Source organism: Vibrio sp. CB1-5 (assembly GCF_059412285.1).
The window spans coordinates 57,672-106,748 of the sequence record NZ_JBJHPB010000015.1 but is presented as its reverse complement, the minus strand read 5'-3'; the positions used below and the strand labels follow the sequence as shown (position 1 = coordinate 106,748).

Sequence of the window (49,077 nt, the reverse complement as noted above, 5' to 3'; positions counted from 1 at the left end):
TCGCTATGCGACTAGGCCTTCTAAAAGGTGTTAGCTTCTTAACTTACAAGCATTAAGCATTTAGCTCGCTTTTTTTCTGTGCGTTTCAGCAGTAGAGAATTACGCGTAAACAGGTAGGCGCTTACAGATCTCTAGTACTTTCGCTTTCGTTGCTTCAATCACTGATGCATCGTTGATGTTGTCTAGAACATCACACATCCAGTTAGCAAGCTCAGTCGCGTCTGCTTCAGTGAAACCGCGGCGAGTTATCGCAGGTGAACCAACACGGATACCAGACGTTACGAATGGGCTACGTGGGTCGTTTGGTACTGAGTTCTTGTTCACGGTGATGTTTGCTGCGCCAAGCGCTGCATCTGCTTCTTTACCTGTGATGTCTTTGTCGATTAGGTCAACAAGGAACAGGTGGTTTTCAGTGCCGTTAGATACGATCTTGTAACCGCGCTCTTGGAACTGAGCAACCATCGCTTTTGCATTCTTAACAACGCGTGCTTGGTACTCTTTAAACTCTGGCTCCATCGCTTCTTTGAACGCCACTGCTTTACCAGCGATAACGTGCATTAGAGGACCACCCTGACCACCAGGGAATACCGCAGAGTTCAGTTTCTTGTACATGTCTTCGCCTGCGTTAGACAGGATAAGACCACCGCGAGGACCCGCTAGAGTCTTGTGCGTTGTTGTTGTTACCACGTGAGCGTGTGGAACTGGCGTTGGGTAAACACCTGCAGCGATAAGACCCGCTACGTGCGCCATATCAACGAATAGGTAAGCGTCAACTTTGTCTGCGATCTCACGCATGCGAGCCCAGTCTACGATTTGGCTGTATGCAGAGAAACCACCGATGATCATCTTAGGCTTATGCTCAACAGCAAGCTGCTCCATCTCGTCGTAGTTGATTTGGCCCGCTTCGTCGATACCGTAAGGAATCACGTTGTAGTGCTTACCAGAGAAGTTTACTGGAGAACCGTGAGTCAGGTGACCACCGTGCGCTAGGCTCATACCTAGAACAGTGTCGCCTGGGTTAAGTAGCGCCATGTATACTGCGCTATTCGCTTGAGAACCAGAGTGCGGCTGAACGTTCGCGTACTCACAACCAAATAGCTCACAAGCACGATCAATCGCTAGTGCTTCCGCTTTATCAACATACTCACAACCACCGTAGTAGCGCTTACCTGGGTAGCCTTCAGCATACTTGTTCGTTAGCTGAGAGCCTTGCGCTTCCATTACGCGAGGGCTAGTGTAGTTTTCCGAAGCGATAAGCTCGATGTGCTCTTCTTGACGTAGTGTCTCTTCTTGAATTGCTGCAAATAGCTCCGCATCGTAATCAGCGATGTTCATATCACGCTTAAGCATCTGTATCTCCTGACTCAGATTGTTCTGAAAGTTTCAAAAAAACCACTCAATGACCAAAAGCAAACGTTTTCGTCACCACATTTGATGACTTGCATGATACATAATTTGATCTAGGTCATAAAGAGAAAATTGGAAATTTCTCATGCAGTTTTTTCATAGTGAATCTTAGGCTTTATCATATGCCCCGATAAAGTGCATACTTCGAGTGCGCTAAGTGTCAATAATTCCATTTACACAGTGTAAAAATTGAATTACATAGGTTTACCGTAAATTTCCCCTTCAAGCTACCGAAAACATCAACTTTTCAATAATATTGCGGCGTTTATTGATTAGAAGAATTTTAAGTTGATGCAAAAACACTCACTCAAAGAAGACTGGATAGCGATTCTTACTGGTACGTTTATCGTCGCTCAGGGGATATTCTTTCTTCAGTCGGCTCAACTATTGACTGGCGGTACTACAGGTCTCGCCCTTCTTATGAGCCAGTTTGTACCGATTTCTTTTGGTACGCTTTATTTCGCCCTAAACAGCCCGTTTTACCTACTTGCTTGGAAACGCTTTGGTAAACGCTTTGCTGCCAGCAGCGCCATCTCTGGTGCCTTGGTGTCTATTATTACGGACAACATGCATCGAGTGGTCACGCTCGATAACGTCAATACTATCTACTGCGCGATTGCCGGGGGCTTATTGATGGGTCTTGGTATGCTGATTTTATTCAGGCACCGTTCAAGCCTAGGTGGCTTTAATGTGTTGTGTCTGTTTATTCAGGACAAGTTTGGAATTTCGGTCGGTAAAACGCAGATGGCGATTGATTGTGCCATTCTTATTGCCTCGTTCTTCTTCGTTTCACCGTCCATTATTGGGGTTTCGATTCTTGGCGCCGTCTTGTTGAACTTAGTGCTAGCAATGAATCACAAGCCGACTCGCTATATCGTGAACTATGGTTAATAGTTAATAGTTAATGACTTATGTTTCATGATTAAGGCCCCGCAAGGGGCCTTATCTTTACTTTTCAATCAGTATCGCTAGAGTTTCATAACCATTCAATTCAATGGCTCCGTCTATCGTTACCTCACCTTCTCGATTGAGGTTACTGAGCACCGCACTGCCCGACAATCCATCGAACCGTTCTGGGAGTTCAAGATATGTGTTGTCACCGTAATAGTTATTTAGGCAAAGCAACATCCCCTCCTCATTCTCACGCAAATAACCATGAACCTGAGGATGCTCTGGGAATAGATCGACATAACTACCGTCAGTAATCACCGGCAACTGCTTGCGAAGCGCAATCAACCGTTTGTAGAAATAAAAGACCGACTGTTCATCTTCAACCGCTGCCTCAGCGTTGATCTGAGGATAGTTTTCAGCAACGCCAATCCAAGGGGTACCTTTGGTAAAGCCTGCGTGTTTACTGTCGTTCCACTGCATCGGCGTGCGAGAGTTATCACGAGATTTCTGCCTCAAGATAGCCATCATATCGTCATGAGAGGTATCGCCCTGCTCCACCATCAGTTGGTACATATTAAGACTTTCGACATCACGATACTGGCTCATATCGGTGAAACCTGGGTTAGTCATGCCGATCTCTTCACCTTGATAGATGTAAGGCGTGCCCTGCATTAAATGGACAGACGCTGCCAGCATTTTTGCTGACTCGGTTCGATATTGCTGATCATTACCAAGACGACTGACCACACGAGGTTGGTCGTGGTTACACCAGAATAGCGCCCCCCACCCTTGACCATTTAGGCCTGTCTGCCAGTGGTTGAAAATCTGTTTCAACTGCAGGAAGTCGAAGTCTGCTTTCGTCCACTTGTCACCATTTGGGTAATCGACTTTTAAGTGGTGGAAATTGAACACCATCGAGAGCTCTTTACCATCTAGTGAGCTGTACTGCTGGCAATGCTCTAGCGTCGTAGACGACATTTCACCAACGGTTACCGAGCCATACTTCTGGAATACTGCTTCACTGATTTCCTGTAAATACTCATGAACACGCGGACCATCGGTGTAAAAACGGCGACCATCACCAATATCATCATCAGCGAAGTCTTGCTGTTTTGAGATAAGGTTGATCACATCCAGCCTAAAGCCATCCACGCCTTTTTGCGCCCAGAACTCGATGACCTGTTTTACTTCTTCACGAACTTTTGGGTTTTCCCAGTTAAGGTCAGCCTGCTCTTTGGCAAATAGGTGCAAATAGTATTCATCGGTGGCCTCGTCCAATGCCCATGCAGAGCCACCAAACTTTGACTGCCAGTTGTTAGGTAGTTTGCCTTCGTTTGGTTTCCAGATGTAGTAGTCACGGTACGGGCTTTGTTTGTCTCCCAGTGCCGACTGGAACCACTGATGCTCGGTTGAGGTGTGGTTAACCACGATATCCATAATGATGCGGATACCTTTCTGATGGGCAGCTGTGAGCAGCTCATCAAAGTCTTGCATGGTGCCAAAATCAGGGTTGATAGCATAGTAGTCGGAGATGTCGTAACCATTATCAATCATTGGTGAGGCATACACTGGGGTTAACCAGATGGCATCGACACCTAACTTCGCTAAGTAATCAAGCTTCGAGGTAATTCCTTTGATGTCCCCCATCCCTTTATCACCGCTATCGCAAAAACTCTTCGGATAGATTTGATAAATCGTGGCTGTTTTCCACCAGTCTTTTTGAGCAGTTTGACTCATAGGTTTAATCTCACTTACCAATTTGGAAATTCGTCAAAATAAAAAGCAAAGAAGTGGCTCAAGATGAGCCACTAATGGGGGTTACGCGCTCGCAAGCTCTAGCTCACCTTTTGATTGAGCGCGTTTGTACAGGAACAAAGTAAGCATAATCGGCACGGCCATTGCGACTAACATCGCCATGAGATATACCATCCAGTATTGAGGCTGAATCGACAGGATGCCCGGTAGACCGCCGACACCGATACCGTTCGCCATCACGCCAGCGCTGCCACAGATAGCCGCTGCAATTGCGCTACCAATCATTGCGCTGAGCATTGGGAACTTGTACTTGAGGTTAATACCGTACATAGCTGGCTCTGTGACACCTAGGTAAGCCGAGATAGCGGCTGGCACTGAGATATCACGCTCACCCTCACGCTTACTGATAATGATGATGCCAACGACCGCAGATGCTTGAGCAATATTAGACAGTGCAATCAAAGGCCAGATTGGCGTGCCGCCAAGGTCTTGCATCAGCTGAAGGTCAACCGCATTGGTTGTGTGGTGGATACCGGTAATAACCAGCGGTGCGTACAAGAAGCCAAACACCATAGAACCCAGTACCGCAAAATCACCCGTCATCGCAGCTTTAGCTGCAAACGCAACGCCATCACCTAATACGCGACCAAACGGACCGATGAAGGCGTGAGCAAGAATGACCGACAGAATAATTGAAACGAATGGCACCACAACCAGATACAGGTAGCTTGGGACAATGCGCTTTAGATTGGTTTCAATAAGCGCCAATGCCACACCCGCCAGCATCGCTGGGATAACCTGAGCTTGATAGCCCACCTTCTCAATCACAAACAATCCAAAGTCCCAAACCTCTGGCACTTCTTTACCAATGAGATAGGCATTCATCAGTTGAGGCGATACCAAGGTGACACCCAGCGTAATACCAAGAATTGGCGTACCACCCAGTTTTTTCACCGTAGACCAACACACACCAACCGGTAGGAAGAAGAAAATTGCTTCACCAATTAGCCACAAGAACGAGTGTACGGTTGCCCAAAACTGGCTGATTTCCACTAAGGTTTTGCCATCGAACATGCGGATGTCGCCGATAACATTGCGGAAGCCAAGAATCAAACCACCCGTGATAATCGCCGGCAAAAGGGGAACAAAAATTTCGGCTAGGTGCGAGATACCACGCTCTAAAACGTTCATGTTCTGACGAGCTGCTAGTTTGGCATCGTCTTTAGATGCCGATTTCTTGCCTGCTGAGTCAATCAACATTTTGTAGACTTCGTCGACTTCAGTGCCAATCACCACTTGGAACTGACCGGCATTGGTAAAGCAGCCTTTGACAAGCTTGAGGCTCTCTAGTACCGACTTATCGGCTTTATCGGTATCGTTAAGAACGAATCTTAAGCGAGTTAAACAGTGGCTAACACTGGCAATGTTGTCAGCACCACCAACACCGTCGATGATCGCTGCAATGTCTTGCTGGGCTATTTTGCTCATCGTTTGTACACCTTTTCCTGATATAGAGACGTAGGGTTAAGACGTCTAGGTCCATTTGTCTCGTTGTATTAATAATATCGCAACATGCGAATGGGAACATTCCCAAAGGTTGCGTAAAGTGTGCCACGGAATAATCAGAACAAAAATGGGAACAGTCCCATTAATTGAGTGTGATCACAATAATTGTTGATAAATGCGCCAAGTTGATTTAGAGAATGACGACGAAAAAGAAGCCGTGATTACACCGCTTCTTGCGTGAGATGAGAGATGGTTTTATTACCAGTAAGCTGACTAATCAATAGGTTAGCAGCTTTTTCTCCTGCTTGCTGATAGCCGGGATCAATACTGTAGATATTAGGGAACAGAAAAGACAATAGCTCATTACCGCCAACGCCCGTCACCACAATATCCTCTCGACCAAGCTCTTGCAGGCGTTTGATCGTGCCAAGCGCTAAGGTATCGCTGGCACACACGATCGCTTGTAGTGATTCCGTCACTACCTCATCGACAAGCTGATAAGCACTTTCATGATGAAGCTCACCGGTACGATAAACGGCGTGCAGATCGTTGTAATCACACCACTTTTGAAATGCGTTAAGGCGTGCCAAGCCCGTGGTTTTATCCTTGGGATCCACACCAATATAGGCTAGTTGATTGACGCCTTGCGCCTGCAATTTATTCAAAACCGCTTGGATCAATCCTTGATTGTCATAGTTGATGGAGGAGACTTGATCGGTATCCATAGCGATGACAACGACCTTCTCTTGCCACTGAGACACCTTGTCGATATCAAGCTCAGTAAAACCAAACACAATGACACCTTCAACGTTGCGTTTACGCAGTACGCTCAGGTGTTCGTTGGTTTTTTCGGGATCGAACTGACTTTCCATAATCACCACATCGTAACCTGCGGAGTAAAGCACATTGAGCATGCTGCTCACCGCTTTGTTCTCAGAAGGTGAATCTAGACGGGAGATAATGACACCAATGACCTTTTGCACTCCGCCCCCACGCATCGATTGCGCCGACTTAGAGGGCACATAACCATGCTCAGCAATCACACGCTCCACTTTCTCGCGGGTTTCGGGTTTGACTTTGGGATCGTTGGTGAGCACGCGAGAGACGGTAGATTTACCGACTCCCGACAGCTTTGCAATATCAAGTATGGTGAGTTTTTTGCTCATGGGTGTCTAAAAGGTTCAATATCCGTTTTTTGGTACGCTTCGCGTGGTCATCATACAGCTTTTATCGGTTTCACCGGCAATGGTAAGCATACCTTCTCTACCCTTACTAAACAGCTCAACCTCAGACTCTGCTTGAGATTGACCATCGAGTGAGTACTTAGTACCAGATGCAGAAGGAACACGATGAAGATGATACTCTTCGCCATCAATGAGTAACAAAACCTGCTCGCTCGATAGCTGGGTTACCTGAAAGCTCTGGCTATCGCACTGATACTGGAGAACATGATACGGGTTTTGAGGCTCAGCCTGCTCCGTGCTACTGCACGCTGTCAAACCACCAGCCATCAACGCGGCAACCATTCCGTATTTAGCGTAAGTATTCATAATGACTCCTTTTAGGCAGACTGATTACTTAGCTAAGTATTGCGGCACATCGCGGATACTATCAAGTACCACAGTTGCGACAGACTCTCCGCGCTCAGTCACCGGTTTGCCAGTACGCACTAAGATCTTGGTGCCAACGCCAGCCGCTTCCGCTGCCATCATATCTTCGGCTTTATCACCGACCATGACTGACTTTTCCATATCAATCTTTAAGAAATCACGAGCAGAGATAAACATGCCCGGCTTTGGTTTACGGCAGTTACAATCTTGTTTGTAATCACCAATGCCATGCTCTGGGTGATGTGGACAGTAATAGATGCCATCGAACTCAACGCCATTATCAGAGAAGTTCCAATCCATCCACTGGGTTAAAGAAAGGAAGCGATCTTCGGAGAACATACCGCGAGCAATGCCTGATTGGTTAGTCACCAACACCAGCATATAGCCCATGTCCTGCAGTTTTTTCGTCGCTTCAAAGACGCCTTCAACATACTCAAAGTCGTGTTCATCGCTAACGTACCCGTGATCAACGTTAATGACGCCATCACGATCCAAAAAAACAGCTGGTTTTGCCACAGTTCACTCTCTTGTTATAGATAGGTGCTAATAAACTGAATTATTACACGCTTTTATAGTCACAGCACTATGAAAATGCCATTTAGACGTCTAGACGTAAAAATATCTATTGACACTAAAAGGTGAAAACCATAGCATCGTCTATCAATTGAGATGTAGTTCAAACTTTTATGCTACTCACGGACTTCAGGTTGCTTAGATGATCGAAATTAATCAAGTAAACAAAGTGTTTTATCAAGGTGCTAAGGAAATCAACGCCTTGGCAGACATCAATCTGCATATCGCAGAAGGCACTATCTTTGGTGTGATTGGCGCCTCTGGTGCGGGTAAGAGTACGTTGATTCGCTGCGTAAACATGCTTGAAGCGCCAACGTCAGGTGAGGTTATCGTTGATGGTGTTGACCTGACTAAACTGTCGAAATCCGAGCTGTCAGAAGCGCGCCGCAACATCGGCATGATTTTCCAGCACTTTAACTTGCTTTCATCTCGCACCGTATTTGAGAACGTGGCACTGCCACTTGAGCTAGCTGGCAAAGAGCGCTCGCACATCGAAACCAAAGTGACGGATCTTCTAAAGCTCGTCGGTCTGGCAGATAAGCGCGATACCTACCCAGCCAATCTAAGTGGTGGTCAAAAGCAGCGTGTTGCGATTGCTCGCGCACTGTCATCAGACCCTAAAGTACTGCTTTGTGATGAAGCCACCAGCGCGCTCGACCCTGCAACGACACAATCGATTCTTGAACTCCTAAAAGAAATCAATCGCAAGCTTAAGATCACCATACTACTGATTACTCATGAAATGGACGTGGTAAAGAGCATCTGTCATGAGGTCGCGATCATTGGCGACGGTCGCTTGGTTGAAAAAGGCACTGTGGGTGAAATCTTTGCGCATCCAAAAACGGAGCTTGCACACCAATTCATTCGTTCAACACTCGATCTATCGATTCCAGAAGACTACCAAGCAAGGCTGCAAGCTGAACGTGTGGAAGGCAGCTACCCGCTTGTTCGCTTGGAGTTTACCGGTGCCACTGTAGACGCGCCGCTAATGACGCAAATTGCACGCAAATACAATATTGATGTCAGCATTCTAAGTTCCGACCTTGATTACGCTGGCGGCGTAAAATTCGGCATGATGGTGGCTGAGCTGTTTGGTAATGAGCAAGACGACAACGCGGCGATTCAATATCTTCGTGACCACAATGTAAAAGTAGAGGTACTTGGTTATGTCCTTTAACGCTGTCACAGACTGGTTATCTCTAAACAGTAACCTACTATTAGGAGCAACATGGGAAACGCTATACATGGTAGCGGTTGCAGGTGTGGTTGGCTTCGTTGTGGGTATCCCACTGGGCGTCATTCTGCATACGACTAAAAAAGGTGGCTTGCTCGAAAACACGCGTTTAAACAGCGTGCTCGGTGCCATTGTTAACATTGGCCGCTCGGTACCATTCTTAGTATTGATGGTAGCGATCATTCCACTGACTAAGATTTTGATTGGCACCTTTATCGGTACTACCGCAGCAATCGTTCCACTAACCGTTGGCGCGATTCCATTTGTGGCACGTCTTATTGAGGGTGCATTACTTGAGGTACCAACAGGTCTGGTAGAAGCCGCACAGTCTATGGGCGCAACACCATACCAAATCATTACTAAGGTACTGCTTCCAGAAGCATTACCTACGATTGTCAATTCGGTGACAATCACTTTAGTGACCCTAGTAAGCTACTCAGCAATGGCGGGTACCGTCGGCGGTGGCGGTCTAGGTGACGTCGCCATTCGCTATGGTTTCCACCGATATGATGTGACCATTATGGCTGTGACCGTGGTAATGCTCATTGTATTGGTACAAATTATTCAGTCTATCGGTGATGCCGTTGTTCGCCGCGTAGACCACAGATAATCGAGATTTTAAGGTTTATAACAAGGAGAGAGTCATGAAATTCAACGTTAAGAATTTACTCGCAATTGCAGCCGCTGCATCAGCACTTATTCTATCTGGCTGTGGTGAAAAAGAAGTCGACACCAGCAAGATCAAAGTCGGTGTAATGGCAGGTGCGGAAGCACAAGTTGCAGAAGTCGCAGCAAAAGTTGCTAAAGAGCAATATGGTCTAGACGTTGAGCTAGTCACCTTTACCGACTACGTAACACCAAACGCAGCGCTAGATGATGGCTCTATCGACCTTAACGCATTCCAACATAAGCCATACCTAGACCAACAAGTCGCAGATCGTAACTACAAGCTGACTATTGCAGGCAACACGTTTGTATACCCAATCGCGGGCTACTCGAAGCAAGTGAAGTCTGTCGATGAAATCCAAGACGGCGCGCGTATCGCAGTACCAAATGACCCAACAAACCTAGGTCGCTCTCTACTGCTACTTGAGCAGCAAGGTCTACTGACTCTACGTGAAGGTGTTGGTCTACTGGCGACAGTTCGTGATATCGAAGAAAATCCAAAGAACATCACTATCGTTGAGCTAGACGCAGCACAGCTACCACGCTCTCTTGATGACGTAGCGCTATCTATCATCAACACAACTTACGCAAGCTCTATCGACCTAACACCTCAACGCGACGGTGTATTCGTTGAAGACAAAGAGTCTCCATACGTAAACCTAATCGTTGCACGTGAAGACAATGTGAACGCAGAAAACGTTCAGAACTTTGTTAAAGCGTACCAAACAGAAGATGTGTACAACGCAGCCTCTGATATCTTCAAAGGTGGCGTAGTTAAAGGCTGGTAATCTCACCACCTTCACACCAACCATCAAAAAGGGGTTGAAGCTAGGCTTCAACCCCTTTTGTATTTTCACCCGATAAGTTGGCTTACTTTAAGTGATCCCAAGAAATATTGGAGACGATTCGGCATGAATCGCACTTGAAGTAAAAGATGTCGTGCAGCGGTTCATCAAGCAACCATTCTCCACCACATTTCGGGCACTTACGCGCTTTTTCTTCCTCAAGGCTCTTACCACCTACCTTATACAGGTAATAGTACGTTGGGATTTGGGTAATGAACTCGATACGACCGCGAATGTCCCAGCCACGGCGAAACAGGTCACTGCCTACCTCGGACAGCTCTCGTAGTGCTGCGTGCTCTGCTTTACAGCCACCCGCCATTTGGATTTCATCGCACGCTTGCCACTCGGTTTGCCATTTAATCACCGACTTATGATCGCCATTGAGTGTTGGTGGATTACGGTACAGCGGGATCGGTAACAAGGTTTCACCACTTCGAAGCGGTGAGCAGGTGTGCACATAGGTGGTGTACAGTACTTGCCAGCTCGGCGTTTCATCTTCTGCCGCTTGCTCTGAATTGATATCACGACCAAGCAAACGAACCTTAGGTGCTAACAGACAAGCATCCGATAAACGCTTTAAGCACACTTTTACGAAATCTGAGTGGTTACTTGGGTGTAAGCTATCTTGCTCGGGGCATACCGCGCGAACGAAGAATTCCCCTTCGCCCATCACCACCGGAAATTCGCGCCCTAATACTTGACCGTTATAGCGCAGCGCATCCATCAGGCCGTTGATGCCCTTCTCTACCGCGCTGATTGTTGTGTTATCAAAACACTCAAAATGAAGCTCTACCACATACATAATTAAACGTCAGGCTCCAGACCGTTAAGGAATGTCTCGATATTCTCGGCAACGACATCGCGGCGATCGGTACCCAGACGTTCAAGAATCACGTTACCAGTGATGTTACAGATAGAAATCACATCCATATCCGCATCGGTTGCCGCAATAAATACCGTTGGTTTGAGCTTAAGGCGACGCTGCGTCACCAAGTGACCCAAAATATTCTCTTGCAAACGAGTGAAATCATCATCGCTCCACACCTGCAGTAGGGTTAGCTCGTTTCCCTGCCATGTGGCATTCATATCTGCGCTGTACTGGTGTCCATAGAAAGCTTTGATGTCATCGTGCAGTGCTAGCTCTATCCCTTGCTCGATGTTTTCTAAGCGCTCAGGAACGTCGCGAACGCAGGCGCGCCAATACACCGATTCGTCATCTTTGCAGTCAATACAAGGGGACACTAGGCCGTGAAGCTCCTCACTGGCAGGTAGTGTTTGATGCTTTTCTTGCCAAGCCTGTTGATAGCGCTGTGAAAACGCCTCCAGAGCTTGCTGTACACTTTGATTCATATGCTCTCCACTCATCCTTCAATTGTTCAGCGATTTCCGAGCACAAAGGATGACAGCTATTCGGGGATCTCGTAAAATTCGTTTTATTCTAATCGAAATATCACACAATTATGAGCAAATATTCCAACGCGAAAGAGCTTTCGGGGCTCACTCTGGGTCAAAAGACCGATTATGCCAACCAATATGACGCTTCACTTTTGCAACCTGTGCCACGAAGCCTAAACCGTGACGACCTTGAACTCGGTGATAGCTTGCCATTCCAAGGCTGTGATATTTGGACTATGTATGAGATTTCTTGGCTCAATGCTAATGGCTTGCCACAGGTCGCCGTTGGTGAAGCTTACATCCCAGCAACCAGTGCCAACCTTATCGAATCTAAGTCATTTAAACTGTATCTCAACAGCTACAACCAAACGCGATTTGATTCATGGGATGACGTGCAAAACACCATCGCAGGTGATCTATCAAACTGCGCTGGTGAGAGCGTTACGGTAAAACTTATCCCTGTAGGTGACTTTGAAAACACCCAGGTCGTTGGTATGAAAGGCGAGTGCATCGACAACCAAGATATTCGTATCGATAGCTACGACTTCGACGCGGCGCTACTAGAAGGTGCTGCTGGGGAGGAAGTGATTGAAGAAGCGCTGCATAGCCACCTGCTAAAATCCAACTGCCTTATCACTAACCAACCTGATTGGGGCAGTGTCGAGATCCAATATCACGGCGCAAAGATCGACCGTGAAGCCCTGCTACGCTACCTTGTTTCGTTCCGTGAGCATAATGAATTTCACGAACAATGTGTTGAGCGTATCTTCACCGATATCATAAGTTACTGTAAGCCAAGCAAGCTGACGGTATACGCGCGTTACACGCGCCGTGGCGGGTTAGATATCAACCCTTATCGTTCAAACCAAAATAGCGCACCAACTCACAACTCGCGCATGGCTCGACAATAAGCACTCACTAATAGGGAAAATGGATAACTTCATGGGCTCAAAAATTTGGATTGCATTCGCGCTGGTTTGCTCGGTATTGTCAGGCCTGGTCAATGCCAACACCACCTTTACCTCACCAATCTTAGTTGAGGCAGACAAACTGGTCGAAATTGAGCCCGCGAAAGCGCTAGAGACTGCTAACAACTACCTGACTAATCGAACATTTGCTGAGCCGAATGATGACCGGTTACCAAAACTGGCTCGTGACGATACTGATCAACGCATTCGCACACCTTTAAGTAGCGTCAATGCGCTGTTGATCATCGCCAAGTCTCAGTTCAACCTAGGCGATAGCCAAGCGGCAATGCAAAGCTTACAGCTTGCCGAATCGATGACCGAAAAGTACCAATTGCTGTTTTTGGCGCTGGATGTTCGTATCCTCAAAGCCAGACTGCAGTGGCTTACCACGAACGAAGCAACCAAAGCATTGGCGACACTCGAGCAAGTTGAGCGCGACCTTGCCTCAATTCGCAAAGGACAAAACATTGCCAATCGTACCAGCTATCGCATCAAAATTTTGCAAGCCCAGATCGCCTCTAACGAAAACGACTTTGAGCTAGCTAATAGCCTGTTCCAAGCGGCGCAGTCTTATATTCCGAATGACAAGCTATCAAAGTGGCAAATCGACTTTCATACCAAGTTTGGTAAGCACTATTTACACCACCGCCGATATAACGAAGCCCTGTCTGAACTGCTGCTTGCTTACTGGTCAGCCATTGATCTAAACAGTAGCGACCAGCTAGCGAGTATCAATCAACAGCTCGCACAGCTATTTATGCAGCGTCAGGTTCTCGACAAAGCGCTTGACCATTTGTCACAGGCCGCGGATTTTTACGGTGCTTATCCAGAGTCCCCCGTTCTTGCTGATGTGCTCAAGCAAATGGGTGATGTATACTCCTTGCAGGGTAAATACAACCTAGCGCTGGTCCACTACTTTAACGTGATAGACCAAAAGAAGACCGATAAGAACATCGAAAAAGTTATCGATATTCGCCTTAGTCTTGCTTCCACCTATTTGCAGCTCTACAACTACCCATTGGCGGAGCAGTATTTGGCGCGAGCTGAGAAACTGCTTAGTTACGCAGACCTACCTGAGCTAGAAACTAAAGCAGCGCTGCTTGATGCGGGACTTGGCTACTTCCAGCAAGATAATAAGCAAGTGATTGAGCAAGCGAAACGAGCGTTGACACTGAGTCAATCTCTCGCCATGAGTGAGTCGCTTGAACAAGCCTCACTTGAGCAGCAAGCCTATCAGTTGCTTGCTCTTGGCTATGAGCAAAATGGTAAGTTTAAACAGGCATTGAGCAACATTAAGAAAGCCAACTCACTGCGCATTTATCAACAAGCACAGCTCAACCAAATCAGTGAAGAGGCATTCCGTAAGCAGAGACAGTTTGTCGAACAAGGTCTGCATTACGAAATCCAAGAGCAAGAGCTAGCAGAGGCGATAGAAAAACAAAACAAATTTCAAAAAGTGGCACTTGGCCTATTTTGTTTAGCTTCGCTTTTGGCACTGATGTTACTGCGTTTAAGCTACACCAACAGACACCATAAGAATGAGGTAGAACAGCTGAATGAGAACCTGTTTACCCACGCGCGTTCAGGTCTGCCAAATCTGCGTCTTCTTAATGCTAGCCTTCCAAGCTCTTTGCAACGCACTCAGCGCTACTTTGAGCAGTGGCAAGTTGGTGAGCTCATCAATGAGCCGCTCAGTGATCGCTTACGCTTTGTGATGATTGATGTCCCGTTTCTTCGCAATATGTATCTGCAAAACGGTTACGAAGCAGGCTTAGAGTTGGAACGCGCCTTTGGTGAGTTTATTCGCAGTAAAATTGAATCGCCAGCTCGTATCTATCACTTCTCTGATGCCAACTTGCTGTATATCGAGCCAAGCATCAAGCCGCGCACGGCGGAAAGTCTGTTTGAAGAGATTCAAAATTGGATCAATGATTTTGAGCAGGATCGGAAGATCAATCGCATCGTACGAGTCGGCATGGCCAACTACCCATTCCTACCTCGCGCCTACACCGCTATCAACGACAAAGAGCTACTCGACATCTTATTAGTCGCCACACATATGGCGCGTGACGTCAGCATGCGCGAAAGCCAAAGTCATTGGGTTTACCTCAAGGCGATTGATAATGCACCAGCAGCGAGCCTTGCCACTGACAATGTCAGACAAGCCTGTCGCACAGCGATAAAACAGGGGTTAATAAAAGTTCACTCTTCTTCCCAGAATGAGGACGGGTTCAAAAAATCGTTGATGAGTGAGTAAAAAGTCCGCAGTTGAACACTGAATAACGTGACGTTGTGATGTTTTTTGATATTATCGATCAATACATCAATAAGATTCCCATCTGGTTTGTTTTAAAGGATTTATGAGCTCACAGGATAGCGAGACATTAGAGCATCTCCACCAGCTTAAAGTGCAGGTGGAGCAATTACGTGTAGCTCATCGCGATGCTTCGCTTAAGTCGCGTCGTGAACAAGTCATCCTAAAACGTTTCATTTCCACACTCAGCAATACTCATATTGGTGCTCACTCGCGTATTGACGATAAACTGATTGAACTCCGCCAAGAATTAGAGCATAACAAGGACATAAGTACTCTGGTGCCCAAGTTTGCCATCTTGGAGCGTCTCATCGGTCAAAGGTCCGTTTCGATGGAAAAACAACAGCTATCATTGGAAGAGCAAACAAGGCGCAGTGGCGAAACACTGCAGCGCATTGGTGGCTTGCCAGCTCAAATCAAACGCGACCTAAGAAACGTATTGGCTTTCAACGATAAAAGTTCGTTGAAGCTCACTGACAATGCTGTCAAGCTGCTGGCCATTTATGAGCGCGCGACCAAGATAATCACTTCCAACTCTGCGCTATTACCAAAAGAAGCAGAACCAACAGAGAATAGTGGCTTACTACAGAGCCTCAATGAAGAGCTGCAAAACCTCATCACTGAGCTTGATTTCGATGGCGAGCCGGGTGAACAACTGTTTGAGATACGTTATAAGCTGTTAACAGACGCGTCATTGAATCAACTGCTGGAGCATACTCTACAAGTACTAAGGCTGGTTATTGATGCAACCAAATATGAGCGCCGCACTTCACAGCAATTTCTAGAGCAGGTCAACGGCTCACTCTCTTCTTCATTGAAGAACAATTCGCAAAACCTCGATCAAAGCCAAATCTACTTTGAGCAGCGCCAGAATATGAGCAAAGAGCTGCACAACCTCGTCTCTAGCGGCAAGCGCGGTATTGCCTCGGTGCAAGATTTGGAAGAAGCCAAGCGCGCCATGACGCCACTGTTCGCTCAACTCGCGTCATTGACAGAGCGCCTGCAGCATGCAGAAGTCCGAGAGGCGGCACTGATAGAGCAAATGACACACAATAAAAACCAATTGGAAGCGCTCTACGATACAACACAAGACTATCGTCGTCGCTTGGAAGACCAGTCTCAGCGCATGCTGCTCGACCCATTGACTAAGGTTTACAATCGCACCGCACTATTGGATAAGCTAGAAATCGAATATCGCCGCTGGCTGAAGAACCAACACCCGTTATGGGTTGTGGTCTTCGATATCGATAAGTTTAAGAGCATCAACCACAACTTTGGTTACAGTGCCGGTGATAAAGCACTAAAGATCATCGCCAAAACCATCGCTAACTCGGTCGACAAAACCGATACCGTCGCTCGCTTCTCTGGTGAAGAGTTTATTTTAATTATGCCGGAGCAAAACGAAGCAACAAGTTTGGCAAAAGTACGTGAGATCCAGAAAAAAGTCAGTAATTTGCCGTTTAAGTTCCGCGACCAATTGCTCACAATTACCTTAACAGCAACCAGTGCCTTGTTTAGTCAAAATGACATTCCTGAAGACGTATTAGAGCGCCTACACAAGACCTTGTCCCACACACAAAAGCTAGGCCCGAACCAGCTCGCGTGGAACCCATAATCTCGCTATATTTTTCAGATAGTTATAGAAACCTTCCTGACATTTGCTACTCTAATAGTTAATCGCATGTAAATTTTGGCCGAAGACGCCCGTATACACATCACGATAGATAACTATAACAATGAACCCAAACCACCTGCGTTCTCGATTCAGTGGGCACCGAACACCCTACTCTCTCTTTCCACACAAAAGATCGCAGCATTCGGTTCTAGATAAGGAATTTGCTTATGATCACTCACATTAGTCCCGCGGGTAGCATGGACCTTTTGTCTCAACTCGAGGTTGAGCGCCTTAAAAAGACCGCGTCTAGTGACCTATATCAACTGTATCGCAATTGTACGTTAGCGGTACTGAATTCTGGTAGCCATACAGACAACTCTAAAGAGCTACTGGATAAACATCTTTCATTTGACGTCAACGTCATGCGTCGTGAGCGTGGCATCAAACTTGAGCTCACCAACCCACCAGAGCATGCCTTTGTCGACGGTCAAATCATCAAAGGCATTCAAGAGCACCTTTTTGCGGTGTTGCGTGACATCGTCTACGTCAACATGCATCTCGCAGATAATCAACGTCTAAATCTGACCAATTCAACCCACATTACCAATCTGGTGTTTGGTATTCTCCGTAATGCGGGCACTTTGATTCCCGGTACCGATCCCAACTTGATTGTCTGCTGGGGCGGTCACTCCATCAATGCCACCGAGTACCAGTACACTCGTGAGGTGGGTAACGAACTTGGCCTTCGTGAACTGAACATCTGTACCGGTTGTGGACCGGGCGCGATGGAAGGCCCGATGAAAGGTGCTGCTATTGGACACGCGAAACAACGTTACAGTAACCAGCGCTATTTGGGCCTGACCGAACCTTCAATCATTGCTGCTGAGCCGCCAAATCCTATCGTCAATGAGCTGGTCATCATGCCAGACATTGAAAAGCGACTTGAGGCCTTTGTTCGTATCGCCCACGGCATTGTTATTTTCCCGGGTGGCCCCGGTACAGCAGAAGAACTGCTCTACATACTCGGTATCATGATGCACCCAAACAATGCTGATCAGCCGATGCCAATCGTACTGACGGGTCCAAAAGAGAGCGAAGCCTACTTCCGCTCTATCGACGAGTTTGTACGTTCGACACTCGGTGAAGAAGCGACGAAGTATTACGATATCGTCATTGCTGATCCAGAGAAAGCCGCCAAAATCATGAAGCAGGCCATGCCAGCAGTAAAAGAACACCGCAAGAAAAATGGTGACGCCTACAGCTACAACTGGTCGTTGCATATCGAGCCAGAGTTCCAGCTGCCATTCGACCCAACCCATGAAAACATGGCTGGACTCGATCTGCATCTGAATCAACGTCCAGAAAACTTGGCCGCTGCACTGCGTCAAGCCTTCTCAGGTATCGTCGCTGGTAATGTAAAAGCAGAGGGTATCCGAGAAATTGAGCGTCATGGACCATTCATGATTGATGGGGACAAGGCCTTGATGAAAAAAATGGACAAACTGCTCAGCGATTTTGTAACTCAACAGCGCATGAAATTGCCGGGCTCTGAGTACATTCCGTGTTATCGCATCGCCAACGGCGAATAAAACCTGAAACTCAGTAGCGTTTTATTTACAATAAGGCCACGATTCTCCGTGGCCTTAATTTTATGTCAATTCATCTTGTTATCATCGATGCTTTAAACCTGATCCGCCGAGTCCATGCGGTGCAGCCCGATCCGACTGACATAGAAAGAACCATACAAACCACCTCCCGTACACTTCGTCGCATTGTCGATGAAGCGCAGCCAACTCATATCATTGCAGTATTCGATCATCACGAACAAGACCGAGGTTGGCGCGGTGACATCCTTCCTGAATACAAACAGAACCGAAAACCGATGCCTGAGCCACTCTACAATGGACTCGATAAGATCCAAGATGCTTGGTGGCAGCTCGGTATTGACTCCCTGCTATCCGAAGGCGATGAAGCGGATGACTTGGTGGCAACGCTTGCAGTGAAAGTCGCGACCCATGGTGAGAAAGTCACGATTATCTCGACTGATAAGGGTTATTGCCAGCTGCTCTCCCCAACTCTGCAAATCCGAGATTACTTCCAACATCGCTGGCTGGATGCGCCTTTCATTGAGCAAGAATTTGGGGTAAAACCCGAGCAGCTTGCCGACTACTGGGGACTGACAGGCGTGAGTTCGTCTCAGGTACCGGGCGTTGCGGGCATTGGCCCGAAAGCAGCAAAAGAGATCTTAACTGAGTACAACGATATTGAAACGGCATACGCCTCTGATGAGCTTGCTGCTAAATATCGTAAGAAGCTCGATGAGCACATCGAGATGGCGAGAAAGTCAAAGCAAGTATCGGCGCTAAAGACAGATATTGAGCTTGGTTTTAATTTGCAGGATATTCGATTTGAAGGTCTAGGCGCCAACACCTAGACCTTTAGAGACGCTTTAAACGAGATTAATGCGGGGAGATATTTGATAGCACTTGAATGTGCACTGTGATCTCCTCACGATCATGGTACAAGTGCTTCGCTTGCAGCTTGAATTTCACCTTGTTTTCAATCAGGAAGATCTTCAGGTTCTCAATGTCTTGAAGAACCTCATCATAACGACCTTTCATTGGCAGTTTAAGGTTAAAAATCGTCTCTTTCGCCCAGCCGCGAATCAACCACTCACCCATTAGCTGTGCAACGCGAGAAGGCTTCTCAATCATGTCGCACACCAACCAAGTGACGTTCTTACGCGGTGGCTCAAACTTAAAGCCATCTTCTTGGTGATGCTTAACCTGGCCGGTCTCCATTAGGCTGTCCGCCATCATGCCATTATCAATCGCATGTACGAACATAGAGCGGCGAACCAGCTGATACGTCCATCCACCGGGACACGCACCAAGGTCCACACCCCACATGCCTGATGCTAAGCGTTCATCCCACTCTTCTTTAGGAATGAACACGTGAAACGCTTCTTCCAGCTTTAGTGTCGAGCGGCTTGGCGCATCTGCCGGGAACTTAAGGCGTGGAATGCCCATAAAGAATGCAGAGTTGTTGTTCGGGTAGGAGTAACCCACGTAACAATGACCTGGAGCGATAAAACAGATATGCAGAACTGGTTTTTTAGCGTGCTCTTTGTTGAACAAGTAGCCCTTTCCACGCATCGCTTGACGCACTGGCACGGTAAACTTACGACAGAACTTCAGCAGCTCTTTCGCTTCGTTGGTGTCAGGGGTTTCAATACGAATATCGCCACAACGAGGGAAGTCTTCAACTTCATCGAGCGCAGCAAGCAGTGGAGAAATACGATCGTCCGATGGCAGAGCTTCAAGCTCGCTAGCAATCGCAAACATTTGACGAGCGAAGATAAGCGATTGGAAATCGATATCGCGGATAAGTCTGTCCGCATCACCGTCTTGGTAACACTCGAAAATCACGTAGCCTGAGTTATTTTTGACTCGCGGGAAGCCGAATACCTCTAGGGCTGTCGCTTTGTCTTGAATTTCGCCTGCACACTCTTTCTCGAATCCAGAGCGGCAATAAAGCATTACCTGTTTCACTGATTGACTCCATCTTTGTTTGTTTCGTCAGTCATCTGATATCCAGCATAAGCGAGGAATCCCCAACCTACCATAAACATCACCCCGCCCAGTGGAGTAATGGGACCAAACCACTTCACTCCTGTTAGCGCAAGGGCGTATAGACTACCGCTAAAGAAAAGGATGCCGATGATAAAGCAAATCGCTGCACGATGAAATGCCTTTTGCGCTTTCTCTGCTCGGCTGTGTAATGCAAAAAGCGCACATAACAGCAGCGCTAGGGTATGGATAAACTGATAGGTCACACCCGTTTCAAAAACGCCCAGAAGATACGGCGACAGTATGCTTTTAAGGCCATGAGCAGCAAACGCCCCCAGCCCAACACTGAGAAACCCCGACAGCGCAGCACTAACGACAAGATTACGACTACGCACTGGCTTCTTCCATGTCATTGATGCCCTTAATAAACAGCGCTAAACGATCGGCAGCCATTTGGCGGTTTTGCGCTTCAGTAAAGCCCGACGATTTTCTTGGTTTAAGGCTATGGTCACCATCGGGTACAAAGCTCACTTCGACCTTATCTGACAGAGAAAAATCGGCGAACTCTTCTTGCTTACCAAAGGTATCGCGCTCACCTTGTAAGATAAGGCACGGCTTTTCCATCGTCGCTAAATGGTCGCCTTTGAAGTTTTCAGGCTTGCCCGGCGGATGAAAAGGAAAACCTAGACAGGCAATCGACTTGACGAGTTCGTGCTCAGAAAGCAATGACGCCATTCGCCCCCCCATCGATTTACCACCAATAACAATAGGCTGCCCGTTCGCAACATCCTCAATCACTTGTGTCATCGCCTCTAGTAGCTTTGGTGCGCGATCTGGTGGACGTTTCTTGCCGTCTTCTGCTCGTTTCACCATATAAGGGAAGTTAAACCTGACAACGCGGATACCTTTTGCAGCTAAACGAGTAGCCATATCCTGCATAAAGTCATGCTCCATACCTGCGCCAGCGCCATGAGCGAATAGAAACAATGGACCCTGCTCTGGCCCATCAATAATAAGATTAGTCATCCAATAATACCTCTTGCTCACTTTGTGCTTTGGCAAGCATCCAATCTCTAAATGTAGCGATACGCCCCATATCAGCCTGCTTGTCATGGCATACCACATAAAACGCATTTTTGCTGACTAAGACTTCATCAAATGGCGCAATCAGTCGCCCAGCATCCAATTCTGGTTGAGCAAGCACGTTATTCCCTAATGCAATGCCCTGGCCATGTGCTGCGGCTTGCAGAACCATCGTGGAGTGACTGAATATCGGACCATGATTGACATTTACGCCATCCAGACTGTTTTGTTTGACAAACTGCTTCCAGTCTTTACGGGAGGTATCATGCAGTAATGTATGCTTAGATAGATCTTCAAGCGTGTTGAGTGGTTTAGAGCCAAGCAAAAGTGCGGGTGAACACAGGGGAACCAAAAACTCTTGATACAGTTTGTCAGCACGCAGCCCAGGCCAGTTGCCACGACCGTAGTAAATCGCAACGTCAACATCATCGGTTAACGACCCTTCATCCATATCTACCGCTTTAATACGTACATCGATATCTGGTTCTTGCTCGTTAAAGTCGGTAAGGCGAGGAACCAGCCACTGAATGGCAAAGCTCGGTGGCAAACTGATCGTCAGAGCGCCCTTCTCACTGCGCTCAAGCACCTTATCGGTAGCTTCAGCCAAGGATGTAAAAATATCTTTGATATCAAGAAAGTAGCTTTGGCCTTCTTCGGTAAGTAACAAAGAGCGATTTCGACGGCGAAACAGCTTTAGACCTAAAAATTCTTCAAGCGCTTTGATCTGATGACTTACTGCCGCTTGAGTAACAAACAGCTCTTCCGCCGCTCGGGTAAAGCTCAAATGGCGTGCGGCAGCCTCAAAAACTTTGAGCGAATTGAGGGGAGGCAAACGTCTCGACATAACGACTCTCTAATGCATTAGTTTTTTTAATCTGAAACATTATAATTTGTCCATTGCCGAACAGCCAGAGAAATTCTATATTTCATCCCGCAAACGCGAGTCTGAACGGCTCGGTTCTCTCTAGAACCGATTGACTTGCGCTTGCGATGTTGTGTTTGCAATCTCGATTTTCGAGTTAGGTAGAATTCTACCGCCACACTTTGGCTAGTTATCCCCTAGTTGATGTGTGTACTTCCTGTATTTTTGACCTGTCTGTCAAATTTTCTTACACCGCCTATATGGCGGTGTTTTTTTATCAAGAATTTGTGAATAAGTTTTAGATTAAGCATTTCAACCAAACTGACCCATAAAAAAACGGCCACCCAAGGTGACCGCTTTCTACAGTTTTGTTAATAGCTGAGCTAATCGTTTATGTCAGATTAGGCTTACAGGCCAGCATCAGCAAATACTTGATTCACAATCTCTTGTGCTTCAGCTTCGATCTGTTTTAGGTGCTCATCGCCCTTAAAGCTTTCGCAGTAGATTTTGTAGATATCTTCGGTGCCTGAAGGACGCGCGGCAAACCAACCATTTGCTGTCGTCACTTTAAGTCCGCCGATGGCCGCACCGTTACCTGGAGCGTGCGTTAGACGAGCGGTAATGGCATCACCAGCCAATGTTTCCGCCGATACCATCTCTGGTGACAGCTTCTTAAGCACGTTCTTCTGCTCTGTATTTGCTACAGCTTGAATACGGTTGTACTTAGACTCACCGTGTTTCGCCGCTAGCTCTTCATAATACTGCTGTGGGTTCTTACCCGTTACCGCGGTAATTTCTGCTGCTAGCAGGCAAAGAATGATGCCGTCTTTGTCTGTAGACCAAGGCGTACCCTCTTTACGAAGGAAAGACGCACCCGCACTCTCCTCACCGCCGAAGCCGAACTCACCGTTGTAAAGACCATCAACAAACCATTTGAAGCCAACTGGCACTTCACACAGAGTGCGGCCAAGGTCTGCAACAACACGGTCGATAAGCGCGCTCGATACTAGTGTCTTGCCCACAGCAACATCAGCACGCCATTCGCTGCGATGACGGTATAGGTAGTCGATGCATACAGCTAGATAGTGATTCGGATTCATTAGACCTTTTGGTGTAACGATACCGTGACGGTCGTAATCTGGGTCATTACCAAATGCCAAATCATAGTCATCTTTCAGCGCTAGAAGACCTGCCATTGCATATGGCGATGAGCAGTCCATACGAACCACGCCATCTTTATCAAGCGACATGAATTGGAACGATGGGTCAACCGCTTCACTTACTAACGTCAGATCTAGGTTGTACACTGCAGCAATTTGGCGCCAGTAGTCAATGCCTGAACCACCTAATGGATCCACACCAATCTTAAGGCCTGATTTTTGAATCGCTTCCATATCGATCACGTTGACGAGATCATCGATATAAGGCTTCACCAAGTCACTCTCTTCAAACAAATCGTTCGCTTTAGCCACCGCGATAGGCAGACGCTTCACATCTTTCATCTCGTTGCTAATGATTTCGTTAGCACGATCTTCAATTGCTTGAGTCAGCTCTGCTTCAGCAGGACCACCGTGAGTTGGGTTGTATTTAATACCGCCATCTTGCGGTGGGTTGTGCGAAGGCGTAATGACAATACCGTCGGCTTTTTTATCGTTCACTAGGTTGTGCGTTAAAATTGCGTGAGATACACCTGGGGTTGGTGTGTAGCCGTTATCTGCTTGCGCAATAACATGAACACCATTTGCAATCAGTACTTCCACCACAGTCGCGAATGCTGGCTCAGATAAGGCGTGGGTATCTTTACCCACAAACAGTGGACCTGTCGTGCCTTTCTCGGCACGCACTTCTGCTACCGCTTGTGCAATGGCAAGAATGTGGTTTTCGTTAAACGTCGCTTTGTCCGCACTGCCGCGGTGACCAGAGGTGCCAAACTGAACACTTTGTGCCGTGTTGCCCGCTTCTGGTTGAATTAGGAAATAATTGGATACTAGCGCTGGAATATTATGAAGGTCTTGTGGCAAAGCCTTCTGGCCCGCACGTGGGTGTATAGCCATAACTGACGTCCTTTTAAATTTAAGCTTAAAAATACAAAAAACCTCATAATACTCGTTTAATTGTGAACATTATGAGGTTTAAATCGAAAATCTTAGATAGAAGCCGTGACTTTCTCGATGAGCTCAGCGGGGAACTCCATCATGGTCATCACCTGTTCGACCATCTGCCTTTTGCGACTAGTGTTGGTGTTGGTAATCACCCAGAGCGGCGTATTTGGAATGGCTTTTGGTTTGGTCGTATTACCGCTCTCTAGTAGCGTCGCTTCATTGTTTGCGAAGTAGACTCGCTTGCGGCCTTTTACTTGTGTCGCCTCAGAAAAGCTTTCTGGGTTTAAGCGATGCAACGTAGATAGCACCAGCATAAAGCGATCAATGGCTTTTTTCAGTCCGGCAAACTCGTCAGAAATCAGAAGAGAACGCATCTCTTTTACTGAATCAACAGTTTCTGCTTTTGGTGCCTGTTTACTCACGACAATCGTCTTAGCGGCAGCGGGTCTCTGTTCCGTCTCGGCTGCATCTACCTTTAATAAACGTCGTAAGATATCTGAAGCACTTTCGCCAATATGGTGGGTCTGGCTTGCAATGTAACGGTATAGATCCTCATCAACCTCAATTGTTTTCATTCGCTTTTCACAATCTCTATGTTTAAACTCTGGATGATTATAACGAGTTCCGCGATGAACCTCCACGTTAAACACATCACGAATAACAGAAAATGTCAGCTTTATTAAACTACAAAAGAGAAGGTCAAGGTACGCCAGTCGTTCTAATCCATGGACTGTTTGGTGACCTGAATAACCTTGGCGTGCTCGCCAGAGAACTGAAACAGGATCATGATGTCATTAGTGTTGATCTCAGAAATCATGGTCGCTCATTTCATAGTGACGATCACGATTATGCCTTAATGGCGAGTGATATCATCACGTTGCTAAAAGAGCTCAATGTCGAGAAACCTATCATTATCGGCCACTCAATGGGCGGTAAAGTCGCCATGAAACTGTGCAATTTTGATTACCCAATTGAGAAACTTGTGGTAATGGACATGTCTCCGGTCAAATACACCACCCGCCGCCACGATAATGTACTCTCGGGCCTCAATGCCGTCTGTCAACAAGCTCCGAAGAGTCGAGCCGAGGCCATGGCAGTCATGAGCGAGCATATTGAAATAGACGGTGTACGTCAGTTCTTGGGCAAGTCTCTATTTAATGCGGGTGAGCACATGGGGTGGCGCTTTAATCTTAAGGGGTTGGAGAAAAACTACTGGAACATTCTAGACTGGCAACCAATCAGCAAAACCAACACGCCAGTTTTGTTTCTTAAAGGTGCAGATTCCGATTACCTGCAAGCCGATCACCAAGCCCAAATCCAACAACAATTTGCGCAAGTTAAGGTGCACATTGTTGCCAACACCGGACACTGGCTGCACGCAGAAAAACCCAACGAAGTGCTGCGCGCGATACGCAAATTCATTTAATTTGACCTGTATCGTAACCGGGTTGATTTCCATGGATTAACTTTACCGAGTAACAATGGTATAGTTCCGCGCAAGCATATTGGCACAAAGGAATACCATGCTTTACGACTATATAGATAAACTCGAGTCCATTGGTTTGGATCTGTTGTTTGCGTCGATCTTTTTTCTGATCGGCATGGCAATCAAAGATGTACTAAAACAAGGCAATGTCCCGGTGTTTGGTCGACGTATTGTGTGGCTTGTGCTGTTCTTAGGCTGTGCAGGTTTTGTCGCGAAAGGCATTATTCAGCTAAGCTGGGAAGGTACAGGACTAGGCTAATTACCTCCATTCCTGAGTCCAACGAAGACAGATAAAAAGGTACTGAATTTATGGCAAGTGTAGGTCTATTCTTTGGTAGCGATACTGGCAACACAGAAGCTATTGCAAAGATGATCCAAAAACAATTGGGTAAACAGCTCGTTCACGTTCAAGACATTGCTAAAAGCAGCAAAGAAGACATCGACAACTTCGATCTGCTTCTACTTGGCATCCCAACTTGGTACTACGGCGAAGCACAAGCAGATTGGGATGACTTCTTCCCAGAACTTGAAGGCATCGACTTCTCAACTAAGCTAGTAGCTATTTTTGGCTGTGGCGACCAAGAAGATTACGCAGAGTACTTCTGTGATGCGATGGGCACAGTACGTGACATCGTTGAAGCGAAAGGCGGCACGATCATCGGTTACACACCAACTGAAGGCTACGAGTTTGAAGCATCTAAAGCGCTAGTTGAAGGTGATGAATCTCAATTCGTTGGTCTATGTATCGATGAAGATCGCCAGCCAGAACTGACTGACGAGCGCGTATCAAACTGGACTAAGCAGATTTACGAAGAGATGTGCCTAGCTGAGCTAGAAGACTAATCTCTACGCTTAAAAAAACCTCCTAACGGAGGTTTTTTTATATCTGAATATGCAGGCAGCAACATACATTGCTTCTGGGTTTGCCTCTAGGCATTAATCGATTCCGATTCCACGTCACGAAACTGCGCCTTTTTACGAATGTAGAGCTTACGCTGGATCGTCGACACTATCTCGCCTTTGTCATTTTGAATATGACTGACAAACTCAGGAAAACACTTTTCTCCGGTCTGAGTACTCTTCAAAATGTCATCTAACATGTCTTGGCTGATGACAAACTCTGCTCGCAAATCAGAAAACCCTGGCTTAATGAAGTCAATACTGGCCTCTTTATCCCAAACGTAATATTGCTCACGCAAAATTCCCATTAACATCAATGAGTAAATAGGATCCGTCATCGCAAATATGCTGCCACCAAACTGCGATCGATTGGCGTTTTTGTTCCACCAACGCAGCTTCAAGCGCACTTTAACACTGCAAAAATCGTCACTGATTTCCTCTATACGGATACCCGCTCCCCAAAATGGCGGCCAGATGTTCAGCGCGAACTTAACGTACTTAGGTTTGTATATTTTGGCGAGTCGTTTATCCATCTGATTCATCCATTACTGCAAGCCCATTAAATGTAAACAGATTGTAACTGGTCAGATGTGTTTGTAAAGTGACACAGTTCCACTTCTATGTTAATAGTTAGTAACCCTTTGAACTTCACGGTTTATTGTTACGCGCTAGTACCCTATAATGGACGGATACATGAAATCTGTTTATTGCTGCAGATCATCACAGGAAAGTTTATGTCAGACAATAACAAGGCACTTAAGGACGCGGGACTGAAGGTCACGTTGCCTCGACTAAAAATTTTAGAAGTACTGCAGAAGCCAGAGTACCAACACATCAGCGCAGAAGACTTGTATAAAAAGCTTATCGACCTTGGCGAAGAGATCGGTCTAGCAACAGTTTATCGCGTACTTAACCAATTTGATGATGCTGGCATTGTTACTCGCCACCACTTTGAAGGCGGTAAATCAGTATTTGAACTATCAACTCAACATCACCACGACCATCTAGTGTGTCTAGACTGTGGCGAAGTGATTGAATTCTCTGATGACCTTATCGAGACTCGTCAGAAAGAAATCGCATCGAAATACAACATTGAGCTGACTAACCACAGCTTGTACCTATACGGTAAATGTATTGGCGGCGCGTGTAAGACTGACCCTAAGGCGCATAAGCCTAAATAAGTCTTTATTTGGATATGAAAAAACCAGCCTAATGGCTGGTTTTTTTGTGGATTCGGTTTGGTGAGCGATGTTTTTTACCCCTACTAGCCTCCCGGCTGCGCGTCCCGCTAAAAAGGAGAACTAGAGGGGGTAAGCTCTACAGGCTCTTAAACCTACTTCCCTTCAATCTTCGCCCAAGTATCACGAAGACCAACCGTACGGTTGAACACCAAAGACTCAGCAGTGGAATCTTTAGAGTCCGCACAGAAGTAACCCATACGCTCAAACTGGTAACCTTGCTCAGCTTTCGCTGCCGCTAGGCTTGGCTCAACGAAACCGTTGATTACAACCAATGAGTCTGGGTTGATAGTTTCAGCAAAGTTATCTGCCGCTGCTGGGTTTGCTACGGTGAATAGGCGATCGTATTGGCGAATCTCTACTGGAAGACCTTTGTCCGCTGATACCCAGTGGATTACGCCCTTCACTTTGCGGCCGTCTGCCGGGTTTTTACCTAGCGTTTCTGGATCGTAGCTACAGAAGATAGTCGTGATGTTGCCCGCGTCGTCTTTCTCGATACGCTCAGCTTTAATCACATACGCGCCGCGTAGACGAACCTCTTTACCTAGCACCAAACGCTTGTACTTCTTGTTCGCTTCTTCGCGGAAGTCTTCACGTTCAATCCAAACTTCACGAGTAAATGGTACTTCACGAGTGCCCATTTCTTCTTTGCTTGGATGGTTCGCAAGCGTTAGCGTCTCACCTTCGCCTTCGTAGTTCTCGATAACAATCTTAACAGGATCAAGGACTGCCATCGCGCGAGGTGCGTTCTCGTTTAGGTCATCACGAATACAAGATTCTAGTGAACCAAACTCGATCATGTTCTCTTGCTTAGTCACACCGATACGCTTACAGAATTCACGGATCGATGCAGGCGTGAAACCACGGCGACGTAGGCCAGAGATCGTCGGCATGCGTGGGTCATCCCAACCGTGAACCAATTTCTCAGTCACAAGTTGGTTTAGCTTACGCTTAGACATCACTGTGTATTCAAGGTTTAGTCGGCTGAACTCGTACTGACGAGGCTGACAATCAATAGTGATGTTCTCAAGCACCCAATCGTATAGACGACGGTTGTCTTGGAACTCTAGCGTACATAGTGAGTGGGTAATGCCTTCTAGCGCATCTGAGATACAGTGCGTGAAGTCATACATTGGATAGATGCACCACTTGTTACCCGTTTGATGGTGCTCAGCAAAGCGAACACGGTATAGAACAGGGTCGCGCATCACCATGAACGATGAGCCCATGTCGATTTTTGCACGTAGACATGCGGTACCTTCTTCGAAGCCGCCGTCACGCATTTTCTCAAATAGCGCTAGGTTTTCTTCTACTGGACGGTCACGGTAAGGACTTGGCTTACCTGGTGCGGTTAGCGTACCACGGTACTCGCGGATCTGCTCTGGACTTAGCTCTTCAACGTACGCTAAGCCTTTGTTAATTAATTCAACCGCATACTCGTATAGCTTATCGAAGTAGTTAGATGAGTAGCATACTTCACCTGACCAATCGAAGCCCAACCAGCTTACATCATTCTTAATTGACTCAACGTATTCAACGTCTTCTTTTTCAGGGTTAGTGTCATCAAAGCGCAAGTTGCACTGACCCTGATAGTCCTGAGCAATACCGAAGTTCAAACAAATAGATTTCGCGTGACCGATGTGCAGGTAACCATTTGGCTCCGGCGGAAAACGAGTCTGCACGCTAGTATGCTTGCCATCCGCTAAATCTTTATCAATGATTTGGCGAATAAAGTTCGATGGACGAGCCTCAGCTTCACTCATCTATAACACCTCTATGTTTTAAGTATTGTCAGATATATAAACGCTAATGATCCACAATTCTTTGAGAAACCTCAACAAGAACTCGCATTTTCATTAGATTATTTTAGTACTGATTTATAGACAGGTGACTCGCAAGGTTAGGAAGGCATAAAAAAAGCCTCTCGGAAGAGAGGCTTTGATATGGAAATCAATGAGTCAGAGTGATTATGGCAGTTTCACTTCTGATAGGTCTTCACCAGCGCCGATAGACTTCATTTCGCCAGCGATGATTTCTGCTAGAGGGCCAAGGATAACTTGTAGGTTGTTTTCACCTAGTTTAACTACACCTTTAGCACCTAGCTTCTTAAGAACCTTCTCGTCAGCAACTGAGCGGTCTTTTAGCGTTAGACGTAGACGAGTGATACAAGCATCGATAGACGTTAGGTTATCGTGACCACCCAGAGCTTTTAGGTATTGGCGAGCTAGGTCACCGTTTTTGCCTTCACCAGCTACTACTTCTACTGCTTCGTCATCGTCTTCACGACCAGGCGACTTCAGGTTGAATGCGCGGATTGCGAAGCTGAATGTGAAGAAGTATAGAGCACCGAATGCTAGACCGATTAGTAGTAGTACGAATGGTTTAGTTGCTAGACCCCAGTTCAGGATAAAGTCAATTAGACCTGCAGAGAAGCCGAAGCCGTGTAGCGTACCGAACATGTTAGCAACCACTAGAGCAAGACCCGTAAATACTGCGTGCATTGCGTATAGCGCAGGAGCTAGGAATACAAACATGAATTCTAGTGGCTCAGTGATACCTGTTAGGAAAGAACAGAATGCTACTGAGAATAGTGCACCACCAACTTGACCGCGTTTTTCAGCTGGAGCTGCTAGGTACATTGCTAGTGCAGCACCTGGAAGACCAAACATCATTACAGGGAAGAAGCCGTTCATGAATACGCCAGCGCCTTTGTCGCCGCCGAAGTAACGGTGTAGGTCACCAGACTTAACTGTTTCAGTTACTTCTTTAACTGTTGCAGTGATTTCAGGTGTTACTGAGTTAGCAAATTCGAATGTGTGAGACTGGCCAGCAACTAGAGTCTTAGCAAGAGCTGGGTCAACACAAAGCTGTTGAATTGCAGGAAGAGCTTGACCCGCTGCTTGTGCACCAGTAACTAGAACTTCTTGACATGTACCCATACCGAACCAGAAGTACGAGTTTAGTACGTGGTGTAGACCTACAGGGATAAGTGCACGGTTAAGTGTACCGTATACGAATTGGCCAACTGCGCCAGATGTAGATACTGCGTGAGCTAGTGCGTCTAGGCCGCCTTGGATTGAAGGCCAAACCACACCAGATACCGCACCTGCTACTAGAGCAAACAGACCTGCCATGATAGGTACAAGACGCTTACCAGAGAAGAATGCTAGCCACTCAGGTAGACGAGTCGCGTGGAACGCATTGTAAGAGTGACCTGCGATGATACCTGCGAAGATACCGCCGAAGAACGACATGTTAACGTCTGCGTTGATAGTTGTTGCTGTTGCTGTCAGTACGAAGTAAGCAACCGCACCAGCAAGACCTGCTGCACCGTTACCGTCTTTAGAAAGGCCAATCGCAATACCTAGACCGAAAAGAAGTGGCAACTCGCCGAAGATCGCACCACCAGCTTGTGCCATAAATGGAATGTCTAAAAGGTCTGGTTGACCCAAACGTAGTAGAAGCGCCGCAATTGGTAGCGTTGCGATAGGTAGCATCAATGCCTTACCTAGCTTCTGCGCATATCCTAGAATATTCACCTTAAGTTCCCCCTATAGGATTTGAATTTTTTGGACGACTTATTTTAGCCGTTCAATTTAGTCCTATTCAGTGTATGGAATTAAATTCGCCCCGCAAATTAAAACCTTATCAATTGTGATCCTAATCACCAGTTTTTGCCAAAATACAGGCTTTTTGCTAGCGAGATCATAAAACTTATTTTATCATACGAAAAAATAGCTAAATCTAAGTAGGATTCTGGCCATGAGAGTTGCAAACACAAGCAGTTAAGTTGCGATATAAATCAAGTTTTATACCGTATTGATACGCTAAAAAACGATAATAACTCTCATGCAATCATTAAGTTACTTTGATTACTTTAACTATTTACAACTTGCTGACTAAAAAATTTGTTTCGTTACTAAGAGCTAGAAATCAAGTAAAGTCAATATGATTCAAGCACTGCGTCGTAACGGGCTAGAGAGAATACAACACAAGGATTCACTAACTATGTATGCATTAACGAACGGTAAGGTCTTCACAGGTACTGATGTTCTGACCAATCATGCGGTGATCATTGATGGCGACACCATCCAATCTATCGTCCACGAATCAGAGCTATCTGCCTCTATTGAGCGTATCGACCTTAACGGTGCGAACCTAAGCCCAGGTTTCATTGACCTACAGCTCAACGGATGTGGTGGTGTGATGTTTAATGACGAAATCACAGCAGAAACCATTCATATCATGCATAAAGCCAACCTAAAGTCTGGCTGTACTAGCTTCCTACCAACGCTTATCACATCTTCTGATGAGAACATGCGTCAAGCTCTATCTGCAGCGCGCGACTACCACAACCAGTACCAAAATCACTCTCTGGGTCTGCACCTTGAAGGTCCTTACCTAAATGTCGCTAAAAAAGGTATCCACAGCCCAGACTTCATCCGCCAATCTGACGAAGCGATGATTGACTTGATCTGCGAGCACCGTGATTTGGTTGCCAAAGTAACGCTAGCTCCTGAGCAAAATGCACCAGAGCATATCGAGAAGCTTCGTGAAGCGGGCATTGTTGTCTCCATCGGTCACACCAACGCCACTTATGAAGAAGCGCGTAAAGGTTTTGATGCAGGTATCACATTTGCCACTCACCTATTCAATGCGATGACGCCAATGACAGGTCGTGAACCAGGTGTTGTTGGTGCGATTTACGATACACCAGATGTGTACGCTGGCATCATTGCCGACGGTTTCCACGTTGACTACGCAAATATTCGCATCGCGCATAAAGTGAAGGGTGAAAAGCTCGTATTAGTGACGGATGCCACAGCTCCGGCGGGTGCTGACATGGAATACTTTATTTTTGTCGGTAAGAAAGTATATTACAAAGATGGTAAGTGTGTAGATGAAAACGGCACCCTAGGTGGCAGCGCACTGACCATGATAGAAGCGGTTCAAAATACAGTTGAACACGCTGGTATCGCTTTGGACGAAGCTCTTCGCATGGCCACGCTCTACCCAGCAAAAGCCATGGGCGTCGACAACAAACTTGGTCGCATCAGAAACGGCATGGTGGCTAACCTGACCGTATTTGATAGAGACTTCAATGTTCAAGGCACGGTTGTTAACGGACAATACGAGCAAAATTAAGCATGAATGGCGGACAAATAGGTAACGTAGATTTAGTAAAACAACTCAATAGCGCAGCGGTTTACCGTTTGATAGACCAGCAAGGGCCTATCTCGCGCATTCAAGTTGCAGATGTCAGCCAACTGGCACCTGCAAGCGTTACCAAAATTACCCGCCAATTGCTCGAACGCGGCCTCATCAAAGAGGTCGCTCAGCAAGCCTCAACCGGTGGCCGTCGCGCCATCTCCCTCACAACCGCTGTAGAGCCTTTCCACTCAGTAGCAGTTCGTTTGGGTCGAGATTACATCTCATTTTCTTTGTATGACCTTGGCGGCAAAGAGCTCGCGTTTGCTCACAAAGAGCTGTACTACACCAATCAAAACGAACTAAGTGAAGGCTTAATTGTTGAGCTACGTGAGTTCCTAAAAGAGCACAGCCCTAAGATTGAGCAGTTGATTGCCATTGGCGTCACTCTGCCAGGCTTGGTTAACCCGACGACAGGTGTGGTCGAGTATGTACCGAATACCGACATCGATAAACTTGAGCTCGCTGATCTGGTCAAACAGCATTTCAAAGTCGAGTGTTTTGTTGGTAACGATGTACGAGGTCTTGCGCTAGCCGAACATTACTTTGGCGCGAGCCGCGATTGCCAAGATTCCATTCTCGTTAGTGTTCACCGTGGTACCGGCGCAGGTATTATTGTTAACGGTCAAGTATTTCTCGGCCACAACCGCAACGTCGGTGAAATTGGCCACATCCAAATTGATCCGCTCGGTGAGCAATGTCAATGTGGCAACTTTGGCTGTCTTGAAACTGTTGCATCGAACCCTGCTATCGTTAAGCGCGTGCGCACACTGATCGACCAAGGCTATGAGTCAACACTGGCACTCAAAGAGCACATCACGATTGAAGATGTCTGCTCACACGCTCTCAATGGTGACGAACTGGCGAAACAAAGTCTCGTTCGAGTAGGCAACCAATTAGGTAAAGCCATTGCCATCACGATTAACTTGTTCAATCCACAAAAAGTGATCATCGCTGGTGACATCACTATGGCGAAGGACATCGTATTCCCGGCGATTCGTCGTAACGTTGAAAACCAATCTCTGACAACCTTCCACACTGACCTTCCGATTGTGGCGTCTGAAATTGATAAACAGCCAACGATGGGCGCATTTGCGATGATCAAGCGAGCCATGCTCAACGGCGTTTTGTTACAAAAACTCCTTGAAGATTGAACAAATGTTGCGAAATAACTCAGCACGCTGAAGATAATTTCGAGTAGAATATAGGCCGCACAATCGTGCGGTCTTTTTTATCGTGGATAGTTAATAAAATATATATGGAATTAATTCTCATCACTGTCGCCTTCGTCGCAGGCTTTCTCGCACTCAAATGCCAACTTCCCCCTTTAGTGGGCTTCCTGCTCGCTGGTTTCCTTTTGCATGACTTTGGCTTTGAGTCGACCCCCACTATTACCACTCTTGCCGATCTTGGTGTGACGCTATTGCTGTTTACCATCGGTCTGAAGCTCGATATTAAGACTTTGCTGTCCAAAGAAATCTGGGCAGGTGCCACCGTGCACAATTTATTGTCTACATTACTGTTTGCACTGTTATTGCTGGGGCTTAAGTTCCTTGGTGTGACGAGTCTTGCCAACCTCGACATCAACCAGCTCATTCTTCTTGGCTTTGCCCTATCCTTCTCAAGTACCGTATTTGCCGTCAAAACCTTGCAGGAAAAAGGCGAAATGAACGCCACCTACGGCACACTCGCTATCGGTATCTTGGTTATGCAAGATATCTTCGCGGTGATTTTCTTGACCGCATCCACCGGTAAATTCCCTGAGTGGTATGCCATCGCGCTGTTTGGGCTGCCGCTACTGCGCCCACTGATGTTTAAGTTCCTGGATAAGGCCGGCCATGGTGAAATGCTGGTACTAAGCGGTATCTTCTTTGCGCTAGTGATGGGAGCGGGTCTGTTCGAGCTTGTTGGGATGAAGCCGGATTTAGGAGCACTAATCCTTGGTATGTTGCTCGCCTCGCATCGCAAAGCCTCAGAGCTGTCAAAGTCTCTGTTTAATTTAAAAGAGCTGTTCCTAGTTTGCTTCTTCCTAAACATTGGCTTAGCCGACGAACCCACCATGCAAGGCTTTATCCTCGGTGCGTTACTGGTGCTACTACTGCCACTCAAAGGCATACTCTATTTTGTTGTCATTAACGCCTTCAAATTCCGCGTTCGTACCTGTCTTCTTACCACGCTCACGCTATTCAACTTTAGTGAGTTTGGTCTGATTGTTGGTGGTCTGGCTTTCAAGCTAGGCTGGATCTCAGGAGATATCTTGGTGGCACTCGCCATTGCGGTATCACTGTCGTTCATCATCTCCGCACCACTAAACCGTGTGGGTCACGCCATTTATCTGCGTAGCGCCAAGTGGCTCAAAGAACAAGCGGCTGAGAATATCAACACTCGTGATCAGTTCATCAACCCTGGTGAAGCTCAAGTGTTGATTTTAGGAATGGGTCGTATTGGTAGTGGCGCCTACGATGAACTATTCGAGCGTTATGGCAAAGTTTGTCTTGGCGTCGAGGTGCGAGAAGAGGCGGCTAAGCAGCATCAGCAAGAAGGTCGCAACGTCATAGCAGGTGATGCCACCGACCCAGACTTTTGGGAGCGCATCTTAGATACGGCTCATGTAAAGCTGGTATTACTCGCCATGCCCCACCACCAAGGGAACCAAACGGCGCTTGAACTGCTGCAAACCAAACAGTTTAAAGGTCAGGTTGCTGCAATTGCCGCTTACCCAGACCAACTTACAGAACTCGAAGAGATGGGTGTAAGCGCGGCATTTAACATATACAGCGAAGCTGGCAGCGGTTTTGCACGCCACGTATGTGAACAGCTACAACCTAACCTTAAATAATCGCCTTCAGTCAGCCACTTTTTAGTGGCTGACTTTTCCTTTCCTGACCAAAAAATAGCCCAAGCTAGAAAAAATTCACCTTTAAGGTCATTTTGGTGAATATATTTTAAAAAGACTCCGCTTTTATTTTATTTTTCCTTCCTCACGGTTGCTTTTTTTTGAGCAGATGGCAAATTGAACTCAACAGCGTTAAATTTCATCTAAAAGGAAGTTGTATGTGTTCAGTATTTGGTATTTTAGACATTAAAAGCGATGCCGCCGCTCTACGTCCAGTGGCTCTTGAAATGTCTAAGAAACTTCGTCACCGTGGCCCAGATTGGTCCGGTATCTATGCCTCAGATAAAGCAATTCTAGCGCACGAGCGTCTAGCGATTGTTGGTCTTAACAGTGGTGCTCAACCTCTGTATAGCCAAGATAAAAAACACATCCTTGCTGTTAATGGTGAAATCTATAACCACAAAGAAATTCGTGCACGCTATGAAGGTAAGTACGAGTTCCAAACCGACTCTGACTGTGAAGTTATCCTAGCGCTGTACCAAGATATGGGTGCAGACCTTCTTGAAGAGCTAAACGGTATCTTTGCCTTCGTACTTTACGATGAAGAGAAAGATGAATACCTAGTCGGTCGTGACCACATTGGTATCATCCCGCTTTATCAAGGTTACGATGAGCACGGCAACTACTACGTGGCATCAGAAATGAAAGCCCTAGTGCCTGTTTGTAAGACGATCAGCGAGTTCCCTCCAGGTAGTTTCTACGGCTCAAAAGATGCAGAGCCTCAGCGCTACTACATCCGTGACTGGAACGAGTACGCAGCAGTACAAGGCAACACCACTAGCAAAGAAGAACTCACTGAAGCACTTGAAGCAGCAGTAAAACGCCAACTTATGACGGACGTACCTTACGGCGTTCTACTTTCTGGCGGTCTGGATTCTTCCATCACTTCAGCGGTTGCTAAACGTTTTGCAGCCATGCGTATTGAAGACGATGAGCAATCTGCAGCATGGTGGCCACAGCTTCACTCATTTGCGGTTGGTCTAGAGGGTGCACCAGATTTGAAAGCGGCTCGCGAAGTGGCTGACCAAATCGGTACCGTACACCACGAGATGACGTACACCATTCAAGAAGGTTTGGATGCAATCCGTGATGTTATCTACCACATTGAAACGTACGATGTGACTACAATCCGCGCATCGACACCCATGTTCCTAATGGGTCGTAAGATCAAAGCAATGGGCATCAAGATGGTACTGTCTGGTGAAGGTGCTGATGAAATCTTCGGTGGTTACCTCTACTTCCACAAAGCGCCAAACGCGAAAGAATTCCATGAAGAGACGGTTCGTAAACTACTAGCCCTTAACATGTTTGACTGTGCTCGTGCTAACAAATCTTTGGCGGCATGGGGCGTTGAAGGTCGCGTGCCATTCCTAGACAAAGAGTTTATCGATGTGGCGATGCGTCTCAACCCTGAAGACAAGATGTGTGGCAACGGTAAAATGGAAAAACACATCCTTCGTGAGTGTTTTGAGCACTACCTACCAGAATCTATCGCATGGCGTCAAAAAGAGCAGTTCTCAGACGGCGTAGGCTACAGCTGGATTGATACACTAAAAGAAGTGGCAGAAGCTAAAATCACTGACCAGCAAATGGAAACAGCAGCATTCCGCTTCCCATACAACACACCGACAACGAAAGAAGGTTACGCATACCGTGAAATCTTTGAAGAGTTGTTCCCACTAGAGTCAGCGGCGAAATGTGTACCGGGTGGTCCATCGGTCGCTTGTTCTTCAGCGAAAGCGATTGAATGGGATGAGTCATTCCAAAACTGTGTCGACCCATCGGGCCGCGCGGTACAAACGGTTCATAACGACGCGTACTAATCGCTATACACAAAAAAACCAGCCTCGGCTGGTTTTTTTTGTGTATATAACTTAACCCGGATGACCATCCACTCTTGGCGTCACGAGCATTTTTCCAAAATAGAATACATACATCGCAAACGCCAGCGTCCAGAGACCCGCACTCACATCAACAAGAATGAACATATGCTGTGGCCATAAGGCGACGCCAACACTGCGTATTACGGCCGCTACAATCACGGCAACAAAAGCTATCGACATATTCGGACCTTTATATATCGCGCGCCCCGTATGGCCCATCGTTACTCGGCTTATCATCGCAAGCACTACACCACCCAGAGCACCAACCGCAAATAGATGCAACATTGCATGAGACGCAAATGCGTTGGAGAGCAACCCACGACTTAACAAGCTTAACGGCAAACAGAGATACGTCAGCATCAATGACCACACCAGCGGCTCAGAAAGAGTCAACCAAGGTTTCCATCGAGCCCAACGAGCCAGTTGAGCGACGCCGGCGACGAGCATCAACGGTTGACCTAACATTGCAAAAGAAAGCGGGAAAAAGCTCAATACAAACAGTGCCAACAGCGGCAATGTTGCTGCCCACTCTAACCACGCAATAGGCTGAGGCTTGTCATACTGAAAACGGCGAGCCGCAAAGAAAGGAATCACCCGACCGCCCATTATCGACAGCAACAAGGTAAACCACCACAACATAGCTTGCCAGACCGCACTTGAGCTAAACGGAGGCATGCCTTTAATCGTTGCGTAACTGGCAAAGTTAGCAAAAATAGCCAACATAAACAGCGGGACAAAAAACAGGTTACGCCAACCTTTTGCTCGATAGACTCTAAAGCCGACTTCATAGGCCACCAATGCAATGAATAGTGACTCAATCGATGAGACTAGCCACAGAGGCGCTGGCGTCCAAAACAGCACCCTGGTGATCGTCCAAAGCGCCACCAATAACAGCAGTCGGTAATGTTTAGTGCCGTTCACTCCTGTCCAAGTCTGCACGGCAGTGAGTACAAAACCAACCACAATCGCCATCGAAAAACCAAAAATCATTTCATGAGCATGCCACCACAAGGCAGGCACCGCCAATGCGGTCGGCTGGCCATGCTGGAACATCACGACCCAAGCTACAACTGCAAATACCGCGTAGATGCTTCCTAATAAGAAAAAAGGACGAAACCCTAAACGAAGCCATGCAGGAATAGCTTCTTCTGCCTTTTTATCAACGATGTTAATCATACCAATTACTCAATAAATCTAATCTTGTTGACTAAAGCACAAAATGTACCAATTTAAAAAACTATAATTATCAATCAGGTAAACAATATTAAGCCACAAGAAGAGTCTAATTGACTTATCTTCAAATCGCGTCTTTTTGACTACATGATTTTAATGTGACTTAGCCAAGTCCACCGATACTATTGGAACCTCACCGGCGTACGCTTTTAGTGGAGCAAAATTCGCTCTTTCACAGACAATAATTTCAAACTCTGTTTTTGCTGTGATTATTGTGTTGTGTTTATAGCCATTGAGAGTAAACTTGCCGCCCATTTAACCAAAACCCCAAAAATACTAGGTGAAAACAATGTCGAACCGTGCTTCAGCGCTCAGTAATAGAATGAACATCGTTGCGCTGACGTGGCCTATTTTTATCGAGGTATTGCTGCGCACAGCCCTCAATACCACCGACGTATTCATGCTAAGTGGCTACTCAGATCAAGCGGTGTCTGCTGTCGGTGTGATCACTCAGATCAGCTTCTTCCTCATTGTGATCTCAATGATGGTCAGCAGTGGTACTGGGATCTTGATTGCTCAATACAATGGTGCCTCTAAATTCGCTGAGGCGGCACAAACAGGTGTCGCAAGTATTCTGCTGGCACTTGTTGTGGGTTTTGGATTGAGTTTAGCGCTATTTTTAGGTGCCGAGCACTTTATTGCCTTATTTGGCTTAGAACAACAAGTTGCGGCCTTCGGTTACGACTATCTAATCATCAGTGGTTCGATGACCTTTAACGTGACGCTGGGTATTGTACTGACGACCATTCTTCGTAGTCATGGCTACTCTCGCTCACCTATGATGATTAACCTGATCGCTGGCGTGATTAACATCGCAGGTAACTACATCGCTCTGTATCAGCCTTTTGGACTGCCCGTCTTTGGCGTTAGCGGCGTTGCTACGGCCACGGTTGTGAGTCAAATCATTGGTACTTTACTGATGATCGGCATGGTGCGAGCAAAAAAAGTCGAGCTTCCATTTGCTGCATGGCGCGATATTCCACGACAGCTTTATAAGAAAATCATGAAAATTGGCGTTATGAACGCCGGCGAAGTGCTGTCTTATAACATGGCACAAATGGCGATTGTTTACTTTGTAGTGCAAATGGGCACGGCTTCGCTGGCAGCGTTCACTTACACACAAAACATCACGCGAGTCTCGTTCGCCTTTGCCTTGGCACTCGGTCAGGCAGGACAAATTCAAACCAGCTACTTCATTGGTAAAGGTTGGGTTGATGATATTCTCCATCGCGTGCAAAAGTACTATCTCGTCGGCCTTGCCGCGTCGACCGGAATAGTCGTGAGCTTGTTTATCTTCCGCTATCCACTGATTGATCTATTCACTCAAGACCCAGAGATCGTAGCCTTGGTCGCCCTGCTCATTGGTGGTTCTATTTTTGTTGAATCAGGCCGCGTCTCTAACCTAATTTTTATCGCGGCTCTCAAAGGTGCAGGCGACATTAAGTTTCCCGTTCAAATGGGTATTTTAAGCATGTGGGGCGTTGCCGTTATGTTCGCCTACCTACTTGGCATTCACTGGGGCTACGGCATACTCGGCGCTTGGATAGCGATCGGTATGGATGAGTGGCTGCGTGGAATAGTGATGATCCGTCGCTGGCGCTCAAAGGTTTGGACACGTTTTGCACTGACCTAACGTTTTCACACTTCCTAGCCCAACCCAACAAAGCTCGAGCCATCATAGCTCGAGCTACAAATTACTCTCTTGTATCGAACGCAATATGGACTCATATAATGCTTCTTTAAGCCACGTTGCTTTATCAGTAAGCTGAGACTGCTTTGGCCAAATAAGGGATATGTCAAAATCCGCCACGGGAACCGGAGGTGGCACAGCAGTAAGGTGTGACTGCATCAAACTGATTTGAGCCATTTTTTCTGGCACGATAGCAAACATTGCGCGCCCACTGACAAGTCGACCAATCGTAAGAAAGTTGCGTGACACTGCGGTCACTGTGCGGCTCAGCCCTACCGCGTCTAAGTGTTTATCAACATTGCTTGAGAACGCCCCCTCAGGGCTGACCAAGCAATGAGGTAACGAAACAAAGGTCTCTAGGTCGACCTGCTCAATATTCACCTTAGAGTGGTCATAAATGCACACATGCTTTTCGGTATACAGCTTCTGGCTTGCAAACTGCTCATCAAGCTCAGGAATGCTACCTATGATCATATCTAGGCTTTCCTGCTCACTGAGATGCTTATAGCTATTTCGGTTAACGTTGACGAAGCTGACTCTTGAATAGGGTGCATCGGCCAAGATAGCGTCGTAAATCACTGGCCCGAAAATAAACTCCGCGTAATCGGTCAAACCAATTTTACAGACTCCTCGATAATCATTAGGATCAAACTCGCTGCTGGGCAGCACCTTGTACTCAACAAGGTTGAGGATCTGCTCCACTGCGGGGAACAGCTCACTTGCTCTCTCTGTCGGTACCATTTGATGCCCTTTGCGTTCAAACAATCTATCACTACACAGCTCACGCAGCTTGGCAAGACTGTGGCTCATCGCAGACTGACTGACAAAGCTTTTTTGTGCCGCTAATGACACACTTCGAGTCTGATACAACCGATAAAACACAATCAACAGATTGAGATCGATGCGTTTCCAGTCGAGATTTTCTTGTCCCATTTCATTCATAGTAGATATCAAAACTATCGATTTGAATCATTATAAGTCAGGTTCTACTATCGGTACCAACTGAAAGTTTCATTATCAATCGGATTATATTGTGTCTACTCCAAATACCACTGCGCAAAACAACGCGCATAACAATGGGCAGTCATCACTGTTTGCTATCTTCAAAATCTTTTTTGCTCTTGGCTGGGTAAGTTTTGGGGGGCCTGCGGCGCACATTGGCTATTTTCGCAACACCTTTGTCGAAAAGCTCAGCTGGCTTCGTGATGAAGAGTACGCGCAAATCGTCGCTCTAAGTCAGTTCCTACCGGGGCCAGGCTCAAGTCAAGTCGGCTTTGCGGTAGGCTATCAACGTGCTGGTCTTGGTGGCGGCATCATGGCTTTTTTGGGGTTCACCTTGCCTTCAGTGATCATTATGCTGCTGCTCGCTGTGCTCAGTAGCCAGCTCACTGAATCAAGCTATTTTCAAAATGTCGTACACGGTCTAAAACTGTTAGCGGTTCTGGTTGTGGCTGATGCAGCCTGGGGCATGTACAAGAGTTTCTGCAGGTCGCCACTGACTGTCACCTTGTGTATCGGCACCGCAATCGCACTTTTACTCTTCCAAAGCGTTGCAAGCCAAGTATTAGTACTCGTGATAGCCGCTGCTGTCGGTGTACGCTATCTCGCTGCAGACAAGCCAGCACAGACCAATACAAGTGTCTCATTCTCATGGCTACCTCTCGCAAGCTTTTTTGTATTGCTTGTCGCTTTGCCTATCATAGGTGATTATTCACCAACTGTGCAGCTGTTTTCGGACTTCTATCAAGCCGGTAGCCTAGTGTTTGGCGGTGGACATGTGGTTCTGCCATTACTCCAAAACATTGTTGGCGACCAACTTAGCCAAGATGCTTTTCTGACTGGCTATGCTGCCGCCCAAGCAGTCCCCGGCCCTATGTTTACCTTTGCCACTTACATCGGCTATGAACTTCTTCCTTCCGCTCCGCTATTGGGTGCCATCATTGCCACTTTAGGTGTTTTTGTTCCGGGTTTCCTACTGCTCGTTGGCGTACTGAAAAACTGGCAACACCTCGCTGCGATTCCCTCTGTTTCAGGGGCCTTGGTTGGCGTTAACGCTGCAGTAGTGGGTCTGCTGTTATCTGCACTGTATCAGCCGGTCTTTGTCAGTGCAGTCATTACGTCGCTTGACCTTTGTTGGGTGCTGTTGGGCTCACTGTTGATGAAACAGTTCAAGCTACCCATTGTTTGGATGGTCATCTACTTTGTTGCCGTCGGTTTGTTGGCTCCAACCCTTGCAAACTTAATCTAAATCAAAGTTCTAGCGGATTACCGCTGTAAGAACTCGCAACCTATTAGAAGCGTTTCTACACTATTTATTGGGGGCAAATGCCCCCAGTAATACTTGCAATAAAAGGGTTAGCGGTAATAAAAGACAATTGATGATCCGATTCACCTAAGACATGCATGCTCCATCAGAGTACACTTCACTCGATATGCCTCCATGACAAAGGGTGATATTCAGGAGGTGAATTATGGATAGCACAAAACTGGGACAATCTCTGCATACGAGCTCAAATGCTGACACTATTGGTGAAGCGATTAAACACACCCATCGCGAAATCTCTCATCAAGCTCCTGAAATTGTAAGACTGGCTTTTGCCAGTTACGACGATGGGCGAGGCGCACTGAAAACTTTTGCGCACAGCACAGAGCTTGGCAACCCACTGCTTCATTACAGTGCACCAATCAACAGTCAATCTTCTCTTGGTAAAAGTATTACTCGCCAACAAGCGCGAGTGCTCAATGACATACCATCAACCGTAACCAGTGCTAGTAGCCATTCATATTGGTTGCTCGAACAAGGTTATCAATCGTCGTTAACAAGACCTATTTTCGATGATGGCCAATTTCTTGGCATGCTGTTCTACGATGCCACTCACTCGCACTACTTTGACTCAGCAACCCGAGAAGAACTCGTCGCCCATTCAGCACCACTGATCGAAGCGATTACTCATCAACGTCGCTGCGTCAACGCGATGACAGATCTGGGTCTTGTAGTGAGACGCACCAGTTTTGAGCACCAAAATGAGAGCTTAGATCACGCCTATCGGGTTGGTCAGTTCGCCCACCTTATCGGTACCGAACTTGCTCAGCTGTATCAGTTAGATGATGAAACTTTGGATCATATTGTGCAGTTTGCTCAGCTGCATGATATTGGAAAATACTCAGCGCTTGGCACCTCTTCGCAAAGCCTATGGCTTGAAGATTGGGGGAATCACTTACAGTTGACCGCTCAAATCCAGCACGGTTTAAACCTAGTTAATGATTTGGCACGACAAATCCATGAGCAGCAACACACCTGCGTGCAATTGCTCCGAGACATCATTCAATATCATCATGAATATTTAGATGGCAGCGGCGCCCCAAAAGGTTTGCGACACGCTGATATACCAGTGTCAGCTCGCATTGTTACGGTTGCTAACATTTTTGATGCTCTAACCAGTCACCGCTATTACAGTGAATCTTGGTCATTGACTCACGCCCTGCTTGAGCTTGAAAAAATGGTGGCCATGGGCAAGCTTGATGGTAATTGTGTACAAGCACTACGAGCCCAGCAGGACGCGGTCAGGCTTGTGATGCAGTCTGTTCACGTACCAAGAGTTTGACACTCAATTGAGCGCAAGTGATCTCATGACTTGCGCTCGACATTGGAGCGACTCCTCATTAACAAAACTGAGTTTTTACTCAAATTATGTGCTAAAGGCCTCATTTATCAGCATCTCCCTTCTTGCAGTCCCTAATCACAGTGACTAGTATTGTATTGTTAACAATCAATTAACATAACTACAATTATAAAATCTATCGTTCTACACGTAAACGGAGTTCAAGAATGATACTGCCTAATAACGAAACGACTACTTCTAGCTGTACGCTACCGCCGCCCAATGAAATGATCCTAAAGTGGGCGCATGAAAAACCAAATGAGGTTTATCTCAAACAGATCATCAATCGTCAATTCGTCGAATTTACTTATGCCGACGTTGCCGATAAAGCGCTGAGACTCGTCAGCGCACTACGATCACTTGGGGTGCAACCTGGCGATAAAGTGGCACTGATATCAAAGAACTGTGCCGAATGGTTTATCTGTGATTTGGCCATGATGCTTGGCGATTATGTTAGCGTGCCAATTTTCCCAACGGCTGGCCCAGACACAATTGAATACTGCTTAACGCACAGTGAGAGTAAAGTGCTTATCGCCGGTAAACTTGATGACCCAGCAGCAACCAGCGAAGTCATCAGTGGAATGGATTCGCTCATCACCATTTCCCTGCCTTACGATACCGCGCCTAGCTGCCAGCATAGTTTTACACAGCTTGTCGCCGATCATCAGCCTAGTGAAGAGCGCCCAGTTCACTATGACGATAAGTTGATGTCTTTAGTGTATACCTCTGGTACTTCCGGCCTGCCAAAAGGGGCAATGCTCACATATGGCGCGTTCAACTGGTCAGTACAAAGATTGATTGATCACATCGGCATCGAAGCTAACGACCGTTTGTTCTCATACCTACCATTGGCTCACATTACAGAACGTGTCTATATCTTCGGCTCATCGGTCATCGGCGGAGTGCCAACTGCATTCCCAGAATCGCTCGATACCTTTATCGAAGACGTGAAGATGCAGCGCCCAACATTATTTATCTCGGTACCACGACTGTGGAACTTATTCCAACAACGAATCCAAGACAAGCTGCCACAGAAAAAGCTCAACATCTTATTGAAGATCCCATTTGTAAATTCACTCATTAAGAAAAAGCTCGCCGATGGTTTAGGTTTAGACCAAGCCCGCGTACTTGGCTGTGGCTCAGCACCAGTTTCACCAGCTCTGCTTGAGTGGTATCACAGTGTCGGCCTTAACATTACTGAAGCTTGGGGGATGACTGAATCGTTCGCCTACAGCACGATTAACCATCCATTCAGAGCGGACAAAATTGGTACCGTAGGCAATGGCGGACCAGGGATTGAGCTGAAAATTGCTGATGATGACGAGATCATGGTACGCAGTCAGGGTATGTTCTCCGGCTATTACAAAAATGACATTGCCACTCAAGAATCATTCGACAGTGACGGCTGGCTGCATACCGGGGATATTGGTGTTATCGATAGCGAAGGCTACTTAACGATTCGTGGCCGTAAGAAAGACACTTTCAAAACGGCAAAAGGTAAATTTGTCGCGCCAGTACCAATTGAGAATAAACTCGCGGAATACAGCCGCGTCGAGATGATGTGTCTAATTGGGCTTGGCCTACCTGCGCCTATCTTGCTAGTTGTCCCGCATGATTTCCCTAATTTTGATCGTGAGCGTTATGCTCGCACCGCGGAACGCGTCGTCAAGCGTATGAACCAAGAGCTCGAATCCCATGCCCAGATAAAAGGCGTATTGATGGTTAAAGAGCCTTGGACCATTGAGAATGGCTTGCTAACTCCGACGCTAAAAATTAAGCGCCACCTTCTCGAGCAGAAGTATCATGAAGTGGGTCAGAACTGGCCAAAAGGTCAACTGGTGGTATGGGAAGAGTAATAGATATTTATTAGCACACATAAGAATAACGAGCATAAAAAAACCCGCCGAAAGGCGGGTTTTTACTATCTGAAGTCAAAGACCAATTACTTGTTGTCTTCTTTCGCTTTAGCGATAACTTCTTCAGCAACGTTTGCTGGACATGCTGCGTAGTGTTCGAACTCCATAGAGAACTGACCACGACCTGAAGTGATAGTACGTAAGTGACCGATGTAGCCAAACATCTCTGATAGAGGAACGTTAGCTTTAATACGAACACCAGTAGTACCAGCTTGCTGGTCTTTGATCATACCACGACGACGGTTAAGGTCACCGATTACATCACCAACGTGATCTTCTGGAGTGAACACGTCAACGTGCATGATTGGCTCAAGAAGCTGTGCACCAGCTTTTGGCATAGACTGACGGAATGCACCTTTCGCTGCGATTTCGTAAGCGATTGCCGAAGAGTCAACTGCGTGGAATGAACCGTCGAATAGCTCAACTTCAACGTCTAGCGTTGGGAAGCCAGCTAGAACACCGTTGTCCATCATGCTCGCGAAGCCTTTCTCAACTGCTGGCCAGAATTCCTTAGGAACGTTACCACCAACAACTGAAGAAGAGAACGTGAAGCCAGAGTTCGCTTCGCCTGGTTTGATACGGTAGTCGATTTTCGCGAACTGACCAGAACCACCAGACTGCTTCTTGTGCGTGTAGCTATCTTCAACTGGTTGAGTGATAGTTTCACGGTAAGCTACCTGTGGAGCACCTACTTCTAGCTCAACGCCGTAAGTACGCTTAAGGATGTCTACCTTGATGTCTAGGTGAAGTTCACCCATACCTTTCAGGATAGTTTCACCTGAATCTTCATCAGTCTCAACTTGGAAAGATGGATCTTCTGCAACCATCTTACCGATCGCGATACCCATTTTCTCAGTAGAACCTTTGTCCTTTGGAGAAACAGCAATAGAGATTACTGGTTCTGGGAAGATCATAGCTTCTAGAGTACATTCGTGCTTAGGATCACATAGAGTGTGACCAGTTTGAACGTTCTTCATACCGACTACAGCGATGATGTCACCAGCTTGTGCTTCAGTAAGTTCGTTACGCTCGTCAGCCTGCATCTCACACATACGACCGATACGCTCAGTCTTACCAGTTGCAGAGTTAAGGATAGTATCACCCTTCTTCATGCGACCAGAATAGATACGGATGAACGTTAGTGCACCAAAACGGTCGTCCATGATTTTGAACGCTAGCGCTTTTAGTGGCTCATCAGCAGATACTGTAGCAACTTCACCAGTCGCTTCACCAGTTTCTGGATCTGTTAGAGGCTGAGGATCAACTTCAGTTGGAGCTGGTAGGTAATCTACAACAGCATCAAGAACGAGTTGAACACCCTTGTTCTTAAATGCAGAACCACAGAATGTTGGGAAGAATGCTAGGTCACGAGTACCTTTACGGATACAACGCTTAAGGTCTTCGATAGAAGGCTCTTCACCTTCCATGTACGCTTCCATTAGGTCGTCGTCTTGCTCTACAGCAGTCTCAACTAGCTCTTCACGGTAAGCTTCTAGATCGTCAGCCATGTCAGCTGGAACGTCTTGGATTTCGTAGTTCTCTGGAAGACCAGAATCATCCCAAACGTAAGCTTTACGAGTTAGTACGTCTACAACACCAACGAAATCGTCTTCACGACCGATAGGCAGAGTCATTACTAGTGGGTTAGCGCCAAGAACGTTCTTAACTTGGTCAACAACGTTGAAGAAGTCTGCACCCATACGGTCTAGTTTGTTAACGAAGATCAGACGAGATACTTCTGATTCGTTCGCGTAACGCCAGTTTGTTTCTGACTGAGGCTCAACACCACCAGAACCACAGAATACACCGATACCGCCGTCTAGTACTTTAAGTGAACGATATACTTCTACTGTGAAGTCAACGTGTCCCGGAGTATCGATAACGTTTAGGCGGTGGCCGTTCCACTCACAAGTTACCGCAGCAGACTGGATTGTGATACCACGCTCAGCTTCCTGCTCCATGAAGTCAGTTGTAGACTCACCGTCGTGTACTTCACCAGTTTTGTGGATTTTACCAGTAAGCTTAAGGATACGCTCAGTGGTGGTAGTTTTACCCGCATCAACGTGCGCGAAAATACCAATGTTTCTGTACTTTGATAAATCTGCCATTGTCTTACTCTGTTTATAAGGTATAAATTGCGCGCAGAGTATATCACAATCTGTAAAGACCGATACCTCTGCGTGCATGTGTATTAAAAAAAAGTTACCCGAACCCTACTCGAACACACTCAGCCTTGGAAAAAATGTTCTCTCAAGGCTTATGTCATCAAGCTTCAACGGATTTGGGTGTGTTACCAGATCGCAGTTAATTTTAGCTGCTCTTGGTGATTTTTCGATGTCATTTCGCAAAATCATACTTTTGTTGGCGGTATTCTACCTGAAATCAGGCAAAAACCACCATTAAAGTTCATCAAATGCTGAAATCGCTTCTGAAAGCTTCTTCACGCCGTGGATTTGCATGCCTTCAATGCCGCCTTTTGGCATGTTCGCCGCTGGCACAATCGCTTTTTTAAAGCCATGTTTAAACGCTTCCATTAAACGCTCCTGGCCACTCGGTACCGGTCGAATTTC

42 protein-coding genes (1 of these 42 cut by a window edge) are annotated in these 49,077 nt (G+C 46.7%); 21 read left to right on the top strand and 21 right to left on the bottom strand.

Annotated elements, in window-relative coordinates:
• Positions 1-99 precede the first annotated feature (99 nt).
• Positions 100-1,350, bottom strand: a complete 1,251-nt coding sequence (gene glyA, locus ACJB0T_RS12545; RefSeq protein WP_042496689.1) for a serine hydroxymethyltransferase — start codon at positions 1,348-1,350, stop codon at positions 100-102.
• A 348-nt stretch (positions 1,351-1,698) separates the two neighbouring features.
• Between glyA and ACJB0T_RS12540 the strand changes: the two genes are divergently transcribed.
• Entirely contained in the window at positions 1,699-2,298 is a 600-nt protein-coding gene (locus ACJB0T_RS12540; RefSeq protein WP_479291169.1) for a YitT family protein, read from the top strand.
• A 57-nt stretch (positions 2,299-2,355) separates the two neighbouring features.
• Here ACJB0T_RS12540 and treC read toward each other — a convergent pair whose 3' ends face one another.
• The 5 genes from treC to gmhB form a co-directional block, all read right to left on the bottom strand.
• Positions 2,356-4,035, bottom strand: a complete 1,680-nt coding sequence (treC, locus tag ACJB0T_RS12535) for an alpha,alpha-phosphotrehalase (RefSeq protein ID WP_479291170.1) — start codon at positions 4,033-4,035, stop codon at positions 2,356-2,358.
• An 81-nt stretch (positions 4,036-4,116) separates the two neighbouring features.
• Positions 4,117-5,541 carry a PTS trehalose transporter subunit IIBC gene (gene treB / locus ACJB0T_RS12530; RefSeq protein ID WP_479291173.1) on the bottom strand — a complete coding sequence of 475 codons (1,425 nt, stop codon included), beginning with the start codon at positions 5,539-5,541 and terminating at the stop codon, positions 4,117-4,119.
• Between the two features lie 239 nt (positions 5,542-5,780).
• Positions 5,781-6,725: a trehalose operon repressor TreR gene (treR, locus tag ACJB0T_RS12525; protein WP_479291175.1), complete on the bottom strand. Its 945-nt coding sequence runs from the start codon at positions 6,723-6,725 to the stop codon at positions 5,781-5,783.
• Between the two features lie 15 nt (positions 6,726-6,740).
• Complete coding sequence (locus ACJB0T_RS12520) at positions 6,741-7,109, bottom strand: MliC family protein (protein ID WP_479291176.1); 369 nt, start codon at positions 7,107-7,109, stop codon at positions 6,741-6,743.
• 24 nt (positions 7,110-7,133) lie between these two features.
• Positions 7,134-7,685: a D-glycero-beta-D-manno-heptose 1,7-bisphosphate 7-phosphatase gene (gmhB, locus tag ACJB0T_RS12515; RefSeq protein WP_479291178.1), complete on the bottom strand. Its 552-nt coding sequence runs from the start codon at positions 7,683-7,685 to the stop codon at positions 7,134-7,136.
• 199 nt (positions 7,686-7,884) lie between these two features.
• Here gmhB and metN point away from each other — a divergent pair, with 199 nt between their 5' ends.
• From metN to metQ, 3 genes are read left to right on the top strand one after another with little or no spacing between them, the layout of a single operon-like run.
• The gene (gene metN / locus ACJB0T_RS12510; protein WP_479291180.1) at positions 7,885-8,919 is read left to right on the top strand and encodes a methionine ABC transporter ATP-binding protein MetN; all 1,035 of its coding nucleotides are present in this window, start codon (positions 7,885-7,887) and stop codon (positions 8,917-8,919) included.
• Positions 8,909-9,586: a methionine ABC transporter permease gene (locus tag ACJB0T_RS12505; protein ID WP_479291182.1), complete on the top strand. Its 678-nt coding sequence runs from the start codon at positions 8,909-8,911 to the stop codon at positions 9,584-9,586. The genes metN and ACJB0T_RS12505 overlap by 11 nt, the downstream gene beginning before the upstream one ends.
• 34 nt (positions 9,587-9,620) lie before the next feature.
• Positions 9,621-10,430: a methionine ABC transporter substrate-binding lipoprotein MetQ gene (gene metQ / locus ACJB0T_RS12500; RefSeq protein WP_479291184.1), complete on the top strand. Its 810-nt coding sequence runs from the start codon at positions 9,621-9,623 to the stop codon at positions 10,428-10,430.
• An 82-nt stretch (positions 10,431-10,512) separates the two neighbouring features.
• Here the strand turns inward: metQ and ACJB0T_RS12495 are convergent, their stop codons facing one another.
• Both ACJB0T_RS12495 and syd read right to left on the bottom strand, forming a co-directional pair.
• Positions 10,513-11,289 (bottom strand): Zn-ribbon-containing protein, encoded by a 777-nt coding sequence (locus ACJB0T_RS12495; protein ID WP_479291186.1) that lies wholly within the window; start codon positions 11,287-11,289, stop codon positions 10,513-10,515.
• Positions 11,290-11,291: 2 nt separating this feature from the next.
• Complete coding sequence (gene syd, locus ACJB0T_RS12490) at positions 11,292-11,837, bottom strand: SecY-interacting protein (protein ID WP_479291187.1); 546 nt, start codon at positions 11,835-11,837, stop codon at positions 11,292-11,294.
• 110 nt (positions 11,838-11,947) lie between these two features.
• On the opposite strand from syd, the gene queF reads away from it, so the two are divergent.
• The 5 genes from queF (at position 11,948) to xni (ending at position 19,213) form a co-directional block, all read left to right on the top strand.
• Complete coding sequence (queF, locus tag ACJB0T_RS12485; protein ID WP_479291189.1) at positions 11,948-12,793, top strand: NADPH-dependent 7-cyano-7-deazaguanine reductase QueF; 846 nt, start codon at positions 11,948-11,950, stop codon at positions 12,791-12,793.
• A 31-nt stretch (positions 12,794-12,824) separates the two neighbouring features.
• A complete protein-coding gene (locus ACJB0T_RS12480; protein WP_479291191.1) occupies positions 12,825-15,107 on the top strand; it encodes a tetratricopeptide repeat protein in 2,283 nt (760 codons plus the stop codon).
• Between the two features lie 103 nt (positions 15,108-15,210).
• Positions 15,211-16,779 carry a GGDEF domain-containing protein gene (locus tag ACJB0T_RS12475; RefSeq protein WP_479291192.1) on the top strand — a complete coding sequence of 523 codons (1,569 nt, stop codon included), beginning with the start codon at positions 15,211-15,213 and terminating at the stop codon, positions 16,777-16,779.
• A gap of 227 nt (positions 16,780-17,006) precedes the next feature.
• Positions 17,007-18,368 (top strand): nucleotide 5'-monophosphate nucleosidase PpnN, encoded by a 1,362-nt coding sequence (gene ppnN, locus ACJB0T_RS12470; protein WP_479291194.1) that lies wholly within the window; start codon positions 17,007-17,009, stop codon positions 18,366-18,368.
• A gap of 62 nt (positions 18,369-18,430) precedes the next feature.
• Positions 18,431-19,213, top strand: coding sequence for a flap endonuclease Xni (xni, locus tag ACJB0T_RS12465; RefSeq protein ID WP_479291196.1), 783 nt, complete (start codon positions 18,431-18,433; stop codon positions 19,211-19,213).
• Positions 19,214-19,238: 25 nt separating this feature from the next.
• On the opposite strand, the gene rlmM is transcribed toward xni, so the two are convergent.
• From rlmM to seqA, 6 genes are all read right to left on the bottom strand, one after another.
• Positions 19,239-20,330 carry a 23S rRNA (cytidine(2498)-2'-O)-methyltransferase RlmM gene (gene rlmM / locus ACJB0T_RS12460; RefSeq protein ID WP_042473674.1) on the bottom strand — a complete coding sequence of 364 codons (1,092 nt, stop codon included), beginning with the start codon at positions 20,328-20,330 and terminating at the stop codon, positions 19,239-19,241.
• Positions 20,327-20,743, bottom strand: coding sequence for a DUF423 domain-containing protein (locus ACJB0T_RS12455; RefSeq protein ID WP_479292310.1), 417 nt, complete (start codon positions 20,741-20,743; stop codon positions 20,327-20,329). The genes rlmM and ACJB0T_RS12455 overlap by 4 nt, the downstream gene beginning before the upstream one ends.
• Positions 20,736-21,374 (bottom strand): alpha/beta family hydrolase, encoded by a 639-nt coding sequence (locus ACJB0T_RS12450; protein ID WP_479291200.1) that lies wholly within the window; start codon positions 21,372-21,374, stop codon positions 20,736-20,738. Before ACJB0T_RS12450 ends, ACJB0T_RS12455 begins: the two co-directional genes overlap by 8 nt.
• The gene (locus tag ACJB0T_RS12445) at positions 21,367-22,275 is read right to left on the bottom strand and encodes a transcriptional regulator GcvA (RefSeq protein WP_479291202.1); all 909 of its coding nucleotides are present in this window, start codon (positions 22,273-22,275) and stop codon (positions 21,367-21,369) included. Before ACJB0T_RS12445 ends, ACJB0T_RS12450 begins: the two co-directional genes overlap by 8 nt.
• 425 nt (positions 22,276-22,700) lie before the next feature.
• Positions 22,701-24,347: a phosphoglucomutase (alpha-D-glucose-1,6-bisphosphate-dependent) gene (pgm, locus tag ACJB0T_RS12440; RefSeq protein WP_479291204.1), complete on the bottom strand. Its 1,647-nt coding sequence runs from the start codon at positions 24,345-24,347 to the stop codon at positions 22,701-22,703.
• Positions 24,348-24,439: 92 nt separating this feature from the next.
• The gene (gene seqA, locus ACJB0T_RS12435) at positions 24,440-24,970 is read right to left on the bottom strand and encodes a replication initiation negative regulator SeqA (protein ID WP_353496933.1); all 531 of its coding nucleotides are present in this window, start codon (positions 24,968-24,970) and stop codon (positions 24,440-24,442) included.
• Positions 24,971-25,062: 92 nt separating this feature from the next.
• Here seqA and ACJB0T_RS12430 point away from each other — a divergent pair, with 92 nt between their 5' ends.
• The 3 genes from ACJB0T_RS12430 to fldA all read left to right on the top strand — a co-directional run bounded on the left by ACJB0T_RS12430 (position 25,063) and on the right by fldA (position 26,724).
• Positions 25,063-25,821, top strand: a complete 759-nt coding sequence (locus tag ACJB0T_RS12430; protein ID WP_479291206.1) for an alpha/beta fold hydrolase — start codon at positions 25,063-25,065, stop codon at positions 25,819-25,821.
• 97 nt (positions 25,822-25,918) lie between these two features.
• The gene (locus ACJB0T_RS12425; protein ID WP_042496654.1) at positions 25,919-26,140 is read left to right on the top strand and encodes a DUF2788 domain-containing protein; all 222 of its coding nucleotides are present in this window, start codon (positions 25,919-25,921) and stop codon (positions 26,138-26,140) included.
• Between the two features lie 50 nt (positions 26,141-26,190).
• Positions 26,191-26,724, top strand: coding sequence for a flavodoxin FldA (gene fldA / locus ACJB0T_RS12420; RefSeq protein ID WP_112459625.1), 534 nt, complete (start codon positions 26,191-26,193; stop codon positions 26,722-26,724).
• An 86-nt stretch (positions 26,725-26,810) separates the two neighbouring features.
• Here the strand turns inward: fldA and ACJB0T_RS12415 are convergent, their stop codons facing one another.
• A complete protein-coding gene (locus tag ACJB0T_RS12415) occupies positions 26,811-27,314 on the bottom strand; it encodes a DUF4442 domain-containing protein (protein ID WP_479291208.1) in 504 nt (167 codons plus the stop codon).
• Between the two features lie 201 nt (positions 27,315-27,515).
• Between ACJB0T_RS12415 and fcrX the strand changes: the two genes are divergently transcribed.
• Positions 27,516-27,962 carry a ferric iron uptake transcriptional regulator FcrX gene (gene fcrX / locus ACJB0T_RS12410; protein WP_112459624.1) on the top strand — a complete coding sequence of 149 codons (447 nt, stop codon included), beginning with the start codon at positions 27,516-27,518 and terminating at the stop codon, positions 27,960-27,962.
• Positions 27,963-28,114: 152 nt separating this feature from the next.
• Here the strand turns inward: fcrX and glnS are convergent, their stop codons facing one another.
• Together glnS and nagE are read right to left on the bottom strand one after the other, a co-directional pair.
• Entirely contained in the window at positions 28,115-29,782 is a 1,668-nt protein-coding gene (glnS, locus tag ACJB0T_RS12405; protein ID WP_479291212.1) for a glutamine--tRNA ligase, read from the bottom strand.
• 204 nt (positions 29,783-29,986) lie between these two features.
• Complete coding sequence (gene nagE, locus ACJB0T_RS12400) at positions 29,987-31,558, bottom strand: N-acetylglucosamine-specific PTS transporter subunit IIBC (RefSeq protein WP_479291214.1); 1,572 nt, start codon at positions 31,556-31,558, stop codon at positions 29,987-29,989.
• Between the two features lie 469 nt (positions 31,559-32,027).
• Here nagE and nagA point away from each other — a divergent pair, with 469 nt between their 5' ends.
• The 4 genes from nagA (at position 32,028) to asnB (ending at position 37,946) form a co-directional block, all read left to right on the top strand.
• Positions 32,028-33,164, top strand: coding sequence for an N-acetylglucosamine-6-phosphate deacetylase (gene nagA, locus ACJB0T_RS12395; RefSeq protein ID WP_479291215.1), 1,137 nt, complete (start codon positions 32,028-32,030; stop codon positions 33,162-33,164).
• A gap of 2 nt (positions 33,165-33,166) precedes the next feature.
• Positions 33,167-34,381: a DNA-binding transcriptional regulator NagC gene (gene nagC, locus ACJB0T_RS12390; protein WP_479291216.1), complete on the top strand. Its 1,215-nt coding sequence runs from the start codon at positions 33,167-33,169 to the stop codon at positions 34,379-34,381.
• 104 nt (positions 34,382-34,485) lie between these two features.
• Positions 34,486-36,066 carry a cation:proton antiporter domain-containing protein gene (locus ACJB0T_RS12385; protein ID WP_479291217.1) on the top strand — a complete coding sequence of 527 codons (1,581 nt, stop codon included), beginning with the start codon at positions 34,486-34,488 and terminating at the stop codon, positions 36,064-36,066.
• Positions 36,067-36,281: 215 nt separating this feature from the next.
• Positions 36,282-37,946 carry an asparagine synthase B gene (gene asnB, locus ACJB0T_RS12380; protein WP_479291219.1) on the top strand — a complete coding sequence of 555 codons (1,665 nt, stop codon included), beginning with the start codon at positions 36,282-36,284 and terminating at the stop codon, positions 37,944-37,946.
• 51 nt (positions 37,947-37,997) lie between these two features.
• On the opposite strand, the gene ACJB0T_RS12375 is transcribed toward asnB, so the two are convergent.
• Positions 37,998-39,182, bottom strand: a complete 1,185-nt coding sequence (locus tag ACJB0T_RS12375; RefSeq protein ID WP_479291221.1) for an NnrS family protein — start codon at positions 39,180-39,182, stop codon at positions 37,998-38,000.
• 346 nt (positions 39,183-39,528) lie between these two features.
• Here ACJB0T_RS12375 and ACJB0T_RS12370 point away from each other — a divergent pair, with 346 nt between their 5' ends.
• Positions 39,529-40,872 carry an MATE family efflux transporter gene (locus ACJB0T_RS12370; protein WP_479291223.1) on the top strand — a complete coding sequence of 448 codons (1,344 nt, stop codon included), beginning with the start codon at positions 39,529-39,531 and terminating at the stop codon, positions 40,870-40,872.
• Between the two features lie 54 nt (positions 40,873-40,926).
• Here the strand turns inward: ACJB0T_RS12370 and ACJB0T_RS12365 are convergent, their stop codons facing one another.
• Entirely contained in the window at positions 40,927-41,871 is a 945-nt protein-coding gene (locus ACJB0T_RS12365; protein ID WP_479291225.1) for a LysR family transcriptional regulator, read from the bottom strand.
• Between the two features lie 148 nt (positions 41,872-42,019).
• On the opposite strand from ACJB0T_RS12365, the gene chrA reads away from it, so the two are divergent.
• From chrA to ACJB0T_RS12350, 3 genes are all read left to right on the top strand, one after another.
• Positions 42,020-43,177 (top strand): chromate efflux transporter, encoded by a 1,158-nt coding sequence (gene chrA / locus ACJB0T_RS12360; RefSeq protein WP_479292312.1) that lies wholly within the window; start codon positions 42,020-42,022, stop codon positions 43,175-43,177.
• A gap of 223 nt (positions 43,178-43,400) precedes the next feature.
• The gene (locus ACJB0T_RS12355) at positions 43,401-44,534 is read left to right on the top strand and encodes an HD domain-containing phosphohydrolase (RefSeq protein WP_479291227.1); all 1,134 of its coding nucleotides are present in this window, start codon (positions 43,401-43,403) and stop codon (positions 44,532-44,534) included.
• 224 nt (positions 44,535-44,758) lie between these two features.
• Positions 44,759-46,447: an AMP-binding protein gene (locus tag ACJB0T_RS12350; RefSeq protein ID WP_479291228.1), complete on the top strand. Its 1,689-nt coding sequence runs from the start codon at positions 44,759-44,761 to the stop codon at positions 46,445-46,447.
• A gap of 86 nt (positions 46,448-46,533) precedes the next feature.
• On the opposite strand, the gene fusA is transcribed toward ACJB0T_RS12350, so the two are convergent.
• Both fusA and radA read right to left on the bottom strand, forming a co-directional pair.
• On the bottom strand, positions 46,534-48,615 hold the full coding sequence (gene fusA / locus ACJB0T_RS12345; protein ID WP_479291230.1) for an elongation factor G: 2,082 nt from the start codon (positions 48,613-48,615) through the stop codon (positions 46,534-46,536).
• A gap of 291 nt (positions 48,616-48,906) precedes the next feature.
• Positions 48,907-49,077, bottom strand: the 3' portion of a protein-coding gene (gene radA / locus ACJB0T_RS12340) for a DNA repair protein RadA (protein ID WP_338165214.1). It continues 1,209 nt past the right edge of the window; 171 of the gene's 1,380 nt are visible here — the last part of the coding sequence; the start codon falls outside the window, past its right edge; its stop codon occupies positions 48,907-48,909.

What these genes read in the sequence shown, in the direction of transcription:
- glyA (WP_042496689.1), bottom strand. Translation starts at nt 1,350, where the DNA reads ATGCTTAAGCGTGATATGAACATCGCTGATTACGATGCGGAGCTATTT.
- ACJB0T_RS12540 (WP_479291169.1), top strand. Translation starts at nt 1,699, where the DNA reads ATGCAAAAACACTCACTCAAAGAAGACTGGATAGCGATTCTTACTGGT.
- treC (WP_479291170.1), bottom strand. Translation starts at nt 4,035, where the DNA reads ATGAGTCAAACTGCTCAAAAAGACTGGTGGAAAACAGCCACGATTTAT.
- treB (WP_479291173.1), bottom strand. Translation starts at nt 5,541, where the DNA reads ATGAGCAAAATAGCCCAGCAAGACATTGCAGCGATCATCGACGGTGTT.
- treR (WP_479291175.1), bottom strand. Translation starts at nt 6,725, where the DNA reads ATGAGCAAAAAACTCACCATACTTGATATTGCAAAGCTGTCGGGAGTC.
- ACJB0T_RS12520 (WP_479291176.1), bottom strand. Translation starts at nt 7,109, where the DNA reads ATGAATACTTACGCTAAATACGGAATGGTTGCCGCGTTGATGGCTGGT.
- metN (WP_479291180.1), top strand. Translation starts at nt 7,885, where the DNA reads ATGATCGAAATTAATCAAGTAAACAAAGTGTTTTATCAAGGTGCTAAG.
- ACJB0T_RS12505 (WP_479291182.1), top strand. Translation starts at nt 8,909, where the DNA reads ATGTCCTTTAACGCTGTCACAGACTGGTTATCTCTAAACAGTAACCTA.
- metQ (WP_479291184.1), top strand. Translation starts at nt 9,621, where the DNA reads ATGAAATTCAACGTTAAGAATTTACTCGCAATTGCAGCCGCTGCATCA.
- ACJB0T_RS12495 (WP_479291186.1), bottom strand. Translation starts at nt 11,289, where the DNA reads ATGTATGTGGTAGAGCTTCATTTTGAGTGTTTTGATAACACAACAATC.
- syd (WP_479291187.1), bottom strand. Translation starts at nt 11,837, where the DNA reads ATGAATCAAAGTGTACAGCAAGCTCTGGAGGCGTTTTCACAGCGCTAT.
- queF (WP_479291189.1), top strand. Translation starts at nt 11,948, where the DNA reads ATGAGCAAATATTCCAACGCGAAAGAGCTTTCGGGGCTCACTCTGGGT.
- ACJB0T_RS12480 (WP_479291191.1), top strand. Translation starts at nt 12,825, where the DNA reads ATGGGCTCAAAAATTTGGATTGCATTCGCGCTGGTTTGCTCGGTATTG.
- ACJB0T_RS12475 (WP_479291192.1), top strand. Translation starts at nt 15,211, where the DNA reads ATGAGCTCACAGGATAGCGAGACATTAGAGCATCTCCACCAGCTTAAA.
- ppnN (WP_479291194.1), top strand. Translation starts at nt 17,007, where the DNA reads ATGATCACTCACATTAGTCCCGCGGGTAGCATGGACCTTTTGTCTCAA.
- xni (WP_479291196.1), top strand. Translation starts at nt 18,431, where the DNA reads ATGTCAATTCATCTTGTTATCATCGATGCTTTAAACCTGATCCGCCGA.
- ACJB0T_RS12450 (WP_479291200.1), bottom strand. Translation starts at nt 21,374, where the DNA reads ATGACTAATCTTATTATTGATGGGCCAGAGCAGGGTCCATTGTTTCTA.
- ACJB0T_RS12445 (WP_479291202.1), bottom strand. Translation starts at nt 22,275, where the DNA reads ATGTCGAGACGTTTGCCTCCCCTCAATTCGCTCAAAGTTTTTGAGGCT.
- pgm (WP_479291204.1), bottom strand. Translation starts at nt 24,347, where the DNA reads ATGGCTATACACCCACGTGCGGGCCAGAAGGCTTTGCCACAAGACCTT.
- seqA (WP_353496933.1), bottom strand. Translation starts at nt 24,970, where the DNA reads ATGAAAACAATTGAGGTTGATGAGGATCTATACCGTTACATTGCAAGC.
- ACJB0T_RS12430 (WP_479291206.1), top strand. Translation starts at nt 25,063, where the DNA reads ATGTCAGCTTTATTAAACTACAAAAGAGAAGGTCAAGGTACGCCAGTC.
- ACJB0T_RS12425 (WP_042496654.1), top strand. Translation starts at nt 25,919, where the DNA reads ATGCTTTACGACTATATAGATAAACTCGAGTCCATTGGTTTGGATCTG.
- fldA (WP_112459625.1), top strand. Translation starts at nt 26,191, where the DNA reads ATGGCAAGTGTAGGTCTATTCTTTGGTAGCGATACTGGCAACACAGAA.
- ACJB0T_RS12415 (WP_479291208.1), bottom strand. Translation starts at nt 27,314, where the DNA reads ATGGATAAACGACTCGCCAAAATATACAAACCTAAGTACGTTAAGTTC.
- fcrX (WP_112459624.1), top strand. Translation starts at nt 27,516, where the DNA reads ATGTCAGACAATAACAAGGCACTTAAGGACGCGGGACTGAAGGTCACG.
- glnS (WP_479291212.1), bottom strand. Translation starts at nt 29,782, where the DNA reads ATGAGTGAAGCTGAGGCTCGTCCATCGAACTTTATTCGCCAAATCATT.
- nagA (WP_479291215.1), top strand. Translation starts at nt 32,028, where the DNA reads ATGTATGCATTAACGAACGGTAAGGTCTTCACAGGTACTGATGTTCTG.
- nagC (WP_479291216.1), top strand. Translation starts at nt 33,167, where the DNA reads ATGAATGGCGGACAAATAGGTAACGTAGATTTAGTAAAACAACTCAAT.
- ACJB0T_RS12385 (WP_479291217.1), top strand. Translation starts at nt 34,486, where the DNA reads ATGGAATTAATTCTCATCACTGTCGCCTTCGTCGCAGGCTTTCTCGCA.
- asnB (WP_479291219.1), top strand. Translation starts at nt 36,282, where the DNA reads ATGTGTTCAGTATTTGGTATTTTAGACATTAAAAGCGATGCCGCCGCT.
- ACJB0T_RS12375 (WP_479291221.1), bottom strand. Translation starts at nt 39,182, where the DNA reads ATGATTAACATCGTTGATAAAAAGGCAGAAGAAGCTATTCCTGCATGG.
- ACJB0T_RS12370 (WP_479291223.1), top strand. Translation starts at nt 39,529, where the DNA reads ATGTCGAACCGTGCTTCAGCGCTCAGTAATAGAATGAACATCGTTGCG.
- ACJB0T_RS12365 (WP_479291225.1), bottom strand. Translation starts at nt 41,871, where the DNA reads ATGAATGAAATGGGACAAGAAAATCTCGACTGGAAACGCATCGATCTC.
- ACJB0T_RS12355 (WP_479291227.1), top strand. Translation starts at nt 43,401, where the DNA reads ATGGATAGCACAAAACTGGGACAATCTCTGCATACGAGCTCAAATGCT.
- ACJB0T_RS12350 (WP_479291228.1), top strand. Translation starts at nt 44,759, where the DNA reads ATGATACTGCCTAATAACGAAACGACTACTTCTAGCTGTACGCTACCG.
- fusA (WP_479291230.1), bottom strand. Translation starts at nt 48,615, where the DNA reads ATGGCAGATTTATCAAAGTACAGAAACATTGGTATTTTCGCGCACGTT.